45 protein-coding genes (2 of these 45 running past the window's edge) are annotated in these 57671 nt (G+C 47.1%); 3 read left to right on the top strand and 42 right to left on the bottom strand.

Annotated features, from left to right (window positions below; all coding sequences use genetic code 11):
- The 6 genes from E3U44_RS08310 to E3U44_RS08285 all read right to left on the bottom strand — a co-directional run.
- On the bottom strand, positions 1-719 hold the 5' portion of the coding sequence (locus E3U44_RS08310; RefSeq protein ID WP_134357706.1) for an IS1595 family transposase. Its footprint begins 166 nt before the window's first position; only the first 719 of its 885 coding nucleotides appear in the window; its start codon is at positions 717-719; its stop codon lies beyond the left edge, outside the window.
- Between the two features lie 102 nt (positions 720-821).
- Complete coding sequence (locus E3U44_RS08305) at positions 822-1643, bottom strand: class I SAM-dependent methyltransferase (protein ID WP_134357705.1); 822 nt, start codon at positions 1641-1643, stop codon at positions 822-824.
- Between the two features lie 126 nt (positions 1644-1769).
- Positions 1770-2234, bottom strand: a complete 465-nt coding sequence (locus tag E3U44_RS08300; RefSeq protein ID WP_420812616.1) for an IS1595 family transposase — start codon at positions 2232-2234, stop codon at positions 1770-1772.
- Between the two features lie 190 nt (positions 2235-2424).
- Entirely contained in the window at positions 2425-3573 is a 1149-nt protein-coding gene (locus E3U44_RS08295; protein ID WP_166805041.1) for a glycosyltransferase, read from the bottom strand.
- Positions 3573-4427 (bottom strand): sulfotransferase family protein, encoded by an 855-nt coding sequence (locus tag E3U44_RS08290; protein ID WP_166805040.1) that lies wholly within the window; start codon positions 4425-4427, stop codon positions 3573-3575. Before E3U44_RS08290 ends, E3U44_RS08295 begins: the two co-directional genes overlap by 1 nt.
- A gap of 490 nt (positions 4428-4917) precedes the next feature.
- Entirely contained in the window at positions 4918-5841 is a 924-nt protein-coding gene (locus tag E3U44_RS08285) for a class I SAM-dependent methyltransferase (protein ID WP_134357701.1), read from the bottom strand.
- A 138-nt stretch (positions 5842-5979) separates the two neighbouring features.
- Between E3U44_RS08285 and E3U44_RS08280 the strand changes: the two genes are divergently transcribed.
- Positions 5980-6864, top strand: coding sequence for an IS1595 family transposase (locus E3U44_RS08280; protein ID WP_134357700.1), 885 nt, complete (start codon positions 5980-5982; stop codon positions 6862-6864).
- A gap of 46 nt (positions 6865-6910) precedes the next feature.
- Here E3U44_RS08280 and E3U44_RS08275 read toward each other — a convergent pair whose 3' ends face one another.
- The 34 genes from E3U44_RS08275 to E3U44_RS08110 all read right to left on the bottom strand — a co-directional run bounded on the left by E3U44_RS08275 (position 6911) and on the right by E3U44_RS08110 (position 51061).
- Positions 6911-9079: a sulfatase family protein gene (locus E3U44_RS08275; RefSeq protein ID WP_134357699.1), complete on the bottom strand. Its 2169-nt coding sequence runs from the start codon at positions 9077-9079 to the stop codon at positions 6911-6913.
- Between the two features lie 13 nt (positions 9080-9092).
- A complete protein-coding gene (locus E3U44_RS08270) occupies positions 9093-10019 on the bottom strand; it encodes a glycosyltransferase family 2 protein (RefSeq protein WP_134357698.1) in 927 nt (308 codons plus the stop codon).
- 75 nt (positions 10020-10094) lie between these two features.
- Entirely contained in the window at positions 10095-11018 is a 924-nt protein-coding gene (locus E3U44_RS08265) for a glycosyltransferase (protein ID WP_134357697.1), read from the bottom strand.
- The gene (locus E3U44_RS08260) at positions 11015-11968 is read right to left on the bottom strand and encodes a glycosyltransferase (protein ID WP_134357696.1); all 954 of its coding nucleotides are present in this window, start codon (positions 11966-11968) and stop codon (positions 11015-11017) included. Before E3U44_RS08260 ends, E3U44_RS08265 begins: the two co-directional genes overlap by 4 nt.
- A gap of 259 nt (positions 11969-12227) precedes the next feature.
- Positions 12228-13568 carry a glycosyltransferase gene (locus tag E3U44_RS08255; protein WP_134357695.1) on the bottom strand — a complete coding sequence of 447 codons (1341 nt, stop codon included), beginning with the start codon at positions 13566-13568 and terminating at the stop codon, positions 12228-12230.
- Positions 13569-13577: 9 nt separating this feature from the next.
- Positions 13578-15707, bottom strand: coding sequence for a glycosyltransferase family 2 protein (locus E3U44_RS08250; protein WP_134357694.1), 2130 nt, complete (start codon positions 15705-15707; stop codon positions 13578-13580).
- Between the two features lie 93 nt (positions 15708-15800).
- On the bottom strand, positions 15801-16589 hold the full coding sequence (locus tag E3U44_RS08245) for a glycosyltransferase family 2 protein (protein WP_134357693.1): 789 nt from the start codon (positions 16587-16589) through the stop codon (positions 15801-15803).
- Between the two features lie 452 nt (positions 16590-17041).
- Complete coding sequence (locus tag E3U44_RS08240; protein ID WP_134357692.1) at positions 17042-18106, bottom strand: glycosyltransferase family 2 protein; 1065 nt, start codon at positions 18104-18106, stop codon at positions 17042-17044.
- A gap of 230 nt (positions 18107-18336) precedes the next feature.
- A complete protein-coding gene (locus E3U44_RS08235; RefSeq protein WP_206054924.1) occupies positions 18337-19488 on the bottom strand; it encodes a glycosyltransferase family 2 protein in 1152 nt (383 codons plus the stop codon).
- A gap of 763 nt (positions 19489-20251) precedes the next feature.
- Positions 20252-21148 carry a sugar-transfer associated ATP-grasp domain-containing protein gene (locus E3U44_RS08230; RefSeq protein WP_134357691.1) on the bottom strand — a complete coding sequence of 299 codons (897 nt, stop codon included), beginning with the start codon at positions 21146-21148 and terminating at the stop codon, positions 20252-20254.
- A gap of 438 nt (positions 21149-21586) precedes the next feature.
- Positions 21587-22408, bottom strand: coding sequence for a sulfotransferase (locus E3U44_RS08225; RefSeq protein ID WP_134357690.1), 822 nt, complete (start codon positions 22406-22408; stop codon positions 21587-21589).
- Positions 22409-22425: 17 nt separating this feature from the next.
- Positions 22426-23619, bottom strand: coding sequence for an ATP-binding protein (locus E3U44_RS08220; RefSeq protein WP_134357689.1), 1194 nt, complete (start codon positions 23617-23619; stop codon positions 22426-22428).
- Positions 23619-24731 (bottom strand): DegT/DnrJ/EryC1/StrS family aminotransferase, encoded by a 1113-nt coding sequence (locus E3U44_RS08215; RefSeq protein WP_134357688.1) that lies wholly within the window; start codon positions 24729-24731, stop codon positions 23619-23621. Before E3U44_RS08215 ends, E3U44_RS08220 begins: the two co-directional genes overlap by 1 nt.
- Positions 24732-25049: 318 nt before the next feature.
- Positions 25050-26297, bottom strand: a complete 1248-nt coding sequence (locus E3U44_RS08210) for an ABC transporter ATP-binding protein (RefSeq protein ID WP_134357687.1) — start codon at positions 26295-26297, stop codon at positions 25050-25052.
- A gap of 109 nt (positions 26298-26406) precedes the next feature.
- On the bottom strand, positions 26407-27258 hold the full coding sequence (locus tag E3U44_RS08205; RefSeq protein WP_134357686.1) for an ABC transporter permease: 852 nt from the start codon (positions 27256-27258) through the stop codon (positions 26407-26409).
- A 189-nt stretch (positions 27259-27447) separates the two neighbouring features.
- Complete coding sequence (locus E3U44_RS08200) at positions 27448-28257, bottom strand: formyl transferase (protein WP_134357685.1); 810 nt, start codon at positions 28255-28257, stop codon at positions 27448-27450.
- Positions 28250-29479: a prenyltransferase/squalene oxidase repeat-containing protein gene (locus tag E3U44_RS08195; RefSeq protein ID WP_134357684.1), complete on the bottom strand. Its 1230-nt coding sequence runs from the start codon at positions 29477-29479 to the stop codon at positions 28250-28252. Before E3U44_RS08195 ends, E3U44_RS08200 begins: the two co-directional genes overlap by 8 nt.
- Positions 29476-30900 carry a phenylacetate--CoA ligase family protein gene (locus tag E3U44_RS08190; RefSeq protein WP_134357683.1) on the bottom strand — a complete coding sequence of 475 codons (1425 nt, stop codon included), beginning with the start codon at positions 30898-30900 and terminating at the stop codon, positions 29476-29478. The genes E3U44_RS08195 and E3U44_RS08190 overlap by 4 nt, the downstream gene beginning before the upstream one ends.
- A 33-nt stretch (positions 30901-30933) precedes the next feature.
- Positions 30934-32118 (bottom strand): glycosyltransferase family 4 protein, encoded by a 1185-nt coding sequence (locus E3U44_RS08185; protein ID WP_134357682.1) that lies wholly within the window; start codon positions 32116-32118, stop codon positions 30934-30936.
- Positions 32111-33061: a glycosyltransferase family A protein gene (locus E3U44_RS08180; protein ID WP_134357681.1), complete on the bottom strand. Its 951-nt coding sequence runs from the start codon at positions 33059-33061 to the stop codon at positions 32111-32113. The genes E3U44_RS08185 and E3U44_RS08180 overlap by 8 nt, the downstream gene beginning before the upstream one ends.
- Positions 33062-33083: 22 nt before the next feature.
- Positions 33084-34358, bottom strand: coding sequence for a glycosyl hydrolase (locus tag E3U44_RS08175; RefSeq protein WP_134357680.1), 1275 nt, complete (start codon positions 34356-34358; stop codon positions 33084-33086).
- Between the two features lie 77 nt (positions 34359-34435).
- A complete protein-coding gene (locus E3U44_RS08170; RefSeq protein WP_206054923.1) occupies positions 34436-35401 on the bottom strand; it encodes a sulfotransferase family protein in 966 nt (321 codons plus the stop codon).
- 122 nt (positions 35402-35523) lie between these two features.
- Positions 35524-36777 carry a glycosyltransferase gene (locus E3U44_RS08165; protein ID WP_134359723.1) on the bottom strand — a complete coding sequence of 418 codons (1254 nt, stop codon included), beginning with the start codon at positions 36775-36777 and terminating at the stop codon, positions 35524-35526.
- A 40-nt stretch (positions 36778-36817) separates the two neighbouring features.
- Entirely contained in the window at positions 36818-38017 is a 1200-nt protein-coding gene (locus tag E3U44_RS08160; RefSeq protein ID WP_134357679.1) for a TIGR04063 family PEP-CTERM/XrtA system glycosyltransferase, read from the bottom strand.
- Positions 38018-38089: 72 nt separating this feature from the next.
- Positions 38090-40024 carry an XrtA/PEP-CTERM system amidotransferase gene (locus E3U44_RS08155; protein WP_134357678.1) on the bottom strand — a complete coding sequence of 645 codons (1935 nt, stop codon included), beginning with the start codon at positions 40022-40024 and terminating at the stop codon, positions 38090-38092.
- A 21-nt stretch (positions 40025-40045) separates the two neighbouring features.
- Positions 40046-41626, bottom strand: a complete 1581-nt coding sequence (gene xrtA / locus E3U44_RS08150) for an exosortase A (protein ID WP_134357677.1) — start codon at positions 41624-41626, stop codon at positions 40046-40048.
- A 63-nt stretch (positions 41627-41689) separates the two neighbouring features.
- On the bottom strand, positions 41690-42967 hold the full coding sequence (locus E3U44_RS08145; RefSeq protein WP_240761779.1) for a TIGR03087 family PEP-CTERM/XrtA system glycosyltransferase: 1278 nt from the start codon (positions 42965-42967) through the stop codon (positions 41690-41692).
- A 6-nt stretch (positions 42968-42973) separates the two neighbouring features.
- The gene (locus E3U44_RS08140) at positions 42974-44044 is read right to left on the bottom strand and encodes a FemAB family XrtA/PEP-CTERM system-associated protein (protein ID WP_134357676.1); all 1071 of its coding nucleotides are present in this window, start codon (positions 44042-44044) and stop codon (positions 42974-42976) included.
- Positions 44045-44075: 31 nt separating this feature from the next.
- Positions 44076-44909, bottom strand: a complete 834-nt coding sequence (locus E3U44_RS08135; RefSeq protein ID WP_240761778.1) for an XrtA system polysaccharide deacetylase — start codon at positions 44907-44909, stop codon at positions 44076-44078.
- 332 nt (positions 44910-45241) lie between these two features.
- Entirely contained in the window at positions 45242-46360 is a 1119-nt protein-coding gene (wecB, locus tag E3U44_RS08130) for a non-hydrolyzing UDP-N-acetylglucosamine 2-epimerase (protein ID WP_134357675.1), read from the bottom strand.
- 93 nt (positions 46361-46453) lie between these two features.
- Entirely contained in the window at positions 46454-48061 is a 1608-nt protein-coding gene (locus E3U44_RS08125) for a TIGR03016 family PEP-CTERM system-associated outer membrane protein (protein ID WP_134357674.1), read from the bottom strand.
- The gene (locus E3U44_RS08120; RefSeq protein WP_134357673.1) at positions 48006-48890 is read right to left on the bottom strand and encodes an XrtA-associated tyrosine autokinase; all 885 of its coding nucleotides are present in this window, start codon (positions 48888-48890) and stop codon (positions 48006-48008) included. The genes E3U44_RS08125 and E3U44_RS08120 overlap by 56 nt, the downstream gene beginning before the upstream one ends.
- Positions 48891-48918: 28 nt before the next feature.
- The gene (locus E3U44_RS08115) at positions 48919-50448 is read right to left on the bottom strand and encodes an XrtA system polysaccharide chain length determinant (protein WP_134357672.1); all 1530 of its coding nucleotides are present in this window, start codon (positions 50446-50448) and stop codon (positions 48919-48921) included.
- Positions 50449-50461: 13 nt separating this feature from the next.
- The gene (locus E3U44_RS08110) at positions 50462-51061 is read right to left on the bottom strand and encodes an XrtA/PEP-CTERM system exopolysaccharide export protein (RefSeq protein WP_134357671.1); all 600 of its coding nucleotides are present in this window, start codon (positions 51059-51061) and stop codon (positions 50462-50464) included.
- Positions 51062-52126: 1065 nt separating this feature from the next.
- Between E3U44_RS08110 and prsT the strand changes: the two genes are divergently transcribed.
- Positions 52127-54925 (top strand): XrtA/PEP-CTERM system TPR-repeat protein PrsT, encoded by a 2799-nt coding sequence (prsT, locus tag E3U44_RS08105; protein ID WP_134357670.1) that lies wholly within the window; start codon positions 52127-52129, stop codon positions 54923-54925.
- A 506-nt stretch (positions 54926-55431) separates the two neighbouring features.
- Positions 55432-56385, top strand: coding sequence for a PEP-CTERM sorting domain-containing protein (locus tag E3U44_RS08100; protein WP_134357669.1), 954 nt, complete (start codon positions 55432-55434; stop codon positions 56383-56385).
- A gap of 386 nt (positions 56386-56771) precedes the next feature.
- On the opposite strand, the gene E3U44_RS08095 is transcribed toward E3U44_RS08100, so the two are convergent.
- A complete protein-coding gene (locus E3U44_RS08095) occupies positions 56772-56987 on the bottom strand; it encodes a transposase (protein ID WP_134357668.1) in 216 nt (71 codons plus the stop codon).
- An 85-nt stretch (positions 56988-57072) separates the two neighbouring features.
- On the bottom strand, positions 57073-57671 hold the 3' portion of the coding sequence (locus E3U44_RS08090) for an IS630 family transposase (RefSeq protein ID WP_134357485.1). The gene runs 61 nt beyond the window's last position; 599 of the gene's 660 nt are visible here — the last part of the coding sequence; its start codon lies off the right edge, out of view; it ends in the stop codon at positions 57073-57075.

The raw sequence follows: 57671 nt of genomic DNA, 5'->3' as shown, positions 1-57671 counted from the left end.
TTGGCGATAGCTACATGGACCCAGGGCAGCCACTGACTGGCCTGCTCGGGCGGGGTAACCCGTGGGCAGTGAATGTGGCAGTCCTGCAAGCGGCCAAGGGCCGGCAAGGCATCGGTAAAGACGGTGTGTTGTGGCCTCAATCGACGTTGGGCAAAGTCAGCGACGTGGGGGTGGGTCACCTGGCTCACCGCCTCCATCGCCAGAAAGCCCGCGCGCTCACCCCGGTCCTCACAGGCCACCCAAATGGGGGGTTTTCTTTCGGCGCCCCGGCCGCGCTTTCCCGCACGTTGGCCCCCGACCAGGGCATCATCGAGTTCCCACCACTCGCTCAGCCAATAGAGGCTATCACGATGCCCCATGGCGAGACGCCACTTGCGCAGCATCCGGTGGGCCGTGGGCCAGGAGATCGCCAGCAGCTTAGACAAACGCAAGGTCGAAATCCCCCCTTTGTCCGAACTTATCCAGTCAATCGCCCAAAACCATTTCCTCAAGGGAACCTTCGTGGAATGAAAAATCGTTCCAGCGGTCACCGACACCGGGTGGCGGCAGCCTGCACATGGATACAAAGAGCGGAGGGTAATCAAGTGCGCCTTATCATGGCCGCACTGCGGGCAAATAAACCCGTTTGGCCATCGTCGTTCGGCCAGAAATTGTGCGCACGCTTCATCGCTGGGAAAACGGATTTGCCACTCAAAAAAACTCATGGCCTCAGCCTTCATCACTGTCTCCGCTTTTTGCCATGGTCTCAACTCATTAGACAGAAAGGGCTGAGAATTGTTTAGAGGCATCTTAATATATAATAATTGAATATTAGGGTATGGTTAAAGAAAGAAATCGATCAAATCGCTATCCGCTTGCTTTGAGCTGTAGTTTTTATCTGCCCTCTTGACGCCTTTAGCTAGCAATACGGTTCGCTTGATATGAGGCTTTTCTTTGTTGAGTATTTTTTTTATAAAGCTTTTAAGCTTATACCAATTGGAATTTAAATAAGAAGGATCGGTTCCGCTAAATTCATCGATTATATCGAAAAGCGAGCATTCCACCCATTCCCTTAAGCAGCGCCCCGAGGGTACCCACCAGTTGCTTCGATGCCAACTTCCAAAATAATTGTCTTTGTTTTCAATTTCTTTATAGAGAAATCCGGCAATAGGTTTGGAATCGTCATTGATAATTGGGCCTTCTATGATGACATGGCCGCCGGTTTTGAGTATTTTTCTTATTTTAGAGAGGGCGAGAAGCGGGTTTTTCAAATGATAATAAACACCACAAAATATAATAACATCGAAATCGGTAATGCCTAATTTTTCTATATCGTATACATCAACATCGGGATTGTATATGGCCTTGGATTGTAAAGTATCATGTGCGAATCGATACGCCGGGGTGCACCAATAGTTGTCGTGTATTAGATAATCAATAGAATAAACTTCCGATGCCCCTCTTTTTTCTGCTTCGAACGACCAAAGGCCATTGCATGTTCCTATGTCCAATACTTTTTTTTCTTCAAAATTGATTTTATCGAAGGCTTTTTCTATATGCGGGTTTCGAGGCCATTTTCCAGGGGTAATAATACCGTTCTCCAGGTCAATGGAGTGCATCCATTCGAATTTTTTGACTTCTTCTTCGAGCTGCTCTTTGTTCATGCTCTAAATTCCTTGGGCAATAGCTATAATGGTTAAAACCTGTGGGCAAGAGATTATCTTGAGGTCATCGTTATGACGGATGTTCCCGGAGCGGAGTCAATGGAAGTCATTATTAACCTATTGATACTAAGCGGCTTTTCGGCGTGAAGTAAGCTTTTTCTTATGACTGGCCTGCTCGGGCGGGGTAACCCGTGGGCAGTGAATGTGGCAGTCCTGCAAGCGGCCAAGGGCCGGCAAGGCATCGGTAAAGACGGTGTGTTGTGGCCTCAATCGACGTTGGGCAAAGTCAGCGACGTGGGGGTGGGTCACCTGGCTCACCGCCTCCATCGCCAGAAAGCCCGCGCGCTCGCCCCGGTCCTCACAGGCCACCCAAATGGGGGGTTTTCCTTCGGCGCCCCGACCGCGCTTTCCCGCACGTTGGCCCCCGACCAGGGCATCATCGAGTTCCCACCACTCGCCCAACCGATAAAGGCTATCACGATGCCCCATGGCGAGACGCCACTTGCGCAACATCCGGTGGGCCGTGGGCCAGGAGATCGCCAGCAGCTTGGACAAACGCAAGGCCGAAATCCCCCCTTTGTCCGAACTTATCCAGTCAATCCGCCCAACACCATTTCCTCAAGGGAACCTTCGTGGAGAGGGCTGAGAATTGTTTAGAGGCGTTAAAACAATGATATTGACCATCCCTACATAGCGATAAAAAAATTTTATGAACTACCTTTATTTATTAAAATTTCAAGGACAGCATGAAACGCGACCCAGTACTCCCTGAGAGGTAAACCTATTTACCACGACTAAAACAGCCATCATATAGCAGTTCATAACTGGCTACCATTGCATCGGCAGTAAAGTACTTTTCAAATCGTTCGCGGGCTATTTGCCCCATTCGGCGGGTCGCCTCTTTATCAGCAAGAATATGAGTAATAGCTTTCGCGAGGGCATGAGGGTTATCGGAAGGTACGAGTAAACCGTTAATCCCATGCTCTACTACTTCACTGTTGCCTCCTACATCTGTAGCAACAATTGGCTTACCAACGGCACACGCCTCGATAAGGGTAAGCGATAAACCTTCATTGTATGACGGTAAAACAAAAACATCTAGAATGCTGAGCAACTCAGGCACATCAGAACGGGCTCCCAAAAATTTTACCGTTTCTCCTAATCTAAGTTCTTGCGCTTGCTGCTCAAGTTCAAGCCGAAGTGGACCATCACCTATTACTAGTAACATGGCCCCTGGTACCCGCTGAGAGACAGTCACCATTGCCTTTAGTAAGCTGGCGTGGTTTTTGATAGGATCTAGCCGGGCAACAACTCCCACAATAGGGTCATCCGGTTTCAAGCCGAGAGTAGCTAACATCTCCCTCCGTTTGTCATGACATACCCAGCTATTAAACTTATCTGCGTCTATCCCATTATAGATAAGCTTGATGCGGCTACTGTCAAACCCCTCTTCCGAAGTAAGGTATGTTTTACCTCTTTCTGCGACGGCGACGACCTCATTGACTAGCGCTGATAGCCATCGGTTGGCCAGTTTGACTTTCCAGCTAGAGGAAAAATCGCGACCATGTTCCGTGTAAATAATAGCCGGCGTCCGTGCAATTCGTCCCGCTAGTGTACCGTAAAAAAGTGCCGTAGGATTATGAAGATGTAAAATGTCAATTTTTTTTCTTCGCAAGAAGCGAGCAAGACGGAGGGGATAAGAAAGATCGAGGCCTGGTTTACGAGGGAGAAAATCTACTGGGATATCTTTGGCGGTAAGTTGTACAACGAGTGCTCCAAGCACATCAAAACAACATACAGCAGGTTTAAATCGCACCGGGTCCAGCCGTTCTACGAGGGTTATCACCATCTGCTCCAACCCGCCGATCTCTAAACCCTGGACAAGCTGCAAGATCCGGATAGGCCTTGCTAATGGCTGGGCCCTTAACATCAGACAGTATAGCCCAGCTTTTCTAATGTCGGACCTGCAATTTCTCGAGCCTCTGCTAATTCCTCTTGAGGCCATGATCGGTAATTGTTCAAGCTTGGTTTGAATTGTTTAGTTTCTACCACTTTGTGGTCCTGCAAACCGAAATCATGTGGCTGATTCGAGAAGTTCAGAACATCTGATTCCCATTGCTCCCCCAAAAATTTGAATAAAGGCTTAAGGTAATATTCCGGTTCCGTCACATACTGTTCGTAATACACGCGGAAGCATTGCTCATGATGGGCATCTTCAAAGGCAAGCATCTTCTCGCATTGATCTCTCCAATAGCGCACAAAAGCAAGCCGCGGTGAGCGCTCGTACTCTTCTGTGTAGCGAATTGCAGGCCCTGCTAACTCATTGGCTCCATGAACCGTAGCCAAAGAGGCAGCAACATCCAATCCATGCCGATAGAGCATAATGTACTGAGTATCCACTCCAAATACCGCATCAATGAAATTAAGGCTGTCAATATAGGAAGGCGTCTTATCAAACCAGCGTCTCTTCCCTTTCGCACGTGTGTAGTCGTCAAGCATGCTTCCAGCGAAACGGCGCAAACGTTGGCGGAGTATTTCTTCGTCTACACCGACACCCTGTAAACCTTTTCTATTCCATTCCACATCCCAAAATTCTGAAAGGGTAGTTAAAAAGTTTGTCTCCGGAGGGACCGCAATATTAGGATGGCTGTCTAGAATAAAGCGCAAAAGGGTTGTTCCCGATCGGTAAACCCCAATTAAAAATCCTGGTCTACATGGGTTGTCTTCAGATGCATTAACAACGCGAACAATAGTCCTCTCCTTAACTGGAGGAGTCTCGACCATTCGTCGAATCCTTTGCCACACGCGGTTCACTAGATTAGTTATTTGTTGACGTTCCATCACTTTGAATTTATGGTGGTGACCCAATCTGTAATAGTAATATATCCAAGAAGTAACAGCGATGGATAGATAATCTTACACGAGATTAATACCATTAACTCGCCATGTGGTGATAAACAGGAGGTTTCCTACGCTTTTGGAGCAATAATTCCGGGCACAGTGCAAGCTGCTGCTATACTTAGCAGGGTTCAAAAAGGATTGTTTAAGGAATATTTTGCTCCTCGAAATATTGATATCTTTTACAAGTAGCTGTTTTAAGCACTTTCTGGAGTTGGGAAACATAGTGCTTTTGTAGCAGGGGCTTTTCAACAGCTTTTGAGCATTATAAAAGGATAGCGCTCTATGGGCCTAACCCCTTCAAGCAGAAGTCATTACATGAGATACGGCATAAATAGGCTAATTCACAACTAAGCCTCTACATCTATAATTCTGCTTAGTGAGTTTTCACAGCAAACCAAAATCCATTACCACAACCTATGCCTTTCGGCAGACCAATTTTATCCCAAAACGAATCAACATGACTACTCAAATACTCATCGTTACTAATAAACTTACAAGGCAGAATCACTTCGTACCTACCGCTATCCGCTAGAAGAAGGGTACCCAACAAATATTGCTCAGAGTAATATCTACATCTCCATTTTAAAGGATAGTCATAAGGTAAATAAATATCATCTATATATACTAGAACACCAGGCTTTAATATTGGAAGTATTTCAAGAAAAAAAACAGTGACATCCGAATTTTGAAAGCACCGATGAGAACCATCGATCATTAAAATATCACCACTATTTAAATAGTTAAATAGTGTTATATCTATGTCTTCTAAAGGCTTACGTAGAACCTCATCGCAGAGACTATCGATTTCTGCCCTGGGATGAGGATCAACAGAAACAATTTTTGTTTTAAGGTTATTCTGCTGAATTGCTTTTCTAACGAATTTAGTAGAATTACCAGAGCCGATCTCTATATACAATTTTGAATCCAATAAACAGGGAAAACAATAGAGAGCAGCTGCCTCTATTCCTCCTATCCATCCATTTCTCCAAAATGGCTCGAAAGAATTTATAGGTTGTTCCATTGAAATACTACATAGATACTCCCTATATAAAGCAAATTTATTTATTGTCTCTTCATATTTTAAGCTATTATTTTTTAACAGCTCATATAGTAACTTATGTGGTGGGTTACCATGTCCATATCGAGGCATGGGATTTATAGGGTAATCTATATAGATAGGATATTGGCCAGCATTAAGCTCCCAACGCAGTTGGCGGGCAGCATAGAGCCACTGAATGAAATTAGATTTCTCAGATAACCTTTTAAACGCTCGCGAATTAAATAATTTACTAAACATATTCCCTTCTCTTCGAGAGAGATATCTCGCTAGGATTTTTTAAATAGCAATTTATTTACTCTCTTATAAATGCCTCTAAACAATTCTCAGCCCTTTCTGTCTAATGAGTTGAGACCATGGCAAAAAGCGGAGACAGTGATGAAGGCTGAGGCCATGAGTTTTTTTGAGTGGCAACCCCGTTTTCCCAGCGATGAAGCGTGCGCACAATTTCTGGCCGAACGACGATGGCCAAACGGGTTTATTTGCCCGCAGTGCGGCCATGATAAGGCGCACTTGATTACCCTCCGCTCTTTGTATCCATGTGCAGGCTGCCGCCACCCGGTGTCGGTGACCGCTGGAACGATTTTTCATTCCACGAAGGTTCCCTTGAGGAAATGGTTTTGGGCGATTGACTGGATAAGTTCGGACAAAGGGGGGATTTCGACCTTGCGTTTGTCTAAGCTGCTGGCGATCTCCTGGCCCACGGCCCACCGGATGCTGCGCAAGTGGCGTCTCGCCATGGGGCATCGTGATAGCCTCTATTGGCTGAGCGAGTGGTGGGAACTCGATGATGCCCTGGTCGGGGGCCAACGTGCGGGAAAGCGCGGCCGGGGCGCCGAAAGAAAACCCCCCATTTGGGTGGCCTGTGAGGACCGGGGTGAGCGCGCGGGCTTTCTGGCGATGGAGGCGGTGAGCCAGGTGACCCACCCCCACGTCGCTGACTTTGCCCAACGTCGATTGAGGCCACAACACACCGTCTTTACCGATGCCTTGCCGGCCCTTGGCCGCTTGCAGGACTGCCACATTCACTGCCCACGGGTTACCCCGCCCGAGCAGGCCAGTCAGTGGCTGCCCTGGGTCCATGTAGCTATCGCCAACCTTAAGCGATTTATCCTGGGGACTGACCATGGCGTTTCCAAAGCTTATTGGCAAGCGTACCTCAATGAGTTTTATTACCGTTTTAACCGCCGATTTTGGGGACCTCAACTTCCTTCCCGGTTACTCAACCTCTGCGTCGATCATGCCCCGATACCATTATCCTAGGCTGAAAATTCGTGAGAGGCGTCCTCTAGGTATATGAAATATAATCTTAAACATGACCAGACATCATTTGGGAAGCCTGCGAGTGAGAAGCCTGCGAGCAAACATTTAAATTAGCTTTATCTTGCCATCTTCTATAGACCGGATCTTCGAGCATCCATGCTATCAGCCGCTGTTTAAGATCCTCTGCAATTTCCGGGTATTGATCATAAACATTCTGGCGACAGTCAGGATCGGATATCAGATTAAAAAGTTTAAAAAGAGCACCACTTGTGAGTGGTTGATAAGTCAGCTTCCATGGCCCCATACGAACCATACGATCCTTGGCTATAATAATTAAGTCGCGAAACTCTGGCTTGATCGCTAATGTACCGCTTTGCTTGTCCGGTACCTCTAGTAGCTCCATAAGATGAGGATAACGAAGGTGATCTTTTGGCATACATGGGAGATCGGTAAGCCATACACCAGTTTCGTTGAATGCTGGAAGTGTAGGAATATTAACCATTCCCTCAATGAAGGGCACTAGAGAAACACCATCCATACTACCTGGATTTTTAATCTCTGCTAGATCGAGTAAGGTGGGCACCAAATCTACAGAGCGGACAACTTCGGGAATCACCTTGCCTCCCTTCTTACGGGGATCAACCATGATAAATGGTACCTTTGAACTTAAGTCACTGAATATACTGTTGCCCTGTCCCCAAGTCTCATGCTCAAAAAATTCCATTCCATGATCGCTATAAATCACTACAATTGTATTTTCTTTCAACCCACAATCATGGAGATGATCGAGAATACACTTCACTTCATCGTCAAAGCTTTTGACACAACCATCATACAAATCAATGATCTGATCGAGATCAAACTCCTCTCTAGCTTCTCCCTGCCGTTGAATAATCTCGAATGGATCAGTTAGTCGTGCCATAACAAACTTTGATTCCCCCTTATATGCTCGATCAGAAAATAGCGTGTAGTAGGGATATTCTGATCCAAATGGTGGGTGTGTCGCAGCAATAAAGATATTGAGAAAGAAAGGTTTGTCATCATCCGCAAATTCACTAAGCATTTCTCTCGCATCGCGGCCAACTTTCCTTGTGAGTGGGACACCAGCAAGGTAGTAAATTTCAGGCAAGAAAATTTTGCCTAGGGGGTTATGAACAAACAAAGATAAGAACAATCGGATATCTTTTGGTCCTTGACGAAGCAAATATTTAATATTCCATTGGTCGGTAGGAAGATCGAGACGCTCAAAACCAAGTAAAAACTTACCAAGGTCGCCTCCTGTCCAATCACTGATGGCACCAGTGCGATAGCCCGCATTAATCAGAAGCCGAGGGAGACCTTCTGCTGGAATCCAAGTTTCTTCATCGCTTATAAAGTTATCGCGAACACCATAGCGATGCGGCCACATGCCTGTCATCCACGAAATTAAACTAGGCGCCGTTCGTGCACAAGGAACGTAGCAATTGGTAAATTGATATCCCTTTTTAGCAAATTGATCAATAGTGGGAGTCAATGATCGGCAATAATTAGCCACGCCAAGTCGATCAGATCGTAAGGTATCACAGCCAATCATGACAATATTGGGACGTTCTGCCTCCGAGTTTCTTCTTCTTAATTCCTCGGACTCTAGTCTTCTTTGTTCTGACCACCTAATCAACCCCATAGAAAATATAATTGTCGCAGATCCAACTAACAAGGAATATTGGAATAGACTCCCCACTTTGTAGATAGATATAGCTATCAAAGTAGTGCTTATAAGGAGAACAGAATTTAAGAGAATACGCAGGCGATAAGGACTCAACAGCCGCCATAGCGGGTATAACCTACTTAACCGATAGTGATAGGAAGCAGCAATCACCGCAGGGGAATATAACAATACAAATAGAAAACGACCAGCAACGATGACAATTAAGCTAATGAACGCCGCACTACATGCAGACAATAAATCAAACCGCAAATTAAAAAGCATGCTAGCACAGCCATATAGTAGCACTCCACTACTTGCTATAAAAAAAGACAATAACCAGGACCATAGACCAAGGCGTCCTAAGGAAAACAAAGAATATCGAGCATAGTAATTAAGAACTTCTGTTTTAAGTTGGGGACCAGTACGGGAGAAATCATTCAATGACTTGAGTAGAAGCAGCAATGTCCATGCTGCGGACGATAGCAAAGCAGCTATAACGCCTGTGGATATTGCTTCGGTTACTTCCATTGAATACCTACTTTTATATTTTCCGGTTTAGAGCACCACTAACTTCACCCAAGACTGCAGCAAGGCGGACTAAGTAAAAGCGTGTTCGTGCCCAACTGAGCGAAAAAATACATTGAAGAAAGTATGTAAAAAGCTTACGCCATAAATAAAGCGGCACCCCAGAGGATTTATCATTCCGCGCCTGCATACCAGTACATGAGCGTTGATAACTCTTGCGTAGTAAATAGGGAAGACTCAACCGTTCTTGATCAACAAAATGATATTGAATAATCTCTGGCACATAGACAAGAAGCTCACCCTTCTCCCGTGCACGTAAGACGAAGTCGATGTCTTCTCCACCACGCAAATTATGCCCATAAGGGCCAAGCTCTGTGGAAAAACTCCCTATACGTGAGAAGACTTCACGCCTTATAATTAGATTCCCCCCTCCTGGTACCGGACCATCATCTAGGATATGAAATGAATTCTCGCCATGATCGAATCGGGGCACCGGCAAAGGATAAATACGATAAGGACCGTTATCATGTACCCATTTTGGCTCTCGACCACGCCAGTCTGGCATAATACGCCCACAAAATAGTGTTGCTTCTGGAAACATATGAGCCGCATTACAAATTTCTACCAAATAATGAGTATCCACTCGGTGATCATCGTCTACAAAGGCTATCCAACTACCAGATAGCAAAGGAATAGCACAATTCAACGCATGAGATTTTCCAGGAGTAGGTTCGGCAACCCAATCAAGCGGCAGCCAGCCATTACACGATGCTACTCTAATGTACTCATTAAGAAAATGGTGGGTATCATCTGTACAAGCATTAGCTACCACCAACAAGCTAATGTGACAATTTGCAGGACGGTATGCCCGATTGATCGAGGCTAATGTTTTGTTAAGCAGTGCTACCCGGTTGTGGGTACAAATCAAAATAGTAAAATGCATTCCCACATGATGCTCTCCATGGAAGAAACGCCAACTCCTCCCATTTAATAAGTTGGCAAATAGAAGCTGGCCACTTCATCTCTGGCGACGCATAAAACCATAGATCGCTCCCAAAGCATGAGTAGCGTTCATTGCCTGGCGCAATGCACCGGAGTTACCTGTAAGATACATATTTAATGTACGGCTTATATGCTTTAGGGCATGCCTTATCATAAAAGGCGGCACATTCAAAATTCTATGCTGGTATTCTTGCATTTCATAATGGCCAAACTTTACTCCAACGTAATAATGGAATTTTAGAAAATAACTTCGCTTTAATTTCCAAGGCTCTACAAAGTGCTCAACTGCCATATCAGGACGATAGCGGATTCGTGCCCCTCTAGATAGTAAAGCTTTAAACATAATGGCATCTTCACCACCGCCAGTAGTTTTGCCTTCTCGATTATAGCGAAAATCAAATCTAAGAGAGGGAAAAGATCGAAATAGCGACATACGGTAAGCAATATTGGCAGTCCAAATGGGAGTTGAAGTATTGGTAATCCAAAAAGGTTGAGAGCCATAATTAATTTCAGCAAGAAAACCAAGCAAATCGTCTGTCAACCAATGTGGTCTTGGATGGGGATCAAATTTTACTTTAACTTGCCCTCCCACACAATCTGCACCTTCCCGTTCCAGGGCATCAACTGCGGCTCTCAAGAATCCTGGCAATGGTATCTCATCATCATCAATAAATACTAAGTAATCGCTCTCAGCAGATTCTTCAATAGCCCGGTTTCTGGCAAAGACGATACCCTGCTGCATCTCGCGCAAGAATCGCAAGTTTACTCCTTCCTCCTGGGCTAGGCTAACCAGCACTTGTGGTGTATCGTCCGTACTATTATTATCTACAACCAGAATTTCAAAAGGCACTTGGCAAGATTGACTTCTAAGAGCCTTTATCAAGTTAGGTAAATACTCTGATCGATTGTAAGTGCATACTGCAGCTATAAGTAGACTCATGGCGCAGATCCGTCTTCGCGTTCTAGAAAGCCGATTAACGAAGTGTACCAGGTCAAAGGAAACCAGGCAGGAAGCATGTATTTCCAATCGCGTAACGAGCCGTAACCTCGTTTCATGACCATTCGAAAAATAGTATGCGCAGCTTGGAGGTCCCTCCGCCAATAGCAAGCATAACCTTCCTCTAGTAATTTACCATCAGCCAATTCACGGATACGGCATTTTCCAAGTTGGGTCAAAACTTCAGGGTGCTCCCGCAAAAAAGTTTGTTTCACCGACCACCGGCTGAGAGCAGTTCCAGCAACATCCTTAGTCGCCTGGGGCCCGGAATGAAAATGATAAAAGGCCAGCACTTCAGGTACACAAACAATTTTACTGAACGTGGCAATCCGTAACCAAAGAAGATAATCTTCAGAGGTAGAGAAACGTTCGTCAAATTGACCTGCTGCAAGAATCTCTTCTTTCTTAGTAAGCGTGGCGTGAATTGGCCAGCGACAGCCTTCAAGTAAAATTTCCGCCTTATTGTGTACTTCATAATCAGGAGGGACAAAAGGTTCTCCACGGTGGCCCGGCAACCCCACGTTTTGCCAACCACAGTAAGCTAACGCTGCTTGAGGCTCGCCTTGCAATGCCATGTATAACTGGTTCAAACAATCGGGATGCCAGGTGTCATCGACATCAAGAAAAGCAATATATTCACCGCTTGCGAGAGCCAGACCCCGATTGCGTGCGGCACAGACACCTTGGCTTTGCTGAGAAATGACTTTTAGCCGAGGATCATTAATTTCTGCAAGAATTTCTAAACTATTATCGGTAGAGCCATCGTTAATCACAATAAGCTCAACATTCTGGTAATGCTGCTCTAAGACGCTACTTACTGCTCTCTTAAGATAGCAAGCGCCATTGTAGCAGGGCATTATTACAGAAATAAGATGACCCACCGTATTAGACATGACCATATTGCCTTACTTTCCCAGAAGCAATCTCATAAACAGTACTTATCAGAAGCAGATACAACTACAGTGGATGAATGTAGATTGGTGTCATATGCTCCTCTACCGAGCAACGGCTCAGGGACTTCGCCGCTAAAGCCTTTAGCTCGTATCTTGCACTAAACACTAAACAAAGTATCTTCGTCGAGCTAAGCAAACATTCAGCACACAGCGATTTGAACTTTGAAATAATCTCTTGGAAAAGGGATAAAATAGTAATTTAAATTAATTTTTCTTTTAACTTATGTAATAGAATCGAGCCTTTATTTAATAATACTCTTGCATATCTGTACCTCCAGCTAGGGCGATCTAATTCAACAATGCGTGATCGAGCTAGAGTAATTTGATGGAGCAATCCATGAATAGCTGCAAGAGCACCAAAATCAACCCGAGAAGGACCGTCTAGTATTGCCTGCTGGGCTATTTCAATAAATTTTTGTGCATAAAGACGATTAGAAAAACGCTGGTGAACAGCTAAACGCCCAGCTGCCCCTAGCCTTAAAGCCAAACTCGAATCTTTTAGTACTTGTAATATAGCAAAAGCAGTAGCTTCTATATCTCCAGGGGGTACCAGTATCCCATCTACTTCATTGCGGATACATTCGCGCAATCCCACACAAGCCATTGCTACGACTGGCCTTTCCAGAGCCATCGCCTCAAGGGCAGCAAGCCCTTGTCCTTCATAAGCGGCAGTAGACAAAAAAGCATCGCTTTGTTTCAAGAGCTGGGGCACATCCTGCCTTGCACCCAAAAGAAAGACCCGATCCGATAGTTTTGCTGTTTGAATTTGATTCTCTAATGCAGCAGCCAATTGCTTATCTTGCTGAGGCCCAACAATAGCAAAAAAAACATCCGCGCGTTGCTTGAGTACACTTTCAGCCACATGCACGAAGGCAGAAAAGTTTTTCTGTTCAGAGATACGACCCACCCCTAATATTAACTTTGCATTTTCTGGCAAGTCGAGTTCTTGATAAATATCTGTTCCCTTCTTATTAGAACGCTCAATTAGTTCCTCAACATCAATACCATTGTAAACGGTTTGTATTAATTCCGGCCGCAAATAACCTGCTAGTGATTCACGCACGTCATCGGAAACGGCAATAACTTGACTGCCTAATCCCCCAAGAATCCATGCATACCCTTCCTCACCAATCAAGTCTTTATAGCGCTGGAAGTCAACTTCAAATGGCGCATGAATATGCCAAATCACGGGAACGCCAACTCGGGCCGAGGCAATAGCACCATCCAACAAATGTCCAGTATTTAAATGAACAACATCAAATTTTTCCGTTCTAAGTAATGCTTCTAATTTATTAATACGTTCGTCGGCATTACTCAAAAAACGTATTTGTGCTCGCCACACCGAACTTCCACAGCAATGTAAGGGGAGAACATGGTAAGGAAAATTCTCTTTTTCTAGTTCCCTTGTAACATCACCCAGTGAAGGGATCACGGCATGAGAATGAACTCCCAATGGACGCAGTGCCTTCAATAAAGTGAGAGATGTCCTCTCTACTCCATTATCAATATTATAATTATGGAATATGTGTAGGATCTTCATTCCATTCTACTATTCTAGAGTTATTATTTTTTTATCGGAGTAGATATGCATGCTACGCATTAGCTTGTTTATAGCTCTTTCCATATAGTTACTTATAATAATGATCGAGGCCTGAAATGCCATTATCGGCTGGCCCTCATTCCACAAGCTCTGTACAAATTTCCACTTCTGGCGGCATATTAAATATCGGTAAAGAGGCGAACGCACAGCATTTTTCACATATTTCATGAAAAAGTTTTCGATAATCTGTTGGTTTCGTCGGCAGATGACCAATCCCCCAGCGACCCAGCTAGAAGAAAGCTGGTTCTCGATTTGGGCAATCTGATCATTAGTCAAATTCTCCCAATATTCTTCAGCCGGCAGCGCTCCTAACCCAAAATCGAAATACCATTCAATAAGACCCGATCTCATCGTTTGCAACACTCGATTTTCTAATGTAATCTCAGGAATAAACTGAGAATTACGGACCTGAAGCACAATAAACTTCCGTCTTACTGCAAGCTCCATTGCTAACGCTAGCGGGGCTTGCTCTCCCACTTCATTCAAAGGTACACACACATTTTGGAGTAGAGAGCGTTCGTTAATAAACCCGCTTAGATATATCTTTCGATGACCAATCAATGTAGTCTTTGACCACTTAGGAGAAGGTGCAGGGTCAAAAATAGGCTTCCCTTTATAAAGGGCTTCCGGAAAAAATTCCGTTGCCGGGGCGAAAACAGCCTTTATTTGCTCATTCTGGCTTAGTGCTGACAATCCCTCGCCAATAAAATTAGGATCAAAACGGCAGCTTTCTTCAAGATAGGCTAAATAACGACCCTTTGATGCTACCAAAGCCTCTTGCCAAGGACACTGGTAAGAGGATGTCTGCGAATAAAGCAAGCGAAGACAAATTCCTGTAGGTGCAGGGGGCAAATCGATAACGAGTTTCTGTCCACAATCAGCAAATACTAATATCTCAGCTTTTCCAGATAGAGCATTGAATACACTTGAAAGGCGCTCTAGCAAGTCCTCTTGAGAACTTCCAATGGGAATTAAAACGCTAAGCAGCCCTTTCTCTCCAGGCTTGCCGCCCCTCAGGTCCCAAGAATATGAAACAGGAGAACTATGCCTTGCAGCTTTTTTGCTAACCAGTTCCGACAACCAAGGAAAGTTATTTTGTAGCAGATTATCTGCCAACTGAGAAACATTGGCAGCTTCATTATTAAGCCACTCAATGGCATTAAATTCTAAGCCCCCTGCGGTATCATTCTCGGAGAGCGCGCGCCAATGTTGCATTAAAGGATTAGGTGAATGGTTAGGGAGTACTTTCCTTATTCTTTTATCAAAGCATGTGCCTGCAGGAAAAGCCTTGACCACTGTAGTTGCAATCATTGCAGCCCGGTGTGGTTCTTTTTGTTGTATTAACTGAAATGCATGACGGCGTACTAAATCGGCAGATAAAGTTTGCGCCTTTGCCTTGCCCCGGGTGGTTCCAGTAGGATTTAGCCGCCAGCGGAATAGCACCTGGGGAAGATTCGAAAGTTTAAACCCGGATAGGATAAGACGAAGAAAAACATCATAATCTGGAACCAAACACGCCCGATCCTCTGTATACCCCCCCGCCGCAAGAAGGGCATCCCTACGGATCATAATAGTGGGATGATGCAGACAGAAAAAAGCAAACATCAGCACTTCCACTAACTCAGGTTTAGTCGGGTGAGTATCTAGGCCTACAATCTGTCCTTTGGTGTCGATCATCAACCATTGGCTGCCAACGCCTGCTATATCAGGATGAGACTCAAGAAAATCAGCTTGGGCCTTCAAACGCGCAGGTTCTGCGATATCATCGGAATCCATAATGGCAATATATCTTCCATGGCACTCTACTAACCCCCGATTTGTGGCTGCGCCAATCCCCCTATTCTCTGTTTCTATAGCCCGGATCCGAAGATCTTGACGAGCAAATTCCCTTATTAATTCTGTAGTGCCGTCAGTGCTACCATCATTTACAATAATAAACTCAAATTCCTGAAAGGTTTGTTTGAGAATACTTTTAATAGCATCAGAAATATAAGGGGCACTGTTGTAGGCTATCATTAAAACGCTTACAGAAGGACATCCTAATGTCTGATAATGATCCTCCTTTGGAAGCTGATTCATTGAATAAACGGAAAAGAATTAAGTTTTAAGAAACCTTATTTTCTCAACAACATTCCTGTAAAAACTATCGTACATTCTATCGCCTAGTTGATCTCAATCAGGATACAAAATCCTTTGCAAACGTTCCAAAAGGTATCTTTTTACAGGATTTTTATAATGTTTTTTAACATAATATATTTTTGAAGCCGGCATAAAATTTGCTTTTTTTGCAACTACAGAATTATAATGCTCTAACTTAATATCCGGTACATACATAATTTTGCCGCCTAACTTTCTAATGCCAAGGCATAAATCTTCTTCTTCTTTATACAGAAAATAATTTTCATCAAATCCGCCTACTTTCTCAAAAGCAGATCTCTTGATTAAAAATACGGCTCCCGAGACCCAAGCCACTTCGCCTTCTACGCTTCTATCTTTCCAATAAGCGTTCCCAGCATTATTAATGACCCAGGCAGTAAAGCCATGTAATTCTCCATGATCATAAACTTGAACTTTCCCGTCTTTTCCAATCAGTTTTGGTCCCACTACTTTTATATCATCCGACTTCTCAGCCTTCTCCATTAACCGTTTAATCGTATCTTCTTCAATAAATTCTATATCAGGGTTAAGAAGTAAAATATATTTCGAACTACTTTTTTTAGCTAAGAGATTATGTCCAGCTCCAAATCCTAGGTTCTTATTAGAATAATAGAAAGCTATGTTTTTATTTTCTTTGAATTCCAGTTCCAAGTCGGATAAATCATCACCAGAACAGTTATCCAGTATATTGATCTTATAAGTAAAGGTACAATTACTCAAATCATCAAAAACATCTTTTAAACTTTTTATTAAATATTTCTTTGTCTTGTAATTGACTATCTGTATAGCAATATCCAAGGCCATATTATTTAGTCCACTACTGTCCCCATAGATTAAGGATTTTAAACTTGTCTTAGAAGGCGGGACTTTGGGCTTTGGAGTCACCTTGCAAACAAAGCCAAGAGGTCACACCGATCGAATAGATTAACCGGAAGTAGTCGAAGAATTTTCTGGAGACTATTACTTGAAGTAACTAAGTACTAGGATAAACACGGGCAGCAATCTAGATCTGGGCTATCACAGAGTTGTAAGAGGTTCCTAACAAATCTTTTTATCTTTAAATCTTTGCGTTGTTGGGCCATAAAGAAAATACCTTAAGTATTAAGTGGATGATACCAGATATCGTCCGTATATCGATGATACTATCTTTGGAAAAAGATAGCACTCGAAAACAGTCATATCCTAGGCTTTGCCGTCTGTAATGGCCATGAAAAGGCCCTCCAGCGACATTAATAACTGAGGATCAACACAGGCCTCTAATCTGAGACTGCACTATGGGACCGGAAACGCCACAATAAGTGTCGGTCCAGCTCTCGTTGCCAAGTTATCAATCGCGAGCGTAGCGTTCTGGTAAGCATAGGAAATGCCTGCGCAGTAGCCTTCCAGTCTTCTAGCAGGCTAGGATCAGGATTTTTGGGATCCCTTGCTGCCCTTAGCGCCTGCTGATAAACCCATTCTATGCGATGCGCCAATTTCCACCGCTGCGCTCCAAGCTCCCCCCGCTCTCGCAGCAGTTGCTGAATGATTTGGTAGTGCTTGCTATAAAGAAGCAAAGTATTGGTCACTATCCCATCCAAGCAAAACATGCGGAACTCGCGGCGGGATCGATTATTAGCCGTGGCAGCACCACCATGAATCCTGAAGTGAGCCAGCATCTCTGGAATATATCGAAGCCCCTTATTAAGCCCAACACGCAGCCACATTTCCAGGTCGCACTTCTGAATGAGAACCGGCTCGAATAAACCGAAGTGCTCGAATACGGAACGGTGAAGCATAACAGCTGTGGGTTCACCGATGAAGTTCTGGGGTCCTGCGGAAAGGCACACATGCTTGAGAGTCGCCACTGCTAACTCCATTCCAGTAATGTATCCGCGCTCGTCGAACACTCCGCCCATAGACAGAGGCCAGAGAAATCTTAGGTAAGCCTCTCGCGTTTCTGCACTCATTTCTTCAAAAAGAAAGCCACGCTGGCATACCACAATGGGAGTGTCGGCGTTAGCCTCCGCAAGCATGCGCTCCAAGCAAATAGGCTCAAGCAGGTCGTCCTGAAAAAGAAACTTGATCCACTCTCCTTTAGCCAACTCCACGCAACGATTCCAGTTTGCAACCAAACCTAAATTAAATTTATTACGGACAATACGGATACGTGGATCTTGCTCTGCAAAATCGTGGGCAATATCCAAGCTATTATCAGAGGACCGATCGTCGACTACAAGCACTTCAAAATCGCTGAAGGTTTGGGAAAGCGCACTATCTAGGCATGCCCTTAGATATTGAGCGCCATTATAAACTGGGATACAGATACTTATCGTCGGTTTCATGTCTTACTTTTATTTAATATTTGTGGCTCTTAACTTTGTGGGCGATATTCATGGAGCATAAGCTCCAATTGTGATTCGCTGCCTCCCCTATTAATTTGGGAGGTTATTTTTTCTAACTATTTTGTCTTGGCTGTATAGCGCTAATTATGGATTGGAAACTGAAAGAACATCAAATTCTATTTCTATCGGAATCAGTTCATATTGCTTGTTCTTGCGAAGTAAAAAAGAAATTAAGAACGGTTGCTGATAAAATAGTGACGAACATTTTCTCTAACTGTCCGTTTTAAGTTACTTAACTTCATCTTCACAATCAGAACTAATCGCTTTAAGACAAAGGATAAACTATGTTGTCTCTCTTTAATTTCTTTAAGTTCAGATTCTTTGGCTTTGATTTCTGAATACGAGTCAAAAAGTAAGGAGGCTAACTGAAGTGTGTAAGCAGGAAAATCAGTGATAATTAAATCTTCTAGGGAAAATTCTTCGCGATAGTCACGATATAAAAAATAAGCAGTATTAATATGACACTTTGCCAATACATTAATAGCATCTGCATGATCTTTAGATAAATCTTTTAGGATAACTTTTCTTGCTTCCTGTGTTTTCTGCTGGCGATACAGATAACTTTTATTTGACCAAACGGACTGATCATGAGCCCTATAAACTGCCATGGTCTCGTTTATATAGTAAATTTTTCCATATTGGGCATTCATACAATGGAAATAATAATCACCTATAGGAGAATATCTAAAGTTGGATCCAAGAACTTCAAAACCCCGATTTTTACAAACACAGGAAAGAGTATGAATATAGTTGCCCGCAACTAAATCAAGCAGAGTAGATTCAAACCTGGGTACTTTTGTAATGTAATCATCTATTAATTGACCATCCTTTAAAATTTTGACCTTATGAAAGCATATAGAAAAATCAGGATTGGCTTCCAAAAAATCTACCTGCTTTTGCAGTTTTAACGGGTCTGTCCAATAGTCATCCCCTTCGCAGATAGCGATGTATTTGCCTTTGGCCCTTGGAATGTTAAAAGTTGGATTTGGCTTCACCCCTTTAGAATACTGATTCTCAGTTTGGTAAATGGGCTTAATAATATGGGGAAATTGGCCCTCATACTCGCGGATAATGTCCGCTGTGGCGTCGGTAGAAGCATCATCATGAATCAATACCTCAACAGGAAAGGTTGTTTTCTGCATGAGGAAGCCATCAAGGCACTCGCTAATAAATTTTTCATGGTTATAAGTGATGCAGAGGATGCTGACAACAGGCACAGTATCTGTGGGCCAAGCCTGTTCCGTGATACGGACCGGCTGAGCAAGCCATGGGCCTTGCTCTTCCGAATAAGTCAAGTCATAGCTCGGAACATTTCTACTCACGGTTAGCTTCTTTTTCTAGTATGTTAGTAATTCGGAACAGCAATGAACGCCTCACAACGCAAAACTGGATACTGCATCATGTAATTAAGTAATTTGATACACTCGCAGAGTGCGTCGCCCGAGAAGGACAATTCGTTCCTATCAGCTGGTCAAGTTCAGCAACTGAGCCTACTCTATCTCCTGTGCGGACCCGCCTAGATATCCTGCAACAGTAGCCCGCATGCCGCCAGAAACGATATACTGAGTACCACCTGTCATCTCCAATAAAGTCCGTTCTCATGCATTACTTCAAAATATAAGCCCTGCCGACAGCAGTGACATCTTTTCCGGCAGTGCAAGCTTGATAGCGAGCAGGCCGCCGCTGACCCCCATGCCGATAATGCAGATCTTCATCACACTGTCTGTTATCCAATGGGGAACTTATCTCTTCGTGATGTCCATTGCTGTTTGCCTTCAGACGTGGCGCGGATTGCCTCCATAGACCCCATTTGTTTCTGTGCCAGCCATCACCACTACACCTGCACCGATACGGAAAATATCCTAGGCGTCTCGCAAAAAACTAGCCCGTGAATGTATCGAAGGCAGCCATAGGCATCCCTCGCGAGCATTAATCTATAAATAATAAACATCAATGATAAGTACTGTGACACTGCGCTTGGCGCCATAAGTCCCGTAATGTGCAGCAAGGCTTGCAGCTGGTACGAAGAGGAAAAGCGATTTTTCTGATAATGAATGATCGCCCTGAATATATTAATTAAAGTTTTTATCTTATTGTAAAAAAACGTCGACAATATTCGTTTTCCATAAGAGGAAAAAAAGGCTGAATGTATTGCAAATCCTGATGAGAGTTTATCTCAATAAATTTAAAACTATTATTTGTTATGACGATATCATAGCCTGTATATACAAGTTGCGGCATGCTGTACCCAATTTCAATCATTTTTTTGGTTATGATACCCCAATGTGGTAAATACCCTTTTATAGTCACCCCCGTATCTGGATGATTCTCAACATTAATAACATTCCCATTCACTGCTTGTTTGGGACTAAATAGCGCTCCATCGGATAATCTTACGCCACAAAAAATTCCCCCTGCCCCGGCATTATCCACCATACCTGAAGACTTCACTCCGAAGCGCATGAATGCTCCGGTGATCTGCGGGCCATCACTCTGATCATAAATTACCATAAGACGCAGAGTATTAGGCGTAACATCATATATTTTTTGTATTTCTGCATGGGAGCTAACATATTCAGTAACAATGTAATTATCGAGCTTTGCAAATAGAGATTTAATTTCATCTTTAGTAATTTTATGATTATCAAGATAAAATTGATCATCCTTTACTGAGAGCTTATGAAAGCCTCTACCGCCCGAACCTGTCCAGGGTTTCAAAGCCAAGCATTCTTCTTCTTTCAAAAGGTCCAATACATCATCAAAAGCTGGTTTTGAATTAAAATTATGAGAATAATCAATCAACCGCAAAATTTTATTTTTTTGTATTTCAAAATAATACTTTGGCATATACTCAGCATAATGGCTGAAAACATATCGCATTGTTAATTTGTCATCAATCCATTTGCTGTATACACCATTAAGTGGATGCATTTTCAAATACACTAAATCCGGGATAAATGACTTATAGTTCGTATCAGTCAATCCATATCGTACAATACGCTCACTAAAAAACCCGCGCTTATAAGCCCATATTTTTTTTTTTGAAAAGGAATACTTTTATTTTCGAAAAAATCGTTACATAGGCGATTCCATACTAAAGGCGCCATGTAAGGAGAGTAGCCCTTTCTTCTAGCTATTCTAATAGCTATGCTGCTAATAACATTTTTAGGCACACATCTTATTTTAATTAGAGACTCCCGAAACTTCTTTATCTTGTTCAGAAAAGCCCAATATCGTTTTTTTATTCTATAAATGATTGCCAAGTTACCCTCTCTCCTAACGACTCACTAGCCGCCAAGAAAACCTTCTAGGCCCAGATCCATTTGAATGCCAATACGGCAGTTTAAAGAGTAGATAAATTAAACATTTCGGAGTGCCAGGCCAATTTTCTATTAATATCACAGTCCGGCAAACGCCTATTTATTTAATATAGATTTCAAGCTCACTGCCTTGAAGATCAGCTTGAATTCCCTCTGCAATATGCGGATTAAGCTCCATCCTCCAACTATTATCATTTTGATTAGTTCTGTATACGGAGTAGGGATCTGAATTTTCTGTATTCATGCTCTTGCTCAAAAAATCTATCGTTGATTCGGTGAGTTCTAGACCAATTGATTCATATAAAAACTTGGTTTGTTCTATCGGCATTGAAAGAAAATCCTCATACCGCATAATATGGACTCGATTAGGGTATTGCTCTTTTAGTCGATGAAATATTAATGCTGCTTCTTTCCATTTTTCATAGCCGTTAAATTCCTCTGGCTTATTCAGATTTTTTTTTAGTGCATAGCGCCACTCTTCCAACTCATCCCAACCCAAATCACCTCTGAACTCACGCGGTGCTTTTAGCCAGGAATTAATGACTGACAACGGGTTTCGAATGACACAACACAGATAGAGATCATCTAATTTTCTCAAAAGATTAAAAAGGATATTAATATACCGAACCTCTTTATATACAATATGAGTATAGGTTTCCTTTTTAAATACCGGAAATTTCCCAGATGATCTTTTTTTTGTTTGGTTTAAGAAATCATCCTCTTTTTGATAAAGCAGATCAAAAAAATCATTAATATCTTCTTTGGTAGAAGCAGGTGTCAAAAAGTCCTTTAAACCATACGAGAATAATGGTTGATACCGATAGATAGTGTAAGGGGAGCTGTTAAGGATTTCACCTATCCAGGACGTGCCGGAACGCGGCACTCCGTGTAATGCGACTTTGGTTAGCATTCTATTAGGCATTTTTGAGGCTTCCCTACTTATTCGACAATAACACGAACATCCTTTTCCATGTTATCTGTCATTTCAAGCATTTGCTCCATGCTGTCGTAACGCATTATCATAGTACCCAACGTATCACTAGAGCTACGGTATTTCATTACTGTTTGGCCTGGTTTTATCCAGAGATGCTGCTCAACGATATTATTTTGCGCGCGATTTGAGATCCAGAGATCCTTGAAAGTCCCAGTTGCCCTGGAATGAATCGTGTAGTTTGACCAAAAACCCTTCACTGGGGCGTTTGACAGATTTGAGCAGTCTTCTCCCAAAGCCGCATCTACCGTATATTTAATCAGATCTACACCCGTTGCATACTTTATAGCTATAGGGATATTCTTCCCGCCGTTTCTTGCACCAATTTCAAGGATCCAAATACGCTTATTAATATCTACTAGAAATTCCACGTTAAATGCGCCTCTTTTAAAGGAAAGAGAGTTTAGTAGTCTCTCAACTTGGCGCGCCGCTTCTAGTCCTATATCGTGGTCGATTATTGAAGGATAGCTTGATGATATAGGCGCATAGGGGTTGCATACTGGATCCTGATGTTGGTCACCCCACTGCCAAAATTGCAATTTACCATCCACCATGAAAACATCGCTATCAATTTGGTAGCCAGATTTTTCTATTTGCTCTTCAATAACGACTACTTTTTCTCGGGAAAATGACTGTGCGTAATCAAAGGCTTTTTCAAGATCTGACAAATGATTCACAAAAGTCAGGCCTTTACTTCCCGAGGAATCGATAGGTTTTACAAAGACAGGCAGATTAACTGTAGATGCCCAGTCGATAGCTTCTTGCAAAGAGTAAAATGAGCCTGAACGTGGCACATTAAAACCATTCTCAGAAAGAAACCTCCGAAAGAGATCCTTTCTTGCTAGTGTAAGTACTGCTTGATAGGGGTTGCCAGGCAAGCCCAAGTGTTCTGCCACATATGCCCCTGTGGGGGCGGATGGATCTGAAGCATACGCAACGATTCCATCAATTGCCAAGTTCCGCGCCAAGTCAAGGACCGCATCTTTATCGGTGGTGGAAACATTATGCCATTCATGGGCTAGTCTATGGCCGGGATTGCTAGGCAAGTAATCACAAGTAATCACGTAATGGCCTTGGGCAAGCGCATAGCGAATAGGAGGAATTTGGGTAGGGGCAGCACCGAGAAAGAGGATTCGTTTCATTATTGGGGATCGCTAATAATCGCAATGATATAATTGAGATCATTGTTCGAAAGCGCTGGATAAATCGGCAAGCAAATCACCTTCTCTGCGATTTCGCTGGCTACCGGTAAATTACTCCGCTGGGCTGACGATAATCCCCGATACATGGGAAACTCGGAAATCAGCGGATAGAAGTACCGCCGTCCGTAGATATTATTCTCACGCAGCTTCTGATACAGTGCGTCCCGGCTCAGCGGATAGTCCGCTTCGACCAGAATTGGGAAATAAGCGTAATTCGCCGCATGTTGACCAGCCTGATCGACGCACCGTATTCCTGGAACGTCTTTCAATAATTCGCGATAGGTGTGATCGATCTCACACCGTCGGGCCAGTGCCCGGTCAAGGTGCTTGAGTTGTAGCAACCCGAGGGCAGCGTTGAACTCACTCATCTTGCCATTGATACCGGATGCCACCACTGTGGTTTCGTTGACAAAGCCAAAGTTTTTTAAATTATCGATGTGCTGCTTGGTCCTGGCGTCCGGACAGACGATAGCGCCGCCCTCGAAGGTATTAAATACTTTGGTGGCATGGAAGCTCAGCACCGACAAGTCACCGTGTTTCAGCACGCTGCCGCAGTGGCATTGGACACCAAAGGCATGGGCCGCATCGTAAATAACCTTGACGTTGTAATTGTCAGCAATAGTCTGAATGGCATCCACATCACAAGGATTGCCGTAACAATGCACCGGCAGAATAGCTGTGGTGTGCGGGGTAATAGCGGCCTCGATCTTAGTGGGGTCCAGATTGAGCGTATTCGGATCGATGTCGACGAACACCGGCTTGATACCGTTCCACAGCAGGGAATGGGCGGTAGCGACAAAGGAAAAAGGCGTGGTAATGACTTCGCCAGCGATGCGCAATGCTTGCAGTGCAGTAACCAGCGCGATGGTGCCGTTGGCAAACAGAGCGAGATGCTCAACGTCAAGGTAGTCACACAGGGCTTCTTCAAGCTCCTGATGAAACGGCCCCTTGTTGGTAAGGAGCTTACTATCCCAAATTTTTTCAAGATAGGGAATAAACTCTTCCAGTGGCGGCAGATAGGGCTGGGTAACGTAAATGGGCTTGTCATTCATAGCGTATGTATTGAAGTGGTTGCGAAAAAAACCGCTTCTAATAACCGTTTGAAGAGATGCAGCATCGTAATATTACAAAACCCCCTTTCCAACTTTTTGTATGATGAAACTCCCAACTTTCGCTCTAAAAATTGCGTCCGCCATGATCAGAAAAGCGGTTTGCGTACCTCTACAAGAAATCGCTGCGATCGACGAAATAATTTTCTTACATCTTTATTTTTGGCTGCACACAGTTATGTGCAAGTAAATGATTTGATTAAATAAGCTGTTACCGGAGCGCCCTAAAATCGGTTCCGCTTTTATTTTTTCTTTTATACTTCAACATCTCCGAGTTACTGCAGCTTGCTTGCAGGTAACTATTTCAGATTGCGGGATAGCGGGCCTCACAATTTTCCCCCAATGAGTTCTCTCAGAGAACACCCGGAAGGATCTCAGCCCTTGCACCCGCGCCAAAGATATTGATGTCTTTACATCACGAATAGCAACCACAAAGGAATATTTTCCGGCATTCAAGTCAATGATCCCAAGGGGAATTTCGAGGTGATGTTCACCAGGGGATAGGCAAAGCATCCGGGAATCGGCATCATAAATTGGTGTGCATACCACCGGGGCCATTGTCTCATCGTGTATAAAGAGCGAAACGTGTGCGCCGCGCCGTGGTCCGTCCACACGTACTCGGAGCATTGCCGTGACTGACGAACCCTGGGGAATGCTTGGTTCCTCCCCGGTCAGCGTCTCGCCGTCCACCAACAGATCAAGACCCAACACCAGGGCTTCCCCCGTCCCGGAGGTCTGCACCTCGTGCTTGACCAATGCATAGTAATGATCAATGCCTTCTGCTGGATTAGGGCTATCAAGCAGCGTCGATCCATGCTCCATAACCATAACCCGCGTGCAGAACGATGAGATATACTGCATATTGTGGGAGACAAACACTACCGCCGCGTTTTCAGTTAGGCGACGGACGGTGTTCAGGCATTTGATGACAAAGCCGATATCGCCCACCGCTAGCACTTCGTCAAGGAAAAGAATATCAGGCTCGATCAAGACCGCGGCGACCGCAAACCCTAACCGCACATTCATTCCGGAGCTGTAGTTCCGAACCGGCGTGTCGATGAATTCGCCGATTTCCGCAAAGTCGATGATTTCCTCCAACTTGGCGTCTACATGGCGTTTGCTCAGGCCCAGTACCGAGGCATTGACATAAATATTCTCGCGTCCGGTCAAAATCGGATTGAAGCCGGCACCTAAGGCGATCAACGCCCCTACCTGACCGCGCATCTCAATACGGCCCTGGTCAGGTTTGATTAGGCCGTTGAGCATTCGCAGCAGAGTTGTCTTGCCAGCGCCATTATGGCCGATGAGGCCCAGGCATTCGCCTCGGTTCAGTTCAAAATTGATATCCCTCGCCGCCCAAAACTCTTCCGGGCGAAGTTCACCGTTACCACCATGGCGCTGACCGCGCAGTTCGTTACCAAGATCTTGCAGGCCATACCACAGCGACCGCTTGAGGCTGCGGCAGAATTTTTTGGAAAGATCGTCGACTTTGATCAGGGTGTCGGACATAGGAATTTTAAGTTTTAAGTTTTAAGTTTTAAGTAGTGAGGCTCACACCAAAAGTTAACCAGCCCAAGGATTGGCCACTGAGAGTTTAGCTTTAAAACTCTTCTCGCCCTCATGCACTCATCCGCTCAATGATAATCGGCATCGCCAGCCGGTAGGCGACCCAAACTACTAGCAGCAAGGCGAAGGCCGCGACATTGACCACCAGGAAGTAACCCAGGAATTCTGGCGGAAAGCCGGTAAGCCAATCCCGGGCAGTGAGAATAACCGGGCTCAGGGGATTAATTTGGTAGAGGGTAGCGACCCAGCCTTCTTTGGGCATAGGAAATACCACTGGTGTAAGGTACATGACAAAATTCATTAGCAGCGGAACGGCCCGACCCACGTCGGTATAGAGCATACCGACCGGGGTGATCAGCAATCCGATAGCGGTGCCGACCAGAATCAACGACAGGATGCCGAGGGGGAAAAGTAACAGACTCCAGCCCGGATTGATACCAACCAGCAACAATGCGCCGATCAGGAGCATCATCTTGATGCCGGTATTGAACAGTATCTTATAGATGCCAGAGAGCAGGAGCGCCTCACGGGGAAAGTTGAGCTTGGCCAACATGCCGCGGGCGGCGTTGGTCTGCTGCGTAGGGGCGTTCATGGCATCGATCAGGATTGACCACAGCAGGGTGCCGGTAAAAACGTAAACCGGATAAGGCAGATTAGTTTCACCTACCGAGACGATACCGCTGCCGCTGAGAAAAATCCAAGTAATCGTTGTCGCCAAAGGAGTGATAAAGGCCCAGAAGATGCCAAGGAACGCCTGACGGTACTGGGAACTGATGTCACGCACTGCAAGTCGCCAGGCCAATTCACGGCCCCTGAGCAGATCGCGGAACATCTCGCCCACCATTTTCCGTGGGTTAGCGAGGGAGGAGTCGGGGGTATAGACGGTAATTCTCGATTCGGACATAGGTGGGTTGTGCTGAGTTTTAAGTTTTAAAATTTAGCAGCGGCTTTGGGCCTGCGCCGCCCCCAGCCGCTAGCTCGCCCGCGGGCTAAGTTTAGGCGTACTCGATGGCAATACTAAAATATTAGCTTAACTACTGGATTACTTCTTCTTTGTGTCTTCGTGTCTTTGTGGTAGAAATCTTCTTCCATTTTACTCACTTGGAAACCAAAGCACACGCGGCTGGAGATTGATGTCTTTCAATACTCCCCCTGCTAAGCGCTTTTCCAGCTCCCGTTCATGCCGCCACAGCCTGTCTTTAACCTGGTATAGGCGGCCTTTTTGGCGTTGCCGTTGTCCCAATTGTTCGCCTTGTCCCAGGCGCTCAAGCGCTTCGGCAAAGACTTCGGCGCTATCCTTCACCGCCCGCCAAAATAAGGTGAGTTCATCATCGCCTTCTTTGATCTCTGGGCAGATATGGGCAATGAGATTCCCTGTATCAACGCCAGCATCAATGTAATGCAAGGTACAGCCCACCTGGTCAGGTTCTCCATTGTATAAGGCCCAGAAGGTGCAGTCCGCTCCTCGGTAGTGGGGAGAAAGTCCCCCATGAAGATTGATAATTCCCAGGCGTCCTTGTTCGAGGAGTTCCCCCCGGATAAGCGAAGTCCCAAACACGGTGATCACATCAGGCTTAAGCCGCTTGGTTAGCGCGAGTACCTCTGGATGATTGATGTGGGCAACCTCGACTTGCAAGTCTTCGCGGATCAGGTGGGGAGAATCAGAACCAAAGAAAAATTGTGCTTCTTTTCCACCTTGGTAGCGCTTCCGGTCTCGCAGCCAACGCCAGCCCTTACGCCATACGTTGGCAGGCCTCAAGAGGCGCTGTATCTTCTTGGCATTCCACTCAGCACCGGCTTCCTGAACAATGGCTAGAGGATGGGCAGCCTGACACAACCGGTTGGCCACATAGAGATGGCGGGGAGAGCGCCCACAGAAAACCATGACGGACAATTCAGCCATGGCTAACCGCGGCCTTAGACAGTGTCTGAGAAGATAAAAGCATAGGAATAGTAATATCCTTCATCTCCATCATTAGCGCATCCGCAAAAAACTTAGCGGCCCAGTTGGGAAACTCGAACATAGAATAGCGCCCCCAAATGGGGGCTGATCCTGCCACTCCCCCTGCCTCGGGTCGGCCATAAGGGGTTGTTCGGTGACACTGTTTCAAGTACCGCAAAGCTCTGTCAATGTGGAGTTGCAGTTCGCTAGTACCTCTTGCTTGCCCCAGGCGCTGCCAAATAATGGTGGTCTGGGCTAAGCCAGTGAGGCAACAATAGCCTGCCTTGGGCACCCAGCCATTATCGTAGGTCCCTGCCAGCCAGCCGTCTTCTCTCTGTGCCCTAGCGAGGGCCATGGCGGCCTTCTCAGCCGAAGCAATATAGCGTTCATCGCCAAGCAATAGCCCCGATTCGAGCAAACCACGGATGGCGTAGGCAATGGTATGGGTAAAGGGAATTTTATCCGGCGTGAAGGCATTGGTAGCAAACCAGCCGTTTTCTGTCTGTTGAGTGAGGGCCCAATCCAGATTGCGAATTGCCGCTTGCTTTAAGGTAGGGTCTTCCGCAATTAATGCTGTGCGCAGCAGGGCCCAGGCGGCTCGGGTATTGTAAGTATGGGGCACGCCCTGATGCACATTCTTCCGCCAGCACCCATCTTCATCTTGACAGGCCACCATCCAATGACCCGCACTCACGGCAGCTTCCAAACATTCCTCTCTATCCAAGTGAATGTAGCCTGCCACCATGCCGTGGATGATCTGGCCGGTATTGAAAATCACGGGGCGGCTACTAGGCTCGCCAAAATGGCCTGGGAAGGAACCCTCCGCGTTCTGGATGGAGAGCTCCCAATCGATAATCCTTTGGACACGATCCAACAAATCCGGGCGATGGAGAACCTCTGCCGCAGCAATAAAAGTCTCGATGATATAGCCGCTGGTCTCTGGATAGCTGGGTAACCAACCATCCTCAAAACTCCAACCTGCCGAAACACCACCCGCATCCGGTTTTTCATTGCGGACATCTTGGGCTTGGCATAACCAGGCGATGGCTGCTTCCAAGTGGGTTTGGTGATCTTTTTCCGGCTGTCGGGCAGTCCCTGTGAGATCCCCCAGGATAAGGCGTAAATGGTGTAGCCGCCAAGGCTTGTAGCGGAAGGGTGCGCTGAGGACTTTGTTAAAGTTCATGCTAGTTTTCGCGTTTCTCTGCGACTCTGCGGTACATTATTGGTGTTAGCAGCTATCTTAAGGGCCGCAGGAAGTGGCACATGACTTACCACATAGCGATGCTTCCCTGATATTTCTGGTGGTATCTGGTCTAGTAATCGAATCTGTACCCGCACCTCATCTCCGAGGCGCGCCTGGAGCCCTTTTATGATCTGCGGGTTTGCCTCTGCCTGCCAGCTACGGCTGGGGACAAGTAATACTTCCACATCGCGGACGGTATGTTGAATCAATTTGAACTCAGCCACCCCCTCTATGGCTCTCAGAACGTAAATGACGGCTAAGGCGTGCATGATCGCGCCATCAGAACGGACAATAAAATCGGTGCTTCGGCCAATGACTTCCCCAATCACATGAAGGCCACGCCCCCTTTGGCAAGTATCATTACTTTGCCGAACAATATCCCCGGTGCGGTAGCGGATGAAGGGTTGTGCCTCGGAACACAGCCCTGTCATCACCGCCTCTCCGAGCTCTCCTTCCCCCACCGGCTGCCCTTCTGGGTCCAAAACTTCCAGAATAATGCTTTCACTCATCAAGAGTACTTGGCCTTGGGGAGTCTCATGGGCGGTAAAACCGATATCCCGGCTCCCAAACTCGTTGGCCACCGGTGCTCCAAAAACCTTTTCAATTAATGCTTGCTGGTAGGGGTAGAGGGGTTCCCCTGTTGTGCAAACCGCCTTCAGACTGGGTAGGATGAGCTTGGTATGACGTTCCCGAGCGTGGGCAGCCAGCAACGCCATGCTGCTCGCATAACCATAGAGACATTTGGGCTTGAAGGCTTGAATAGCCTCCAAGTAGGTATCCATATTACCAGGGGACATCTCAAAGGCATTTAAAACCAATTGATTGAGCAAACGATCGCGAATAGCTTTGACACGATCCGTCTTGTCTAATTCGACGGGCGCCCCCCACAGGTAGACTTCCGGCTCCCCTACTTCAATGCCCCACCAGCGGCGGGCCCGCATGCGACCCGCAGCATCCGAAGCCTGCCGCCAGCGCCCAAAATAAAAAATAAGAGGCTCACCACTTGAGCCGCCCGTGTTGTACTTAAAGGCGCCTCCGGGAACGCCCTGCCAAGTCATCTCATCTCGATTTTCAAGGGCATCCTGTTTATTCATGGTGGGCAAGCGCCGAAGATCCTGTAAAGTGAGCGGCGTCTCGCCGTCTAGTTCTAAACCTGCCTCCTGAATGCGTTTTCTATGCCAAGGACAATGGTCATAGGCAACACGGAGCAGTGCCTTGAGTTTTGTCCCTTGCAGCCTTTCGATTTCTGGCCGCGATAGCCATTGACTCTGTTCCAACTCCGCTAAGTACTTAAAAGTGGGGCGTTTAACCAAACTCTCATGGAGAGGGTAAAGCAAATGGCGCGAGAGATAAGGATGCATTTGGAAGATCTATTTACCGCAAGAGATAGCAATTCACTTTAGAGGCACGGAGTGCGTAGAAGAAACAACACCGCTATCTAGCAATAAAGTTTTACGGGCCACTTCATCCCAGGAAAAACTCTCCACGGCACGGGTCCGTCCATTTTGACCTAGCTGTCTTGCCAAATCTTCATCTTCGAGAATCTGCTCTAAAGCTTTGCCGACCGCCTCGAGAGACGCGCCATCGACCCGTAAGCCGGTCACATTATCGATAACTGCCGAGCCAGTTCCCCCCGCCTGTCCAGCAATGACTGGTTTGCCACAGGCCGCAGCTTCAATAAAGACCATGCCAAATCCTTCGGTGTCATTGTTGACAGCTCGGTTGGGCATGGCAAAAACATCCGCCGCGTTATACCAACGGGGCAAATCTTCGGGGGAAACATGGCCTAAGAGATGGAACCGGGAGGCCACATCAAGCTTTCGGGCCAAAGCGATCAAATAATCTTCGTCTTCTCCAATGCCAATAATCCCGTAGTGAATATCCAGCCCTTTTTCCATCAGCAAGGGAAGAGATTGAAGGATATAATCAAAACCCTTACGTCGGGAAAGTCGCCCGACAGAGAGAATCAACTTACTTTCCGAGGATAAACTCAGTGCTTGGCGTAGATCCGTGGATGGGAGTCCAGGCTGAAAGCGTCCCAAATCAACGCCAGGGAAGATAACCCTAATTCGCTCGGATTTGACACCCAGCTTTAGAAGCTCTTCACGGGTAAACTCGCTATTGGCAATAATCTGGTCCGCCCGACGATAAACAAAGCGCATGACTTTGAACTTGGTCGGCTGCCGCCAAGTCGTAATCTCCTCGCCATGGGCATAAATGACCAAAGGCACCCCCCCTAGACGCGCCACCAACCAACCGACAAAACCTTCCGACAATACTCGTCCCGCGTGAACGGCATCAAATGGATGACGCCATGACAAACTCAATGACTTCAGCAACAATTTAAGATAAATAAAGAGCGATTCGGGCCGCAGCCACCAGCGACGGGCCAGGGAAAGCCGGTGGATGGTATTGGGATGGGCAGTATCGTACTCCCCGGCTCCTGGCTGATCATTAGTGACAATATGGGTATTTTTGTCCCCAATTCGTCGATAAACCTCGTCAAACCAGAGGTTGGAGCCGCCCTTACGAGGCGGAAACTTCTCCGTAACCACTAGATAACGGCGTTTATCAGCCACTACGCCCTCCCCCCTTGAGGCCGCGAGCGACTGAAAGCACCTCCCGTAAGGTATTCCAATGGGGCTTTTCTAAAAATGAAACTCCCACGGCGCAAATAGCTTCAATATATCTTCCCTGTCGGAGCAGCACCGTAGCCAAATCCCGGCGAGCACGGCGCACCCCCCGTTCCAATCCATTGCGCACGGCGGGAGCAGCATGGGCCAAGGTTTGGCGCAGCGGTAACAGGGCCGCAACGGTCTGCTTTTGGGCTCCCAAGGGATCAGAGCGGGTGGCACTGTTTTGATGAACGCAATAAACAGCTAGGGACTGGCAGATGACACCAATGCGATGGCTTCTTGCACATAGCCGAATCAAAAAGTTCACATCTTCACAGACCGTACAGCCCACAGGATAGCCCCCTAGTTCAAGGAAAGTGCGGCGCGGAACGCTCAAAGTGGGTGTGTCCCCAAAATGGTTTTCTATAAAATCACCCACTTCGGCTTCGGTCATGAGGGTTCTAGCTTGCTTGTCAGCCCGCATCAGGGCCGCTCGACCAACGCCGGTACTTTCCATGGACTTTCGAATCAAAGTTCCATCTGGCCGGCGATATTCCTGATCTCCGGTTAAGAAATCTAGAGAAGAGTCCTCTTCAATCCACAGAGCGTGCCAACGCAGGCGATCCGGATAATACCAATCATCGGCATCAAGAAAGGCCAACCAGTCACCACTAGCCGCTTTAGCACCTGCATTTCGGGCGGCAGAAACGCCCTTATTCTCTTGGCGAAAGTAGCGAATTTGATCGCCAAAGCGGCGCACCACTTCAGCAGTCTCATCCGTAGAGCCATCATCCACCACAATAATTTCAAAGGGTGAATACGTCTGCTCCAATACCGATTGAAGAGCGCGCGGGAGAGTATCGGCGCCATTGTAAACCGGGATAATGACAGAGAAGTTTACCTTCATACAGGGATTTTCCAATAATTTCTCAGCGTTCCCTATCCCTTTGCGGTGCAACATTCAAGCTGTGAGCATAGGAGCCTGTCACCATCGCAAAACGCGCCAGGTAAAAGACCGGTACTGCCACTAATGCAAGACCCGTAATCCAAGCTAACTTGTACAACCGTCCCGTCTGCGCTAGACGTTTTAGCCATATTTGTACCCGACCGGCTAGCCGGTTCTCTACGAGGTTAGGATCCTGCTTCAGCATCTGCTCCATCAACTGTGCCGTTCCCATAAACAGCAGATCCGGGTACCGCTTCAAGGCCTGCGCCAACAAACGATGAAGCTCGGTAAATGCCTGATCGGCTTCTGCCGCAGCACCTGTAAAATTAAACCGGTGCGATTCAAAAAGGGTCGGCCTTGCCAATTGCCAGTTCTGTTCCAACTTTTGCAGCGCACGTTGGGCTGTATGACCCCATTGAGGTTCAAAATAGCTATTTCGAATCACATAAATGGCACCGGAAGTGCTGTGCATGCCATTAAAAAGAGGTGGCCCTATAGGGACCGGCTTTCCTGTTTTATCCCGATGTTCTAGGCGCCGGCCAGGAGTCACAATAATTTGCACTCCAGCTTGCGTCCACTGCTTTTCCACCATCTCATTCCAGATAAACGTGGGCGGCACAACGACTTGGGGCAACCGCCCAAAGATTGAAGAAAACGCTTGGATCTCCTCCGCTACCGCTGCAGTAATGGCTGCTTCACTAAGGGGGGTCGAGGGCAATCCAACAGCATCGATCCAGCGACTCTGAAGAGGGGAAGGTAATTCTTCTGTGTTAGGGAACTCCTCTGTAGTAAGCCACTGTTTTATAGTACTGTCAGTCCCTGCGGCAGATAAAAGCGCCGGCGGCCAAAAATGCTCCATCCCATGCAGTTGCAAGGAAAACACATTGAGCTTTTCCCCTTCACAAATGGCCGCCAAAATTTTTGCGAACTGAGGATGATCTATCCTACGCCGGTGATACTCAATGGCCGAGACTTGGCGAATCCGGTTCGTATCTGGTATTGAAAGTACTAGCCCCAGGGTCATTACCGCTGGATGGCCAGAACAGTCTCTGTGGGATGAAAGAGTAGCAATTAAACGGCTTAAAACCTCTGCATGTTCAGCCGGCCCAGGACCCCAATCATCACTTTCAATAATCAATACTGGACGACGCAACATAGGCTCCCGCCAGAGCGTCAGCAACGTATGGCGGTAATAGAAAACCAATAAGAGACTGCCCCCGATTATCCACAGTGCCATTACCGCCATTAGTACTGCCATATCTATCGGGCCTGGATATCATTCCACAGAGGCGCTAATAATTTTTTGCAGGTGCGACCTTTTGTCACGATATTCTGCTACCCACAGTAGCCCATTTGCTTAGCAACCCCGGCAACCCTAGGCAAAACCCGCTCTATTCGCCGCGCATTCTCAGAACTCTTCCACTTATCTTTTTTGATTTCCGAAAAGGCGTTATAAGGATGAGATAAGATAGTCCGGCAGTGTTGTTCCAGATGGCGGTTGAAAGACAACCCAGCTGAAGCAAAGGCACTCTGGAAAGCCTGTACGGGGTTGGCGAGTACGTCTTCATAAGCAATTTCCGTCCACTGGGCGGGGTTAATCTCTTCCCGCGCTTTGAGAATCGCCTGATTCATAATCCGATATTGGAAGGCACAGACTTCCTCAATGGAAGCGTCACAATACGCTGACCATCCCTCAGCAAGAAAAAAACACCAGCGCGTGTATCGCCCTCCTTCGATAGCCAGCCGTGCAGGTAAGTCTCCTGACCAGGTCCCGAACCGCTCCGGCATAGTCCATCCTTCTATTAAGGAATGAATATTGTCCCCTGGATTGCGTTTGACATAGACAAAATGAGCATCCGGGAACAAGGCATGAAGATAGGGGATACTGAGTCCGTTTTGATTATTTTTGTCTATGAATCGCCGCTGCCCCGTATAAATATAGAAGTAACGTGAAACCGCTTCCCGCTCCCCCGGCTGCGCATCGTTTCGATTCAAGGCATGAGTTTTCCATCCTCGATTCTCGATAGGATGTAAGCTATTCCAAAAATCATGAGTCTCACGTTTTAAGGATCCTAATTCTGCCGCTTCCGAGAAGGTGCGATACACCAAAGTAGTTCCTGCTCGACTACAGCCCACCACGAATAGAGGCCGGTTCGCGACGGCTCGATCACGATCCCACCACAAGCCGCGTAATCCCCTTCTAACCTGATCGCCATGGTGACATAAAGTTTTTTCTACTTTGATCCAAAAGCCATCTGTAGTCTCCCGCCTGAAAGCTTTTGCTGAAATTAGATCTAACACCGTCGCTTTACTTTCTAGAATATCCTAACCGCAAAGACGCAGAGTCCGCTGAGTTATTAACAAATCACCACAAAGGCACGAAGAACACAAAGAAATCAACAGGCTTGCTTTGCCTGTTCATCCTATGAACGAATGCTTCGTGCATTTTTTACCTTTAAGGTAGATTCATTGGCATGGGTGCATACTAGCTTTTGGAACGCTTGCACCAGCGTTGCAACCCGTAGATCCCAAGAGTTCCCCTTGGCATAGGCAATAAGCTTTGCTCGCTCCCAAGATTTTCTAAGTGCGCCTGCGAGGGCGCTTTCCAAAGCTGCTGCGTCGCCAAAGGGGATGACTTCACCAAGATTAGATGTGGAAATAACCTCTGCATTTCCTCCCACATCGGTGGTGACGACGGGAAGCCCGCAAGCCATGGCTTCAAGTAACACATTGGCCCAACCTTCATTTCGCGTTGCCAAGACAAAAACATCTGCTGCCGAAAGCGGCACCTTGAGTTCCTCAGGGGAAAATTGTCCCAGAAACCGAACCCTCTCCTGAAGCCCTAACGCTTCCGCTTGTTGTTGTAGTTTTTTACGCCAATCCCCTTCCGGTGAAGATCCGCCCACAACAAGATAGATCAACTCGGGGAACTCCTGGCGGAGTTGTGGCATTAACTCAATAACCCGGTGGAAACCTTTACGTTCAACTAGCGCGCCGACTGTCACTAGTACCGGTGCCTGCAAGGGTAATCCAAGTTTTTGCCTTGCCTTCTCTTTTGAAATCGGTGCAAATTTACCGGTATCAACCCCGTTAGGGACCACCTGGATCTTTTCTTCCCTAACACCGAGCGTTATGGCAAGGCGTTTCAAGGATTCTGAAACACAAAATATTCGCTGTGCACGCTGCAATGCTAGACACAACAAGCGGCGAAATTGGGGATCATTGGCCAAGCGCGATTCTGTGCCCCGCATGGTGATAGTCACAGGCACCTTCAACCAACGCCCTAACAAGGTCGCTGCATACCCGTCAGGATAAGCAAAGTGGGCATCGAGCACCTCAAAATCATAGTGCTGCTTTAAGCGCCGTAGAACAACAAAGCTACTGAGCGCCAAAAATAAACCATCAAGGGTTTTGAACCTCCCAGGCACAGAAAAAAAGCGTGGATGGTAAACCTCAAATCCTTGTTGCTGCTCATATCGGGGTGCAGGGGGCCTAAAATGGGGTTTGAGGTAGCGGATAAGCCCTTGAAATGGAAACCAAGGGACAGGCGCTACCACCACCACCGGCAATGTCTGACCCACCCGAAACATGCGTTCACGGATGAAGAGTCCCATACCCGGCTGCCCCGGATGGGGAAATAAAGTGGTGAAGACAACAAGTCGAGGTGTAGGCAGCATGGCTGCTGATGAGGTTAGTTTATGCGATAGCTGCAACAGCTCAACACAGTCCTCGATACACGGTTTCATAGCGCGCCACACTGGCTGGCCAGCACCGTTCTTTTTCGATGAAACGGCGCCCAGCTGCTTTACGCTGAGGCCAATGTTCAGGTTGTGCCAACAAGTTCAATACTGTATGAGCGAGGGCTTCCGGATCTCCTGCCTTGAAAAGCTCGCCTGTTTCACCTGCCCGAATCAGCTCCTTATGTCCTCCTACGTCTGAGGCAACGACAAGCTTGCCCTGCGCCATGGCCTCAAGGGGTTTGAGGGGAGTCACAATTTCTGTGAGCCGCATAGGTAACCGTGGATAGACGAAGATATCCACTAAATCGTAGTAACGTTGTACCTCTGCATGGGGAACCCGCCCAGTGAATATGACTTTATCGTCGAACCCTCTTTCGCGAACTAAAGCCTTTAAATTGTGTTCCTGAGGCCCCCCCCCCACTAAAAGCAGACGTGTATTAGGTGCTGAGGCCAAAATTATGGGAAAGGATTCTAACAACAAAGAGAGCCCTTCATAGGCATAGAAAGATCCAATAAAACCCAAAACTTGTTTACCTTTAAAGCCCAATTTCGTCGCTAGTGTTTGATCGGGTTCGGCACCCATCTGAAATTTTCCTGGATCCACGGCATTGGGGATTACAGTCACTTTGTCGGAAGGAATACCGCGGGCAATAATCTCCGAGCGCAAGCCCTCGCAAATGGTTGTCACTGCCCCAACTTGTTTCAGCACCCATGTTTCAAGGCCTTGAGTTAGGCGATAACGGAGACCCCCGGCCCGACTGGTACCATGGTCTACTGCCGCATCCTCCCAAAAGGCGCGCACTTCATACACCACGGGAAGTCCCCAGCGCCGTGCGATACGCACCGCTGCTGCCCCATTCAATGCAGGCGAGTGAGCATGAAGGAGATCCGGTTGCACTTTCCGCACGACTTCATCAAGCCGCTTTGCTAATGTATCAATGACGGCAAACTGGTTCATAATTGGAAGCCTTGCCCGAACACCATTTATCCGTGGTGAGCGGTAAAAATGAAAACTATCAATCTCCTCTTCCAAGCTTTCAGCGACATAATGCTTGGGGCTAGTAATGTGGCTGGTTTCCCATCCAAGCGCTCGTTGTTGTTCAAGAATCGCACGGGTACGAAAAGTGTAACCACTCTGTAAGGGGATAGAATGATCGAGTATATGAAGGATACGCATCAGGAAGCCATCATTTCTGCGGTGGTTCCATAAAAATAAAACAATGTCATGCGCTGGATGAGATATACCGCATCAATTAGCAAAAGCCCTTGTTCCCACCACTTGGGAAGCACCTTCTCTTCCCTCTAATATCCGCCGCCAAGAAGCCTCGAACATCAACAAGGCCCATAGGGCCGCACTATAGTCTCGGCGTCCCGCTTCATGATCGTCAACCATATGGCCCAGAAAGCCCATATCAAATATTCCTGAATCGGCGAGCAGGGGACTAAGAACCGCCTGTCGTACCCTTTTGCGCAGTGGCCCGCGAAACCAAGCTGCCAAAGGCACCGCAAAACCCATTTTGGGACGATAAAGAATATCCTCTGATAGATAAGGAGCCAATGCTTGCTTGAAAATATATTTTCCATTGCCACCCTGGAGTTTGAAAGTAGGCGAAATCCCAGCTGCCCACTCAACGAATTGATGGTCCAGGATAGGAACACGGACCTCCAAACCGTGGGCCATACTTGCTCGATCCACTTTGGTCAAAATATCACCAGGAAGATAGGTTTTAAAATCTAAATACTGGGCCCGAGAAAGAGGATGATCCGGCGCCTGCTGCAGATGCGCTCGCAATACATCAATGGCCTGATAGCCTTGTAAGTTCTCTTTAAAAGCATGGCTAAACAATTGGCTACGCAGCCCGTCAGGTAATAGGGATACGTTATGAAAATAGCCTTCGATGGAATCGCAAGCTAATTCTTGAAAAGTGGTTTTAGCCCGCAAAGGACGCGGTACCCATTCTGCTTGGGGATAGATTGCCGCTAGGAAACTAAACAGAGGCCGACGAATGGCCGAAGGAAATAAGTTGCGAACACGTTCTTCGTGGATATGCCATCGATAACGTCGATAGCCTGCGAAAATTTCATCTCCACCATCCCCGGACAGGGCCACCGTCACCCGCTTGCGTGCCAACTCACAAACTCGATAGGTAGGAATGGCCGAATTATCGGCAAAGGGTTCATCATAGACCTCGGCCAAACGGTCAAGCAAATTAAAGTCATTTGATTCGACTTTATCTAAATAATGATGTGTCTGGTAGCGCGCGGCAACTTGTGCTGCATACTGAGCTTCATTAAAGGCGGGCTCGCCAAAAGAAATCGAACAAGTATTCACCGGCGTATTAGATAATTTCGACATCATGGCCACCACGGCACTCGAGTCTACTCCACCAGACAAAAAAGCCCCCAGCGGTACCTCCGCAATCAAGCGAATTCTAACCGCTTCCTGTAACTCTTCAAGCAGCTCCTGGCAAACTTTATCTTGTGCTTTATCTTGGCTTTTAAAGGATACATTCCAGTATTGACAGGGCTCCGGAACTGGCTTGCCCCATTGTACTGTAAGGGTATGGCCCGGTAGTAGCTTAAAAACGCCTTTAAAGAAGGTCTTGGGATCGGGAATATATCCATAGGCGAAATAATCTTCGATTGCAGGGGGCGCAAATTCCCGGGGAAAATCAGGATGGATCATCAAAGCTTTAAGTTCAGAAGCAAACAGTAAATGTCCACTTGGCAGCACAACATAATGAAGGGGCTTGATACCGACTCGGTCCCGCGCCAGAAAGAGGCTCCTCCGGTTGCGATCCCACACGGCAAAGGCAAACATACCACGAAAACGTTCTACACACCGTTCGCCCCATTCTTCCCAGGCATGTACAATCACTTCCGTGTCACATCGAGTCCGAAAAACATGACCCAACTTAACAAGTTCTGCTGACAGCTCTTGAAAATTGTAAATTTCGCCGTTGTAGACGACGGCGACTGAGCCGTCTTCATTAAAGAGCGGTTGCTGTCCGCTGGCTAAATCGATAATAGACAATCGCCGATGAGCAAGACCCAGTCCCGGTTCAAGATGTAACCCTCCCTCATCCGGTCCCCGGTGGAATAGAGCTTGATTCATCCGAGTCAATAGATTGCGATTTATTTCGCGCTGGAGCCGGATATCAAAAATGCCTGCAATGCCGCACATGGATTCTCAAATATATTCTGCCTAGAGGCGAGCTTCGATAGCCGGCAACATGTCATCAAGAAAATGCTGCATGGTTGCCCGTGCTTCTTCTTTATTGGTCTTTATAGGGGTGTAGATAACAATAGCCGAACCCTCGCGCGATTTCCCAAGAAGTTTTGTGCCAGCCTCTAAGAGCTTGGCAATGTATGAATTTATCGTATAGTGGCCTGCAATCCAATTCCAATGCCAAACAAGAAGATCTTGGTGTGCAGAATTGAGATGGGCCTCAGATACTGTGGTTTGCTTGCCCTGAAGATTAACTGTGGTTTCTTGGTGGGCAAGCTGGCGCCACACTGGATGCTTTTGCACCACCATCACATTCTGGGAATTTATTAGCTCTGCACCTTGTTTTTGACCCTGGTAATAAGCCAAATAAACGCCTACCTGTGAGTGATTATTTTGATAGTCCTGCTGAATTTCTGCTGTGGGATTGACGTAATGGGGTGACCACTCTGTGATCCTATACCCTATAGGCTGCCATGATGCCATGGTCACAGGCGGCTCAAGGGTAACGGCTGTCATCTCTTGCCCAGCACGGTTGATATAGGTACCCCAAGCTGGCCATATCATTATCACTAGCAAACCAACCATCAGGGCAACTCCTGGAGAAAAGCCCATTCCCCCAGTGCGGTCCTCACCTCTCTGTGCCCCTGTGTCAATCGCCCTTGGGACAGGCTCCCTTTCACGCCAAAAAGTTCCTATCCAAAACATCACCATCATCACAATGCCAAAGAACACCCAGCCGTAGATAAAATGGTCAACGCCAAGGGCCAGCTTCATATCACTTAGATGGGCAATCATCACAATCATGTAGGCCCGAAAACCATTGGCGATGATTGGCATCATGGCAGAAAATGCAATAAATAGGGCTCTGCGCCAGTAGCTATAGTAGTTCAAGTAGGCATAAAGGCAACCTAAGGTCAAAGAGGCGATGAGATAACGTACACCGCTACAGCCTTCAACCACAGACCAGTCGCCACTGGGAATGCTAAAAAACGTTCCCTGACGATATACAGGTATTCCTGTGAGTTGCAGCAGATTAATAGTAAAATCTGCGGTAAAGTCCATCATGGGAGGGATAAGCGCCTCCCCCATCGGAACTGCAAACAAAAGAAATCCTAGGGGAAAAATAATAGCTTTAGTCACAGACCAACCAAGCAGCAAACAGACCATTGCCGGAATCATCCCAACAAAAGCAAGCTGCTGGATCACGAGAACATCAGCCACCTGGGCGAGCATCCATGCTAAACCTAGCAAAATTAATAATGCCAGCGCTCGAAGATCAGGCTGAGGTACAAGCTGGGTTAAAGTAGCACGTTGGCGCCAGACTAAGAATATACTGATTGGAAAAATCAGAAACCCGTGAGCAAAAGTCTCTGAGCGCCACCAGATGGCGACCATAGACATAAAAGTAGGCCAGAACAGTGCAAATAAAACCAGCAGGCCAAGCCCAGTTATGAATGTATATTTTCGCCAGTTAGGGGCTTTTACTGAGTGATCTGCAAACTTGCCAATTAAGGGATGAGCTGCTTTTGAAACGTTTTTTTCTACTGCATGGTCCATATTGTTCTTCTAGCCGCTTAGATAATTAGCCGCGCGTACATTCGCGGCTATATTGATCCAAATTTATACAGCCGTAGAATTGATAACTTTTTGAGTATCCGCCGATACTATCCTCCTTGTCTGCGGCTGCCTTTCAAGCAAGTTCTCAAGTTGCTTTAAATGTTCATACCAGTTGTAGTAACGAGATACCATATCTCGACCTAATTTCCCATACTCGCTACTCTTTTCATCTTTTAGAAACGCAATGGCATGTTGGGCAAAAACACCCGGATCATCGCTGACCAGGCTCATAAGCTTTGAATGACTGCGTATCCCTTCCATCGCCGCCGGAGTTGCCAATACCGGCTTGGCCATGGCCATGGCCTCCAAGACCTTATTTTGCAACCCCCTTGCCACCCGCAAAGGCGCCACAGCGGCACAAGCATGGGCAAGATAGGGACGAATGTCTTTGACTGCTCCGGTCACTTGTACGCCCTCCACGGTTGCAAGGCGTTGTACCGCTTCCGTAGGTCGGGCGCCGACAATATAGAATTTGGCGCAAGGAACCTGAAGTTTAATAGGAGCAAAAACTTCCCGAACAAACCAACTTACTGCATCTCCATTAGCCCAATAATCCATGGCCCCAGTAAACACCAATACCCGCTCTCCCACAAGGTAAGGATTGGGATAAGTTCGGTGAGGTGAAAAATAATCTGTATCGACTCCATTGCCCATGTCGGTCACCCGTTCTGCCACCTCCGGGGCAAGCCTTCGGAACAGGGCAGCCTCCTCTGGGGTCACGAACAGGGTAGCATCAAACTCGGCAGCCACCTCTCGCTCATAATCGAAGAGCTTTTTCCCTTCCCGCCTATAAATCCAACTCAATGGCCAAGGATGGTGTGGGGCATAATGGCGCCACTTTTCAGAATCTACGTCGACAAAATCGATCACCCGGTGCAATTCATTATTATTTTTATTCTGCACATACTGCGCCATGGTGGAGGAGTACACGAATAGTTGGTAAATTTTGTCGCGTCTCAATTTCTGATCGACCCAGGCTTGCATTCGAGCATCTCGATAATAAGGCAAGCTCAGAGGCTCACGAGTGATGAATCCAGATAAACTTCTCAGTTTTCGTAACCGAGGCCGCAGGTTAACTAGATAAACCTCCTGACATATCTCCTGCAACGCTGACACATGCCGCCAATCGTCCACATCATCAACAAAAGCCCCCAGGTGGACGCGATAATCTTTCGCCAGTTGTTTAAGCAAATTAAAAGAACGAATCTTGTCTCCCTTATTGGGGGGATAAGGAATCCGATGGGCAAGGAATAACAATTGCTTCACAGCGTGATCAACCACAAAGAGCTACCCCAGGTTCTTGGCGATCTGAGGGCCAATGATATTAGCCACAGGCAGCGGCAAACGTTTCCATAGGGCAATAAACAAACGATATTTAGGATTTAAGGGATTAATATCCGGCATTTTGTCTGCCTTGACTAGTCGATACTGATAAAATAAAGGCTCTGGCTCAAATCCCCAATTTTTCTTGAAACTATAAGAGCCGGTGCCTTTTTTGCTGCGTCCATAATCAAATATCCGGATACCTCGAGTACAGGCAAGCCGCATAAGCTCCCAATACATAAAATCATTGCCTTTGAACCGTCTCGCTTCCTCTGTACCACCACCATAATAAGGAAGCACTTCATCACGAAAATAAAAGCTCAGTACGCTACTGATAGTGCGGCCACCCTTGGTCACAGTGAGCATTTCACAATCGTTGCCAAACTCTTTACCTATAATCTGAAAGTATTTTCGTGGGAATACCGGCGTCCCCAGATTACGAACGCTTTCCGAATAGGCCGCAATAAACCGCTCTGGGTTATCATCGATTTCACTCACCAGGCCAGCCTGGATTCCTTTGCGCACCATGGCCCGTTGCTTGCGGGGAATAGCTTGAAGGTTTTTTTCAGGATCCGGATCCATCGTCTTACGGAAAGTGACATAAAGTTCTTTCACAGGCCAATGAGTCTGAGAATGGGAGCGGTTCCTGAATTCCAGGTAATCCACATTCAGCTGAACCGCCAGCTCTTCAGCAGCCTTTTCCAGTGCGGTTCGGGCTGCCTGACTAACGGCAGCGATACCGCCATAGACACAGAATGGAGTTGAAATCAAGGCATTGCCAAAAAGCCGGCTGCGGATATGCCCCAGGGGGAGAACCCCCTCAATTTCCCCTTCTTTTTCTGCATAGAGAAAATAGGTCTGATGCCCGAAAGCCTGTTCAATCACATTTTTCCAGCCGGAACGGTGAAAAAAAGTAGCCTCGGGACAATGCTCGACGAAAGCTTCCCAGCGGCCAACAGTCTCAGGGATCAACCGGCGAACTTCCATGGTTCTCGTTTCTATATCATTGATCCTAGATTCTGCTTTTAGCCACATATCCGTACAAAGAGTAGTAAGCCTGACACCTTTATTTCTGTTGCTCTAAGAACACCTGATCCATCCGCCCCCATTGAAAATCCCGTAGCAAACAGGCAAGCCGTTCCTGCATGCGGTTCAAATTAAGATAATGGCGAACTCGGGTCTTGAGATTAATTCCTGGTATGCGCGGTTGTTGGGGATCAATTTCCCACGGGTGGAAATAAAAAACACAAGGTTTACCGTCCTGATGATTGACTCTCCTCAGTGCCCAGCGGGACCAATAGTAAGGAAAAAGACGAAAATAGCCGCCCCCACCACAAGGTAGTTTACGTCCTGCCAACTTCATTGTGCTGACGGGGATTTCTAAAAGCCTATCTTGGTGAGTATAAAAGGCAAAACGAGGCGCTTCTGGCATACCATAGAGATCATGGTAGATGGGGTAAATACTGGAACTATAACGATAGCCCACTTCAGCCAATACTTCATGGGCCCACAGATTATGACGACCAATGGAATAGCTTGCTGCCCGGTAACCAATCACCGAAGTGCTTGCTGTATCTTCCAGCAATTTTCGAGTTCGTAGCACGTCCTCTCGAAACTCTTTAGGATCCTGCTGAGTAACTCGTACATGGGCATAACCATGGCTAGCGAGCTCATGCCCAGCATCCACAATACGGTGTACCAGGGCTGGATAGCGTTCCGCAACCCATCCGAGCATAAAGAATGTGGCCCGCGCATTATGTTCAGCGAATAATTCTAGTGTTCGATCAGTATTTTGCTCGACCCGGCAGGGAAGTTTGGTCCAATTTTTACGGTCGATAATGTTCTCAAAGGCCGAGACCTGGAAATAATCTTCCACATCCACCGTCATCGCATTTTGCATGACCACTCTGTTATCTACCTCCCCATCCCAGGCACGCTACCGCCCTCCCTGCAAACAAAGGGCGTCAAAAAAATAGTCTGAGAGCACTCATCTTACTTGTAGGGTAAATTGAGTACCGCGACCGATTCGTCGAGGGCGAATCGGGATGTGCGCAGCTCGCCCACAGGGGCAAACCCACCGATTCACTTCCCATTCAGGTGCGCATCGCCATACTCTGCACACCCTACCAACTGTAACTGTTAAATTTTGTTAACTATGCACCCCAAGAACACAAAGGTTAAAAAGAGGTTTTGTCTAATATTCTTTGTGTACTTTCAAACGCTGCCAGCACCTTAAGCTAACCATTGCTTCATAATCTGGCCAATACGCTGGGCCGCACGCCCATCCCAAAGATCGGGAATTTTAGTCTCACCTTGATATTCTGACAGAGCTTTATCAAAAGCTTGTTCGATACGTTCGGGGTCAGTACCCACAATGGTATTGGTGCCTTGTAATACGGTTATCGGTCGTTCCGTGTTTTCCCTCAGGGTAAGGCAAGGAATATTTAACGCCGTCGTTTCTTCCTGCATGCCTCCCGAATCAGTAAGCACCACTTTTGCCGACAGCATCAAACCTAACATTTCAAGATAACCCAACGGAGACAGACGGAGGATACGACCAGAATCAAAAAGCCCCTTCATCCCTATTTTATCAATCCGTGCCGCAGTGCGAGGGTGGACAGGAAATACTATGGGTAAATGCTCGCTAAGCTTAAGTATCGTATTCAATAGGTCTGTTAATATCCCAGGCTCATCTACATTAGAAGGCCGATGTAATGTTAATACGGCAAAGCCATTGTCAAGGAGAACATGGGAATCCAAAGCTGCTGATAAAGTCTGCTTAGCGGGTATCGCTTTTTCTAAATTTTTATACAAGGTATCTATCATGACATTGCCAACAAAGTGAATTCGTGAGCTATCAATCCCTTCGCGCCGGAGGTTATCAGCAGCAGCGGCCTCAGTGGTAAACAATAGTTCAGAGATCTGATCAGTCAATACTCGATTGATTTCCTCAGGCATGGAGCGATCATAACTGCGCAAGCCGGCCTCCACATGTACCACGGGAATATTTTTTTTGACCGCCACTAAAGCGCAAGCTACCGTGGAATTAACATCGCCGACAACTAGCACGGTATGGGGCTGTTCTGAATCCAGCACAGGTTCAAAGCGCCGCATGATCTCAGCAGTCTGTACCGCATGGCTAGCCGATCCCACTTCTAAATCCATATCCGGTTGCGGGATGCCCAACTGTTCAAAAAACTGCTGCTGCATAGCAACGTCATAATGTTGCCCCGTATGCACCAATTGCACCCCCAGACCTACTTCACGCAATGCGGCGATCACTGGCGCAATTTTCATAAAATTCGGGCGTGCACCTACTACACACATTACCTTAATCGCTGGGCTGTCCATTGACTTATGCTGACTCCTTACCTTTTCATGTGCTTTGGCGTCTAGGTGGTGAATTTATACGAGGCGCAGAGCAAGCTACACGCCTCAAATGCTCTAAAAAGTATAAGTCACCTGGGCAGTCACCCTGTTTTCCTGAAATTCACGCCCACCTTGGGTAGATTCTCGCTCACTGTGTTGAAAAATTACAGCTCCCTGCATCTGACGGCTGAGATCACGGGTAAGGGAAGCCTGTAGAGACCAAAACAGGTCACTGCGGTCATCTTCAGAAAACTCGATATTTTGAGCAAACAGCCGCAAATTAGAACGCATCCGCTTAGCAAAACGCCAAGTCCAAGTTGCATTACCGCCAAAGCCGTCTTGTGTTCTGAGAGTTTCCCCAAACTCACGTTCTTCTTTGAAAGCAGAGAACCGCAAAGAGGTCCTCCCCTTGGTATAAGTTTGGGTCAGCTGAAATCTTTTGCGGACAAGGACTTCGTCAGTTAGGGAAAAGATATCTGGATCTACTAAAATGGGTTCTCCCCCCGGTCCAATAATCGGTTCACCAGTCAGGGGATCTTCACGCGCAAAGACCTGCTGCTCAGTTAAGAGTTGTTGAATCGTGTTAGTCGTTTCAAAGTAGCGGGCTTCCCAACTGCTATGCCGCCTACGGTAACGCAGAAACCCATTAAAAACCGTCCCTGGGTTTAATCCCACATCACGTTCCCGCCAATTGAGCTCCATAGAAACACGGGCATGGGGTGAAAAAGTGATACGTGCTCGCTTATTGCGGGGACCATACAAAGCTTCCGCAGAGAAATACCGCGATGGTCGCCACTCTAAACCTACCGCCCAAAAAAAGCCATTACGAATATTCCGCCTACTTCTAAAATCGTTGTTGGTGTATCCCGCCTCAGCGAGCAGGCTGTACTCGTCGGTTAGTTGGTAACCAACCAAACCAAAGGCGCGCTCAAATCGCACATCCGAGCCACGACTGAATAGGGCCTCATCCCCGTTGCTTCGGTTAATCTGTTGTCTACGGTACTGACCATTCCAACGTAAGCGCGTAAATCGCTCTCCGCTGTTGATATCAAAATTAACCCTATGGGAAAGGCTATCCGAAGCTCCCCGCTCAATCCGGACAGTATCAAAAGTGTAACGCAGTTCTGTTTCCGCATAGCCCGCAAAATCGTTTCTTAGATAGGGGCTCACACCAAAAGTAATTACATCACTGCGATTACCTGTAATAGGAAGATTACCCGTTGTGACACGGTCCCGAGCTGAAATGATTTGCTGGCTTATAGTGCTCCGAGCATCCACAAAAAAGAGATTTTCATAGAGCTCAGCCGTTGCCTGACTTTGCAACTGGTTAAAGGTCGTACTCCGGCCGCTCTCACGGACAAAAAATAAATTCTGCGCCTGGTAGTTTAAATCTAAGTCGAACCGACTACCGATGCCTTGCAAGAGAAACCCGGGTGTGATTTGGACGACAAACTCACTTTCTTCCTCATCGGCAGGGGCTAGGAAGATATTATCCGTGTAAATTGTCGCTACACTCCCCCGCGGGGTAAATATCCACTCTGCTCCCTTACTTCCAGGCAAGTAAAACCCACAAACCACCATGACTAACAAAGAACCCAGCTTTAATCGTCTGCGGGCCCATAAGCTCTCAGCTATAGCCATAGTAATAATAACGGTCGGAAGTTCCCGAACCAAATAGCTCACGACTTTTGTTCAGTACCATCCAAATAGGCTTAGACCGATCAAGTAGCGATAGGGCCTCAACCACAGCTCTTTGAGGAGTATGTTCGGCTTCCACGACCAACACTATTTGTCCTACGATATGCGCCAAGACGCTTGGCTGGCTAGTAGCTAGCAGTGGCGAAGTATCAAAAATGACTATCCGTTCCGGATAGCGTCGGGAGATTTCCTCAGCCAGTTTGTCCATTTGTTGACTAGCGAGCAGCTCTGTCGTTCGGGAATGGGATTGGCCGGCTGGTACCACGCTAAAATTGGGGATATCGGTCCGTATCATCACCTCCCCTAGATCCAACTCGGGGTGCAAAAGTACGTCCACTAAGCCACGCTGCCCTTCAAGACCGAGGGTACGTGTCAACTGGGGTTTGAGGAGATCCGCATCAATGAGTAGGACCGTGTGGTCATACTCCATCACCATGCTCATGGCAAGATTAAAGGTGTTAAAAGTTTTGCCCTCTCCTGCCACAGCACTTGTCACCATAATAAGGTTACTTCGTTCACTTTCCGGTGCCAATTTGTGGCCAAGCGCCCGTTTCAAAATAGGTCGTTTGAGCAAGCGGTATTCTTCTGCCGCTCGACTGCGGGGGAGATCGGGCGTGACAAAACCTCGCGTACGAAGCATCTCAAGATCCAATTGCAATGTTTTTGATCTTGATTTAGACGGCGCCTCGTGGGTAGGGGTATCCTCTGTTATGCCTCTTTTCATGCTACGAAAAGGAGACGATTTATCCCCAGCAGAGACTTCTTCCCCTAGACCTGCATCCATGCGTTGCATCGCCTTTTCTATACTGTCCATACTGGGCTCGCTATTCTTCCCCAAAACGTTAAATCCCTATTACCTTAAATATCTTGATATCAAAAAAATCTACTGACATAACTAACCCATAGGCAACGACAAGCAAGCTGGAGGAGAAAAGAAACGCCGCTAATCTGACCCGCTGCTTAATTAACGCTTGCCGTGTCCATAGCACCGATACGCTCCCCAAAACAGGCAACTGGGTAAGTTCCTGTAACTCATTACGGTCAGTAAAGGTGGGTTTCAGTTGGGAGAGGAGAAAGGCAACGCCCACCCCTGCGCCAACCCCCACTAGTAAAACTAGGGATAGCAACACAGGGCGATTAGGACCTGAAGGGCGTAACGGCACCTTCGGCGGATCAATCACACGAAATTGGATATTATCTGTAGATTGCTCCACCCTCTCTGACATTTCTGCCGATTCTTGGCGCTCTAGCAACGTATGATAATTTCTCTTATTAATGCCATAGTCCCGCTTTAATTGCGAAATTTCTAGGGCAAGCTTAGGCATGTTGTCAATAAATCCTCGCACCTGCTTCATCTCTTCTTCCAAAGCTGCCACCCGCGCTTCTTGAGAAGCAACTTCCCCTTCTGCAGTCACCAACGCTACTCGCAGTTGCTGATAAAAAGGATTGTCCTTCGATAAGGCTTCCCCACTTTTTCCTTCCTCAATAAAAGCTTGTTTTTGCTGGCGCAGCGTAGCGATAACCTCTTTCGTTGCTATCACATCAGGATGTTTTTCCGTGTACCTTAATGACAGATCGTCCAGCTTCTTCTCTAAGGAGCGAATTCGGGTATCGATAGGACTTGATCCAGAGGCAGCTAGAGCTTGCTCCCCGCTGAGCTGGCGCTCAAGCTCATCCCGCCGCGTTCTAGCTACCTCTAATTCAGTGTGTGCTGCTTGCAACCGACCTTCCAAGTTTTCCAGTTGCCGGAAGTAATCGACAAGCTCGCCAGGCATCGAGCCTTTGTACTTGCGCTTCATATCCATCAGCTTCATTTCCGTAGCACGGATCTTATTTTCATACTCTTTGATTTGTTGTTCCAGAAACTGCTGGGCGCTGTCTCTATCTTGCCTTGTCGCTCCCAAGGCATCTTCCATAAAGGTGGTGACCACCGCTTGAACCACATCCTTGGTAAGCTGGGGATCTTTGTCTTTATAGGAAATCGTATAAATATTGTGCCCTCGGCCACTTCCTATATGGATGCCGCTCTCAAGTCGATTAAGCAGGGCTTCCATCTGCGCTGGAGTTTTAGCGGTGAGATCCATATCGGTCATGCGGGCGAGCTTTTCCAAGTTCGGTCGGCTCAGCAGAGTCCGGGTCATCAGATCTAGCCGCTGCTGGAGATTAGGCTCAATTGTTAAGCCCCGTAACAAGGGCCGTAGCAGCGAATCAGTATCCACATGGATACGGGCCGAAGACTGGTAATGATCAGGCATTTGGAACACTAGGGGCCAGCCTATGATGGCGATGAGCCATGCCACTACAATGGCATACCAACGAAAGCGCCAGGTGCCACGCAAATAAGCATATATCTTTAGCCAAATCTCATGCATGGCGTCTTTACCCTTAGAACCAGGCCTCGGGAATAATTAACACATCCCCCGGTAGCATCTGCACATTGGCGGTAATGTCCCCATCCTTAATTAAATCCTCAATCCGCACCCGGTACTGCGACATTGCCCCATTGATGGTACGCACGATAACGGAATCATTACCCTCGGCAAACTCTGTAATCCCCCCCACCGCAATCATTACATCAAGGAGTGTCATTTTCTCCCTATAGGGAAGAGCTTGAGGCTCAGTCGCCTCGCCTACGATACGAATTTGCTCGCTAGAGCGCCCGACAAAGCCACCCACCATGACCGTCACCACGGGCGTCCGAATATAACGGGCCAAGGCTTGTTCCAGATCCCGCGCCAATTCAGTCGGAGTCTTGCCAGTGGCCTGTAAGTCTTCCACTAAGGGGACCGTAATACGGCCATCCGGTCGGACCGGAGCACCGGTGGAAACTTCAGGATTCCCCCAGACAAAAATCTCTACAGTGTCACCCGGTCCAATGATGTAAAAGGGGGTTTCTCCTTCGTCTATCACCACGGCGGGTGCCAGCGGCAATTTAGGGCCACAACCAAGGAGAGCTAGGCTTGTCAGGAGCACCACAAGAAACATTAGTGATGGAGGAATAACCTTACACCTTAGGCACATTCAAATGCCCCCTCCTCCCACTGGCGTGGATATTGTGTCTGATTCTTCATAAGAGATTAGCAGCAAACGCTTTTGTTATTATGAAAAAATTATTGCTTTTTTTTGAAAGGGTTTAGGTTCTGATGACACCCTCAATTGGGATACCACGCTACCCTCTTAATTCTATTCCTTTAGACTATAGTCTGGCGAGTCAGTAAAATCACCTATTTACTTTAGTAAACCAAACTTTTAGCACACTAATCTGGATAATTCACTAAGTCACTACAAAGAAAAACAATCTCTCAGCTTATTCAAATCCCTTCTTTATTTGGGTTCTTTGTGTCTTAGTGGTGACATGTCAGCTTTATTTACACCTTAAATAAAGCCCATCGACTACTTGATTAACGGTGTTAAAAACTGATTCTTTAGGCATTGGGCATTCATAAGCTCTTTCTCTACCCGCACCACAGGCTCGCGGAGCTTGATCCCATGCACCTCTGGAGATTTGCCTAGGTTAAGCTTAGCAAAACTATTCCCCAGATGGTTTTTAATATACTCGATACTTTCTTTATAGGAGAGATACGGCTAGATTGAGAAATTAAGGTCCTGCTACGTCGATATTCGTCTCTCCCTTTATTCGGGAAATACTATATACGTACCTGAATGGCCTCTTTATGAAAGCTGCTCCAATCTGCTGAGAAGCGTCAAAAAATCTTACACCAAAGCATTGTAAACGATGAGTTGGCATTATCCCCTACCCAAGAATAAATGCCTCAGGCGATATTTTCCTAACAAAGGATGAGCTTAAATCCCCTTCCGGATAGACACAATATTAGCTACATTAATTGCTCTAGTGACCAGAATAATTAAAGAGCTTGCTTAAACTATCCAGAAATCTAAGCGCAAAGCAGTCAACCTGAGGGTATTCGCTTTAACATCTAGCTCTTGGATCAAAAAGCGCATCCTCCCTTCCTAAAGGAATGGGGTGTACTGCTCGAAAAATTTGTTAAATGTAATTTAATACTTAGCTTATAAGCTACGAGGTTGCCCATGTCTTGCTCACCACTGCACCCTATCATCCTAGCCTACTCCTTATTATGGGCTGTTGCCCTTGTAACAGGCTGCAATACGGGACCTAGACTCACCCCAGAAGAACACATCATCCGTGCTAAAGAATACCAAGGTGAAGGAAAAATAAGAGCCACCATTATTGAGCTGAAAAATGCCCTGCAGAAAACACCAGACAATATTGAAGCTCGGGAACTGCTCGGGCGGGTTTACCTAAAAGTGGGTGATGGGGCCGCCGCCGAAAAAGAATTGCGGCAAGCCCTTAAGCTTGGTCTATCCCCCGAAACTGTCGCGGCTCCCCTCAGCCAAGCTAGACTCCTCCAAGGTAAATTTCAGCAGGTACTTGATGATCCGGTCGATCCCCAAGGACTTCCCGAAAAGGAACAGGCTAAACTGCTAGCCCTACGAGGGCATGCCTCTCTTGAATTAGGTGAGCTTGAAAAAGCAGAAAAATTCTATGATTCCGCCCTTTCTATCAGCCCTGATACCCCAGAAGCTGGCTTTGGAAAGGCGCGGATTGCCGCCGCGCAGAACCGCCTGGAGGAGACCCGGAAATGGCTTGACCAAGTCCTCCAAGCTACGCCTAACTTTGCACCCGCCTGGAGCCTGCTAGGCGATCTCGATCGTTTTCAAGGAAATACCAAGGAGGCTGAACAGGCCTATGGGGAAGCCATTACCCACCGCCTTAACAATGCCCCCGATCTGCTCAACCGAGCGTTGGTACGGATTTATCTGGAAGACTATGATGGTGCGGAAAACGATTTAAAAACCCTCAATAGGCGGGCGCCCAATCACCCAGGAGGTGCCTACGCCCAAGGATTACTGCACTTCCAGCAACAAAAATACTCTGAAGCCCTGGCAGCCTTCCAAAAATCCCTGAATCAGAAGCGGGACTACATGCCGGCGGTGTTTTATGCCGGCCTCTCCCACTATATGCAAGGCCAACTTGAACAAGCCGAACGGCACTTAAGCCGGTTCTTGGCTCGCTTCCCCCAATCCGATCAGACTGCAAAGGTACTCGCTGCAGTCCGACTTCGCCGGGGCGACTTTGCCGGTGCTGGATCAGTACTGGAGCCCCTGCTGACACGGCACCCCAGTGATGTGGCAACCCTAGATTTAATGGGGAACGCAGTCCTCGGACAAGGTAAACTTAAAGAGAGTACTTCCTACTTCCAAAAAGTTCTGGCCGAATCCCCAGAGTCCGCCGCCTCTTACATGAAGCTGGGCCTAAGTTTCATGCTCTCCGGGGAACATGAACAGGGTATCGAAAAGCTAGAAAAAGCCATTGCACTAGATTCAAATTCCCAACTACCCCAGGCAGATCTTCTAGTGGTATTGGGTCACTTACGGGCACGGGAATTCGACCCAGCGCTAAAAGCGGCCCAACGGCTCAAGGAAAAGAAGCCGGACAGTTCCCTTCCGCTTAATTTGGTGGCCCTGGCTTATCTAGGAAAAAAAGAAGAGAGCAAGGCCCGGGAGGCCTTTCAACAAGCCCTGGAAATCGCCCCGGGCAATCCTTCCGCCACCCATAACCTGGCGGTATTGGCCCTCCAAAAAGGGGAAATAGAGAAAGCCCGCTCTCTTTATCAACAAACCTTGGAACACCACCCTGGGCACCTCCGTACCTTACTCAAACTTGGTGCCCTGGACTCCCGGCAGGGGCGGATTAAAGAAGCCAAAATCTGGATAGAACAGGCCATGGAGGAAAACCCTCGAGCCTTGGAGCCCCGGTTAATATTGGCCCGCCACTATTTGGCACAAGGCGAACCAGAGCGCAGCCTCGCACTCCTGCAAGGGGTCCAAAGCCGTTATTCCCAATATCCAGCGTTATTGTCCGTCATGGGAACAGCCCAATTGGAGACCAACCAGGCCGCCAGTGCGGTGGGAACTTTCCAGAAATTAGTGGAAGTTCAACCCCAATCGGCCCAAGCCCACTATCTCCTGGCCAAAGCTTACTCCGCGCAAAACCACCGGAATAAGCTCCGGGAAGCGATTGATCAAGCGCTTAAGCTGGATCCCAACCATGCCCTCTCCAAGATCGCCATGATCCGCCTGCTGATGCAGGAGAATAAACCCAAAGAAGCTAATAAGCTGTTCCAGGAGCTGAAGCAAGCTTATCCGGAACATCCAGAGGTATTAGCTCAGGAAGGGTGGTTGGCCATGCGCCAAAACCGGCCTCAGGGAGCAGTAGCAGTCTTTAAGGAAGCGCTGAAGCACTCTCCCACCAGTCAGGTAATTGTCAATCTTGCGCTTGCCCAGTTCCAGGCAGGAAATCAAAATGGGAGCCTAGCGACATTAGAAGATTGGTTGAAAAAGCATCCAGAGGATAGATTGGCGCAATTTAACCTGGCTAACCTTTACATGGCGCTTAAACGGGAGCAAGAGGCAGCATTCGCCTTTGCTAAAGTAGTTGAGCAATCGCCAAACAACGTGGTAGCCCTTAATAATCTGGCCTGGCTGTTGCGGCAAGACGATCCGTCGAAGGCTTTAGAATATGCTGAAAAAGCAATGGAACTCGCGCCTAATACCCCTCCAATCATGGACACCTTGGGAATGTTACTCCTTGAAAAAGGTAAGATAAAACAAGGCTTGCGCCTGCTAAGGAAAGCCTCGGAAAAGGCACCTGAGAACCCAGATATTCGGTATCATTTTGCCCTGGCCCTAGCCCGTAATGAAGAGAACGCGCAGGCCCGGCAAGTGCTTAATGATCTCTTGGATGCGAAACAACCCTTTGCCGAGGAAAAGGAAGCCCATACTCTGCTCCAAGCATTGGATAACTAAAGGGTTTGCGTAAATTGACTAGGTGATAATTGAATAAAAGGTGGCCAGGAGCAACCTCAAATCTCCGCTTTCTAGCTGCCCTCGCTTTCATGGGAATAAAAAAGTGCGGACAAAAAAGCCGGGAATTTTTTAAAGCTCCTGCCCTAGGAAACACCTTCACCTTAGCCAGAGCTTAATCATGGAATACCAGATGGCAGGGATGCTCACCTTTATTATCGCCAGGTATCTCACGAGGCTCTTTAGCCAAAGTTAAGAAAGCAAGAATATAACTAGCGATATCATTATTCTTTACAGATGTGCCCTCCTCAGGGGCAAGAAAATTTATTATTTATCTTTAATACCTTGAGATATAAAAAAATAAATCTCTTGGCATCAAGCTTGCTACATTTTATACATGCTAGTAACACGCTAGTATTTTGGAGCGCTTCATCCGAGACATTGCTTTAATTTAAGCGGTCCATACATAAGGTCAATAGTTTCACCATTATAGCGAGGAGACTGCAGAAATGTTTAAGAAGAAACTAATTACTAGCAGCGTAGGTGCTGCCTTATCACTATCAGTTGCGATGCCGGTCGTTGCAGACACTATTGGCTTCGATTTTGACCAAGATGGCGTTTTCACGCCAGTTGATGGCCTCGATTGGCTTCCGGGCAATGCTCTGGCAGTCGATGCCATACCACTGGCCGATGACAGTACTTTCACAACATTCATTCAATCCGAACTTACCTCAGTGAGCGGTACTGGCGGCGTTACAAATATACCAACTGGAGCTGCGGGGCCATTCGAGATTACTTACGAAATCTCCCTTAACGAGATAGTTGCCGATAGTAACGATATCGACGGAGACGGCATTGCCGACACCGTTGATTTTAACCATAGTGGCGGAACAGTGAATATCTGGTATGATGATTTTAGCGCTGGCACCACCAATGCAGACGGGATAACCGGGAACAGCGGGTTGGGATATGACGATGGCACGCTGATCCTGTCCGCTAGCGTAAATCCAACAATATTGGGTGCTGGTTTTAGCTTAACTGGCGGTTCGGCAAATAATAATATCCAGTCGCTCGATGGTTTCGGAAACAATGATCTGCCGGGAATACGAACGGTGCAAGGTAGCGGAGATGCGACGGTGGAGGCGGCTATCGGCTTCTTTAATCCTACCTTCTTTCAAGGTATCAATAATGATACCATTATCGAGTTTTTGCTGAATGCGACCTTGGAAGATCCCTTTGATAACATTAATCCCGAGCTGTCTGTAGCGGGTAATACCCCGGTCTACGGGCCTGACAGTATCAATGGCTTAGGTCAGGGGCCTGAAGATTTTCACTTTGAGGCTGATGCCAATTCAAGCTTCAACACCCAAGCTGTTCCTGAGCCGGCGAGTATTGCCCTCCTGGGTATTGGCCTTAGCTTGATTAGTGTTAGCCACATTAGGCGGCGCCGTAAGCTCGCCTGATTTCTAAAAAGGGAGTAATTAAGGGGGAGCATTAGATAGAGATAGGGGGGCGGCTTCCAGCTACCCCCTATTTTTATTTCCCCCGTACCTGGCTTCCAGAGGGCCACGTAGAAATGCAATAGCGTAGATACTAGTTTGCTTATTGCATTCCAAATGTTTGTTGAACTCTGCCTAGTATGCTAAAAATTGGTGGGGAAACTATGCGAGGTCCGAAACCTAAAAGTGCGTGCTCTACAGGCCGCCGTTTAGAACATGCTGTCGCCCCGTTCAAGATCTAATTCATCCGGCAGCAAGGCTACCATCTCCAACTGATTTGGAACCGCGTTCTGTTCATCTACGGCTATGCGCCCTTTCTAGATACAAAACACAGATACTCCTCAGTCACTTCACTTATACAGCCGCTCATCCGCCCACAAGGCGTGCACTGTCACCACGCCATTCTCCACTTTGCCCATCAACCCCAAATAGTGTCTCCCCACATGGGCCGTTTTTGCTCCCCACTTGCGATCACCCATCTCATCAATGGCCAACACTCCACAGATCGCCGGCGCGGTTAACTCCTCTGCTTCAGGGGCCAGTTCGATAGGAAGACGTTGAATCATGAGAGTAATATCTACAGCATTTCCCGTTTAGGTCGACACTTTAGTCTGGAGAATAAAGAAGCCCATCGCGCCTTTGCGTATGAGGTTAGTCCCGGATGCCCACATGCCCCAAATAGGCTTTGGCCTGCTCTGGCGTAAGGGTGTGGAGGGCCTGAGCGAGGGCCTCATATAAGGCTTTTTTGGTTCGCGCTTGGGCTTTTCGGAGCCGGTGTTTCACCTGGGACCAGGCCATTTCAATGGGGTTAAGATCAGGGGAGTAGGGAGGTAAATAAAGGAGTTCAGCACCGGTTTGCTCAATGAGTTCAGCGACCCCCTCGACGTGATGGGCGGCGGCATTATCCAAAATCACACACTGGCCTGGTTTGAGTTGGGGGCACAAGAAATGCTCTAAGAAATAGAGAAAGACGGCCCCGTTTAAAGTGCCCTCAAAGCACATGGCCGTGACCAGCCCCGGGGAGGAAAGCGCCCCGAGGGTGCTAATGCGTTGCCCCCGAGAAGTGGGTTTTTCCCCATAGGCCCGCTGACCTTTGGGAGCCCAACCGTATTCTAAAGTCAGGTTTAACACCGCCCCCATTTCATCGAGAAAAATCAGCTCTTCGGGGGCATACGCGCAGAGGCGTTCTTGATGGGCGGCCCGCTGTCGTTGGACCGGCTCGCTCTCGCGCGTGGGCTCATAGAACGTCT

Source organism: Nitrosococcus wardiae (assembly GCF_004421105.1).
In the GTDB taxonomy this organism is placed as follows: domain Bacteria; phylum Pseudomonadota; class Gammaproteobacteria; order Nitrosococcales; family Nitrosococcaceae; genus Nitrosococcus; species Nitrosococcus wardiae.
Note: the sequence above shows the minus strand (reverse complement) of the source record. Positions and strands in the feature narration are given on the sequence as shown.

Bases quoted from the DNA above. Each gene is read 5' to 3' on its own strand.
- E3U44_RS08305 (WP_134357705.1), bottom strand. From the start codon at position 1,643: ATGAACAAAGAGCAGCTCGAAGAAGAAGTCAAAAAATTCGAATGGATG.
- E3U44_RS08295 (WP_166805041.1), bottom strand. From the start codon at position 3,573: ATGTTAAGGGCCCAGCCATTAGCAAGGCCTATCCGGATCTTGCAGCTT.
- E3U44_RS08290 (WP_166805040.1), bottom strand. From the start codon at position 4,427: ATGGTCGAGACTCCTCCAGTTAAGGAGAGGACTATTGTTCGCGTTGTT.
- E3U44_RS08285 (WP_134357701.1), bottom strand. From the start codon at position 5,841: ATGTTTAGTAAATTATTTAATTCGCGAGCGTTTAAAAGGTTATCTGAG.
- E3U44_RS08280 (WP_134357700.1), top strand. From the start codon at position 5,980: ATGAAGGCTGAGGCCATGAGTTTTTTTGAGTGGCAACCCCGTTTTCCC.
- E3U44_RS08275 (WP_134357699.1), bottom strand. From the start codon at position 9,079: ATGGAAGTAACCGAAGCAATATCCACAGGCGTTATAGCTGCTTTGCTA.
- E3U44_RS08270 (WP_134357698.1), bottom strand. From the start codon at position 10,019: ATGCATTTTACTATTTTGATTTGTACCCACAACCGGGTAGCACTGCTT.
- E3U44_RS08265 (WP_134357697.1), bottom strand. From the start codon at position 11,018: ATGAGTCTACTTATAGCTGCAGTATGCACTTACAATCGATCAGAGTAT.
- E3U44_RS08260 (WP_134357696.1), bottom strand. From the start codon at position 11,968: ATGTCTAATACGGTGGGTCATCTTATTTCTGTAATAATGCCCTGCTAC.
- E3U44_RS08255 (WP_134357695.1), bottom strand. From the start codon at position 13,568: ATGAAGATCCTACACATATTCCATAATTATAATATTGATAATGGAGTA.
- E3U44_RS08250 (WP_134357694.1), bottom strand. From the start codon at position 15,707: ATGAATCAGCTTCCAAAGGAGGATCATTATCAGACATTAGGATGTCCT.
- E3U44_RS08245 (WP_134357693.1), bottom strand. From the start codon at position 16,589: ATGGCCTTGGATATTGCTATACAGATAGTCAATTACAAGACAAAGAAA.
- E3U44_RS08240 (WP_134357692.1), bottom strand. From the start codon at position 18,106: ATGAAACCGACGATAAGTATCTGTATCCCAGTTTATAATGGCGCTCAA.
- E3U44_RS08225 (WP_134357690.1), bottom strand. From the start codon at position 22,408: ATGCCTAATAGAATGCTAACCAAAGTCGCATTACACGGAGTGCCGCGT.
- E3U44_RS08220 (WP_134357689.1), bottom strand. From the start codon at position 23,619: ATGAAACGAATCCTCTTTCTCGGTGCTGCCCCTACCCAAATTCCTCCT.
- E3U44_RS08215 (WP_134357688.1), bottom strand. From the start codon at position 24,731: ATGAATGACAAGCCCATTTACGTTACCCAGCCCTATCTGCCGCCACTG.
- E3U44_RS08210 (WP_134357687.1), bottom strand. From the start codon at position 26,297: ATGTCCGACACCCTGATCAAAGTCGACGATCTTTCCAAAAAATTCTGC.
- E3U44_RS08205 (WP_134357686.1), bottom strand. From the start codon at position 27,258: ATGTCCGAATCGAGAATTACCGTCTATACCCCCGACTCCTCCCTCGCT.
- E3U44_RS08200 (WP_134357685.1), bottom strand. From the start codon at position 28,257: ATGGCTGAATTGTCCGTCATGGTTTTCTGTGGGCGCTCTCCCCGCCAT.
- E3U44_RS08195 (WP_134357684.1), bottom strand. From the start codon at position 29,479: ATGAACTTTAACAAAGTCCTCAGCGCACCCTTCCGCTACAAGCCTTGG.
- E3U44_RS08190 (WP_134357683.1), bottom strand. From the start codon at position 30,900: ATGCATCCTTATCTCTCGCGCCATTTGCTTTACCCTCTCCATGAGAGT.
- E3U44_RS08180 (WP_134357681.1), bottom strand. From the start codon at position 33,061: ATGAAGGTAAACTTCTCTGTCATTATCCCGGTTTACAATGGCGCCGAT.
- E3U44_RS08175 (WP_134357680.1), bottom strand. From the start codon at position 34,358: ATGGCAGTACTAATGGCGGTAATGGCACTGTGGATAATCGGGGGCAGT.
- E3U44_RS08165 (WP_134359723.1), bottom strand. From the start codon at position 36,777: ATGCTGCCTACACCTCGACTTGTTGTCTTCACCACTTTATTTCCCCAT.
- E3U44_RS08160 (WP_134357679.1), bottom strand. From the start codon at position 38,017: ATGCGTATCCTTCATATACTCGATCATTCTATCCCCTTACAGAGTGGT.
- E3U44_RS08155 (WP_134357678.1), bottom strand. From the start codon at position 40,024: ATGTGCGGCATTGCAGGCATTTTTGATATCCGGCTCCAGCGCGAAATA.
- xrtA (WP_134357677.1), bottom strand. From the start codon at position 41,626: ATGGACCATGCAGTAGAAAAAAACGTTTCAAAAGCAGCTCATCCCTTA.
- E3U44_RS08140 (WP_134357676.1), bottom strand. From the start codon at position 44,044: ATGTGGCTAAAAGCAGAATCTAGGATCAATGATATAGAAACGAGAACC.
- E3U44_RS08135 (WP_240761778.1), bottom strand. From the start codon at position 44,909: ATGCAAAATGCGATGACGGTGGATGTGGAAGATTATTTCCAGGTCTCG.
- wecB (WP_134357675.1), bottom strand. From the start codon at position 46,360: ATGGACAGCCCAGCGATTAAGGTAATGTGTGTAGTAGGTGCACGCCCG.
- E3U44_RS08120 (WP_134357673.1), bottom strand. From the start codon at position 48,890: ATGGACAGTATAGAAAAGGCGATGCAACGCATGGATGCAGGTCTAGGG.
- E3U44_RS08115 (WP_134357672.1), bottom strand. From the start codon at position 50,448: ATGCATGAGATTTGGCTAAAGATATATGCTTATTTGCGTGGCACCTGG.
- E3U44_RS08110 (WP_134357671.1), bottom strand. From the start codon at position 51,061: ATGTTTCTTGTGGTGCTCCTGACAAGCCTAGCTCTCCTTGGTTGTGGC.
- prsT (WP_134357670.1), top strand. From the start codon at position 52,127: ATGTCTTGCTCACCACTGCACCCTATCATCCTAGCCTACTCCTTATTA.
- E3U44_RS08100 (WP_134357669.1), top strand. From the start codon at position 55,432: ATGTTTAAGAAGAAACTAATTACTAGCAGCGTAGGTGCTGCCTTATCA.
- E3U44_RS08095 (WP_134357668.1), bottom strand. From the start codon at position 56,987: ATGATTCAACGTCTTCCTATCGAACTGGCCCCTGAAGCAGAGGAGTTA.